This is a genomic window from Companilactobacillus ginsenosidimutans (genome assembly GCF_001050475.1).
Taxonomy (GTDB): Bacteria; Bacillota; Bacilli; order Lactobacillales; family Lactobacillaceae; genus Companilactobacillus; species Companilactobacillus ginsenosidimutans.
Genome location: NZ_CP012034.1, coordinates 2,476,404 through 2,534,074, shown reverse-complemented (window position 1 = coordinate 2,534,074; position 57,671 = coordinate 2,476,404). Strand labels below are relative to the sequence as shown.

General features: G+C 37.0%; 55 protein-coding genes and 1 tRNA gene (2 of these 56 cut by a window edge). 9 read left to right on the top strand and 47 right to left on the bottom strand.

Translation table 11 applies throughout. The features are described from left to right. Positions 1 to 614, bottom strand: partial view of an RNA-guided endonuclease TnpB family protein gene (locus ABM34_RS12540; RefSeq protein ID WP_048706208.1) — the 5' portion only. It extends 556 nt beyond the left edge of the window; the window shows 614 of its 1,170 coding nt (coding positions 1-614); the start codon lies at positions 612 to 614; its stop codon lies off the left edge, out of view. A 62-nt stretch (positions 615 to 676) separates the two neighbouring features. On the opposite strand from ABM34_RS12540, the gene tnpA reads away from it, so the two are divergent. Then, entirely contained in the window at positions 677 to 1,105 is a 429-nt protein-coding gene (tnpA, locus tag ABM34_RS12535; RefSeq protein ID WP_048706207.1) for an IS200/IS605 family transposase, read from the top strand. A 202-nt stretch (positions 1,106 to 1,307) separates the two neighbouring features. On the opposite strand, the gene ABM34_RS12530 is transcribed toward tnpA, so the two are convergent. The 3 genes from ABM34_RS12530 to ABM34_RS12520 form a co-directional block, all read right to left on the bottom strand. After that, positions 1,308 to 2,168: an aldo/keto reductase gene (locus tag ABM34_RS12530; RefSeq protein ID WP_048706206.1), complete on the bottom strand. Its 861-nt coding sequence runs from the start codon at positions 2,166 to 2,168 to the stop codon at positions 1,308 to 1,310. Between the two features lie 105 nt (positions 2,169 to 2,273). Continuing rightward, positions 2,274 to 3,050: an ABC transporter permease gene (locus ABM34_RS12525; RefSeq protein ID WP_048706204.1), complete on the bottom strand. Its 777-nt coding sequence runs from the start codon at positions 3,048 to 3,050 to the stop codon at positions 2,274 to 2,276. Between the two features lie 18 nt (positions 3,051 to 3,068). After that, the gene (locus tag ABM34_RS12520) at positions 3,069 to 4,004 is read right to left on the bottom strand and encodes an ATP-binding cassette domain-containing protein (protein ID WP_048706203.1); all 936 of its coding nucleotides are present in this window, start codon (positions 4,002 to 4,004) and stop codon (positions 3,069 to 3,071) included. Between the two features lie 142 nt (positions 4,005 to 4,146). Between ABM34_RS12520 and ABM34_RS12515 the strand changes: the two genes are divergently transcribed. After that, positions 4,147 to 4,665 carry a MarR family winged helix-turn-helix transcriptional regulator gene (locus ABM34_RS12515; protein WP_048706201.1) on the top strand — a complete coding sequence of 173 codons (519 nt, stop codon included), beginning with the start codon at positions 4,147 to 4,149 and terminating at the stop codon, positions 4,663 to 4,665. Between the two features lie 82 nt (positions 4,666 to 4,747). Here the strand turns inward: ABM34_RS12515 and adhE are convergent, their stop codons facing one another. The 5 genes from adhE to ABM34_RS12490 all read right to left on the bottom strand — a co-directional run bounded on the left by adhE (position 4,748) and on the right by ABM34_RS12490 (position 13,243). Continuing rightward, complete coding sequence (adhE, locus tag ABM34_RS12510; protein ID WP_048706200.1) at positions 4,748 to 7,348, bottom strand: bifunctional acetaldehyde-CoA/alcohol dehydrogenase; 2,601 nt, start codon at positions 7,346 to 7,348, stop codon at positions 4,748 to 4,750. Between the two features lie 309 nt (positions 7,349 to 7,657). Beyond that, on the bottom strand, positions 7,658 to 8,821 hold the full coding sequence (locus tag ABM34_RS12505; protein WP_048706199.1) for a mannitol-1-phosphate 5-dehydrogenase: 1,164 nt from the start codon (positions 8,819 to 8,821) through the stop codon (positions 7,658 to 7,660). Position 8,822: 1 nt separating this feature from the next. Continuing rightward, a complete protein-coding gene (locus ABM34_RS12500; protein ID WP_048706198.1) occupies positions 8,823 to 9,266 on the bottom strand; it encodes a PTS mannitol transporter subunit IIA in 444 nt (147 codons plus the stop codon). A gap of 4 nt (positions 9,267 to 9,270) precedes the next feature. Next, positions 9,271 to 11,355, bottom strand: a complete 2,085-nt coding sequence (locus tag ABM34_RS12495; protein ID WP_048706197.1) for a BglG family transcription antiterminator — start codon at positions 11,353 to 11,355, stop codon at positions 9,271 to 9,273. A gap of 22 nt (positions 11,356 to 11,377) precedes the next feature. Continuing rightward, complete coding sequence (locus tag ABM34_RS12490) at positions 11,378 to 13,243, bottom strand: PTS mannitol transporter subunit IIBC (protein WP_048706196.1); 1,866 nt, start codon at positions 13,241 to 13,243, stop codon at positions 11,378 to 11,380. A gap of 214 nt (positions 13,244 to 13,457) precedes the next feature. On the opposite strand from ABM34_RS12490, the gene ABM34_RS12485 reads away from it, so the two are divergent. Continuing rightward, positions 13,458 to 14,189, top strand: coding sequence for a glucosamine-6-phosphate deaminase (locus ABM34_RS12485; protein WP_048706195.1), 732 nt, complete (start codon positions 13,458 to 13,460; stop codon positions 14,187 to 14,189). A gap of 1,016 nt (positions 14,190 to 15,205) precedes the next feature. Here the strand turns inward: ABM34_RS12485 and ABM34_RS12480 are convergent. The 18 genes from ABM34_RS12480 to murB form a co-directional block, all read right to left on the bottom strand. Further along, positions 15,206 to 16,882, bottom strand: coding sequence for an oleate hydratase (locus ABM34_RS12480; RefSeq protein ID WP_048706194.1), 1,677 nt, complete (start codon positions 16,880 to 16,882; stop codon positions 15,206 to 15,208). A 265-nt stretch (positions 16,883 to 17,147) separates the two neighbouring features. Then, the gene (locus ABM34_RS12475; RefSeq protein ID WP_048706193.1) at positions 17,148 to 18,335 is read right to left on the bottom strand and encodes an acetate/propionate family kinase; all 1,188 of its coding nucleotides are present in this window, start codon (positions 18,333 to 18,335) and stop codon (positions 17,148 to 17,150) included. An 8-nt stretch (positions 18,336 to 18,343) separates the two neighbouring features. Beyond that, positions 18,344 to 19,363, bottom strand: a complete 1,020-nt coding sequence (locus ABM34_RS12470) for a class I SAM-dependent methyltransferase (RefSeq protein WP_048706192.1) — start codon at positions 19,361 to 19,363, stop codon at positions 18,344 to 18,346. A 223-nt stretch (positions 19,364 to 19,586) separates the two neighbouring features. Further along, entirely contained in the window at positions 19,587 to 20,144 is a 558-nt protein-coding gene (locus ABM34_RS12465; RefSeq protein WP_157023343.1) for a competence type IV pilus minor pilin ComGF, read from the bottom strand. After that, complete coding sequence (locus ABM34_RS12460) at positions 20,059 to 20,343, bottom strand: hypothetical protein (protein ID WP_048706188.1); 285 nt, start codon at positions 20,341 to 20,343, stop codon at positions 20,059 to 20,061. Before ABM34_RS12460 ends, ABM34_RS12465 begins: the two co-directional genes overlap by 86 nt. Then, entirely contained in the window at positions 20,327 to 20,752 is a 426-nt protein-coding gene (locus ABM34_RS12455; protein ID WP_048706186.1) for a type II secretion system protein, read from the bottom strand. Before ABM34_RS12455 ends, ABM34_RS12460 begins: the two co-directional genes overlap by 17 nt. Further along, the gene (locus ABM34_RS12965) at positions 20,736 to 21,056 is read right to left on the bottom strand and encodes a competence type IV pilus major pilin ComGC (RefSeq protein WP_053084476.1); all 321 of its coding nucleotides are present in this window, start codon (positions 21,054 to 21,056) and stop codon (positions 20,736 to 20,738) included. Before ABM34_RS12965 ends, ABM34_RS12455 begins: the two co-directional genes overlap by 17 nt. Before the next feature lies 1 nt (position 21,057). Next, positions 21,058 to 22,032, bottom strand: coding sequence for a type II secretion system F family protein (locus ABM34_RS12445; protein WP_232298597.1), 975 nt, complete (start codon positions 22,030 to 22,032; stop codon positions 21,058 to 21,060). Positions 22,033 to 22,036: 4 nt separating this feature from the next. Next, the gene (comGA, locus tag ABM34_RS12440; protein ID WP_048706184.1) at positions 22,037 to 23,005 is read right to left on the bottom strand and encodes a competence type IV pilus ATPase ComGA; all 969 of its coding nucleotides are present in this window, start codon (positions 23,003 to 23,005) and stop codon (positions 22,037 to 22,039) included. Positions 23,006 to 23,086: 81 nt separating this feature from the next. Beyond that, on the bottom strand, positions 23,087 to 23,821 hold the full coding sequence (locus tag ABM34_RS12435; RefSeq protein ID WP_048706182.1) for a YebC/PmpR family DNA-binding transcriptional regulator: 735 nt from the start codon (positions 23,819 to 23,821) through the stop codon (positions 23,087 to 23,089). Between the two features lie 66 nt (positions 23,822 to 23,887). Further along, positions 23,888 to 24,430, bottom strand: a complete 543-nt coding sequence (locus ABM34_RS12430) for a VanZ family protein (protein ID WP_048706181.1) — start codon at positions 24,428 to 24,430, stop codon at positions 23,888 to 23,890. After that, positions 24,423 to 26,024, bottom strand: coding sequence for an APC family permease (locus ABM34_RS12425; protein WP_083988320.1), 1,602 nt, complete (start codon positions 26,022 to 26,024; stop codon positions 24,423 to 24,425). The genes ABM34_RS12430 and ABM34_RS12425 overlap by 8 nt, the downstream gene beginning before the upstream one ends. Before the next feature lie 172 nt (positions 26,025 to 26,196). After that, positions 26,197 to 28,008, bottom strand: coding sequence for a glutamine--fructose-6-phosphate transaminase (isomerizing) (gene glmS, locus ABM34_RS12420; protein ID WP_048706179.1), 1,812 nt, complete (start codon positions 28,006 to 28,008; stop codon positions 26,197 to 26,199). Positions 28,009 to 29,048: 1,040 nt separating this feature from the next. After that, positions 29,049 to 30,404 carry a phosphoglucosamine mutase gene (gene glmM, locus ABM34_RS12415; RefSeq protein WP_048706177.1) on the bottom strand — a complete coding sequence of 452 codons (1,356 nt, stop codon included), beginning with the start codon at positions 30,402 to 30,404 and terminating at the stop codon, positions 29,049 to 29,051. Positions 30,405 to 30,424: 20 nt separating this feature from the next. Beyond that, the gene (locus tag ABM34_RS12410; protein WP_048706176.1) at positions 30,425 to 31,540 is read right to left on the bottom strand and encodes a CdaR family protein; all 1,116 of its coding nucleotides are present in this window, start codon (positions 31,538 to 31,540) and stop codon (positions 30,425 to 30,427) included. Continuing rightward, complete coding sequence (cdaA, locus tag ABM34_RS12405) at positions 31,518 to 32,384, bottom strand: diadenylate cyclase CdaA (RefSeq protein ID WP_048706174.1); 867 nt, start codon at positions 32,382 to 32,384, stop codon at positions 31,518 to 31,520. Before cdaA ends, ABM34_RS12410 begins: the two co-directional genes overlap by 23 nt. A gap of 68 nt (positions 32,385 to 32,452) precedes the next feature. Continuing rightward, on the bottom strand, positions 32,453 to 34,582 hold the full coding sequence (locus ABM34_RS12400) for a cation:proton antiporter (RefSeq protein WP_048706173.1): 2,130 nt from the start codon (positions 34,580 to 34,582) through the stop codon (positions 32,453 to 32,455). Further along, entirely contained in the window at positions 34,569 to 35,501 is a 933-nt protein-coding gene (gene murB, locus ABM34_RS12395) for a UDP-N-acetylmuramate dehydrogenase (protein WP_048706586.1), read from the bottom strand. Before murB ends, ABM34_RS12400 begins: the two co-directional genes overlap by 14 nt. Positions 35,502 to 35,603: 102 nt before the next feature. Here murB and ABM34_RS12390 point away from each other — a divergent pair, with 102 nt between their 5' ends. Beyond that, a complete protein-coding gene (locus ABM34_RS12390) occupies positions 35,604 to 36,365 on the top strand; it encodes an exodeoxyribonuclease III (RefSeq protein WP_048706171.1) in 762 nt (253 codons plus the stop codon). Between the two features lie 3 nt (positions 36,366 to 36,368). Then, positions 36,369 to 36,905, top strand: coding sequence for a 3'-5' exonuclease (locus ABM34_RS12385; RefSeq protein WP_048706169.1), 537 nt, complete (start codon positions 36,369 to 36,371; stop codon positions 36,903 to 36,905). On the opposite strand, the gene ABM34_RS12380 is transcribed toward ABM34_RS12385, so the two are convergent. Genes ABM34_RS12380 through ABM34_RS12365 form a run of 4 tightly spaced genes read right to left on the bottom strand, consistent with a single transcriptional unit; the run spans position 36,902 to position 39,509 of the window. Next, positions 36,902 to 37,366 (bottom strand): GNAT family N-acetyltransferase, encoded by a 465-nt coding sequence (locus ABM34_RS12380; RefSeq protein ID WP_048706168.1) that lies wholly within the window; start codon positions 37,364 to 37,366, stop codon positions 36,902 to 36,904. The two genes, ABM34_RS12385 and ABM34_RS12380, sit on opposite strands and share 4 nt — an antisense overlap. Continuing rightward, complete coding sequence (tsaE, locus tag ABM34_RS12375) at positions 37,363 to 37,824, bottom strand: tRNA (adenosine(37)-N6)-threonylcarbamoyltransferase complex ATPase subunit type 1 TsaE (RefSeq protein ID WP_048706166.1); 462 nt, start codon at positions 37,822 to 37,824, stop codon at positions 37,363 to 37,365. The genes ABM34_RS12380 and tsaE overlap by 4 nt, the downstream gene beginning before the upstream one ends. A 21-nt stretch (positions 37,825 to 37,845) precedes the next feature. Then, complete coding sequence (gene pta, locus ABM34_RS12370; protein ID WP_048706164.1) at positions 37,846 to 38,814, bottom strand: phosphate acetyltransferase; 969 nt, start codon at positions 38,812 to 38,814, stop codon at positions 37,846 to 37,848. Positions 38,815 to 38,816: 2 nt separating this feature from the next. Continuing rightward, complete coding sequence (locus ABM34_RS12365; RefSeq protein WP_048706163.1) at positions 38,817 to 39,509, bottom strand: uracil-DNA glycosylase; 693 nt, start codon at positions 39,507 to 39,509, stop codon at positions 38,817 to 38,819. Between the two features lie 85 nt (positions 39,510 to 39,594). Here ABM34_RS12365 and ABM34_RS12360 point away from each other — a divergent pair, with 85 nt between their 5' ends. Continuing rightward, positions 39,595 to 40,479, top strand: coding sequence for a Cof-type HAD-IIB family hydrolase (locus ABM34_RS12360; protein WP_048706161.1), 885 nt, complete (start codon positions 39,595 to 39,597; stop codon positions 40,477 to 40,479). Next, entirely contained in the window at positions 40,476 to 41,015 is a 540-nt protein-coding gene (locus ABM34_RS12355; protein WP_048706160.1) for an LURP-one-related/scramblase family protein, read from the top strand. The genes ABM34_RS12360 and ABM34_RS12355 overlap by 4 nt, the downstream gene beginning before the upstream one ends. Positions 41,016 to 41,051: 36 nt before the next feature. Here ABM34_RS12355 and ABM34_RS12350 read toward each other — a convergent pair whose 3' ends face one another. From ABM34_RS12350 to ABM34_RS12290, 13 genes are all read right to left on the bottom strand, one after another. Beyond that, positions 41,052 to 41,639: a GNAT family N-acetyltransferase gene (locus ABM34_RS12350; protein ID WP_048706159.1), complete on the bottom strand. Its 588-nt coding sequence runs from the start codon at positions 41,637 to 41,639 to the stop codon at positions 41,052 to 41,054. A gap of 250 nt (positions 41,640 to 41,889) precedes the next feature. Next, on the bottom strand, positions 41,890 to 42,426 hold the full coding sequence (locus tag ABM34_RS12345; RefSeq protein WP_048706157.1) for a TetR/AcrR family transcriptional regulator: 537 nt from the start codon (positions 42,424 to 42,426) through the stop codon (positions 41,890 to 41,892). 72 nt (positions 42,427 to 42,498) lie between these two features. Next, entirely contained in the window at positions 42,499 to 42,969 is a 471-nt protein-coding gene (gene smpB / locus ABM34_RS12340; protein ID WP_048706155.1) for an SsrA-binding protein SmpB, read from the bottom strand. A 6-nt stretch (positions 42,970 to 42,975) separates the two neighbouring features. Then, positions 42,976 to 45,309, bottom strand: coding sequence for a ribonuclease R (gene rnr, locus ABM34_RS12335; protein WP_048706154.1), 2,334 nt, complete (start codon positions 45,307 to 45,309; stop codon positions 42,976 to 42,978). After that, complete coding sequence (locus ABM34_RS12330; RefSeq protein ID WP_048706152.1) at positions 45,302 to 46,054, bottom strand: alpha/beta hydrolase; 753 nt, start codon at positions 46,052 to 46,054, stop codon at positions 45,302 to 45,304. Before ABM34_RS12330 ends, rnr begins: the two co-directional genes overlap by 8 nt. A gap of 56 nt (positions 46,055 to 46,110) precedes the next feature. After that, a complete protein-coding gene (secG, locus tag ABM34_RS12325) occupies positions 46,111 to 46,347 on the bottom strand; it encodes a preprotein translocase subunit SecG (protein WP_048706151.1) in 237 nt (78 codons plus the stop codon). A 74-nt stretch (positions 46,348 to 46,421) separates the two neighbouring features. Continuing rightward, on the bottom strand, positions 46,422 to 47,963 hold the full coding sequence (locus tag ABM34_RS12320) for a ClC family H(+)/Cl(-) exchange transporter (RefSeq protein ID WP_048706149.1): 1,542 nt from the start codon (positions 47,961 to 47,963) through the stop codon (positions 46,422 to 46,424). Between the two features lie 27 nt (positions 47,964 to 47,990). Next, positions 47,991 to 49,049, bottom strand: coding sequence for an oxidoreductase (locus ABM34_RS12315; protein WP_048706147.1), 1,059 nt, complete (start codon positions 49,047 to 49,049; stop codon positions 47,991 to 47,993). 85 nt (positions 49,050 to 49,134) lie between these two features. Then, positions 49,135 to 50,436: a phosphopyruvate hydratase gene (gene eno, locus ABM34_RS12310; protein WP_048706146.1), complete on the bottom strand. Its 1,302-nt coding sequence runs from the start codon at positions 50,434 to 50,436 to the stop codon at positions 49,135 to 49,137. A gap of 89 nt (positions 50,437 to 50,525) precedes the next feature. Continuing rightward, a complete protein-coding gene (gene tpiA / locus ABM34_RS12305) occupies positions 50,526 to 51,278 on the bottom strand; it encodes a triose-phosphate isomerase (protein WP_048706144.1) in 753 nt (250 codons plus the stop codon). Positions 51,279 to 51,294: 16 nt separating this feature from the next. After that, positions 51,295 to 52,509, bottom strand: a complete 1,215-nt coding sequence (locus ABM34_RS12300) for a phosphoglycerate kinase (RefSeq protein WP_048706142.1) — start codon at positions 52,507 to 52,509, stop codon at positions 51,295 to 51,297. A gap of 108 nt (positions 52,510 to 52,617) precedes the next feature. Continuing rightward, complete coding sequence (gene gap / locus ABM34_RS12295) at positions 52,618 to 53,646, bottom strand: type I glyceraldehyde-3-phosphate dehydrogenase (protein ID WP_048706140.1); 1,029 nt, start codon at positions 53,644 to 53,646, stop codon at positions 52,618 to 52,620. Positions 53,647 to 53,680: 34 nt separating this feature from the next. Then, positions 53,681 to 54,727 carry a sugar-binding transcriptional regulator gene (locus tag ABM34_RS12290; RefSeq protein WP_048706139.1) on the bottom strand — a complete coding sequence of 349 codons (1,047 nt, stop codon included), beginning with the start codon at positions 54,725 to 54,727 and terminating at the stop codon, positions 53,681 to 53,683. Between the two features lie 291 nt (positions 54,728 to 55,018). Here ABM34_RS12290 and ABM34_RS12285 point away from each other — a divergent pair. Then, positions 55,019 to 55,090, top strand: a tRNA-Arg gene (locus ABM34_RS12285). A gap of 3 nt (positions 55,091 to 55,093) precedes the next feature. On the opposite strand, the gene ABM34_RS12280 is transcribed toward ABM34_RS12285, so the two are convergent. From ABM34_RS12280 to ABM34_RS12270, 3 genes are all read right to left on the bottom strand, one after another. Beyond that, positions 55,094 to 55,324, bottom strand: a complete 231-nt coding sequence (locus ABM34_RS12280) for a hypothetical protein (RefSeq protein WP_048706137.1) — start codon at positions 55,322 to 55,324, stop codon at positions 55,094 to 55,096. A 172-nt stretch (positions 55,325 to 55,496) separates the two neighbouring features. Then, positions 55,497 to 55,853 carry a bacteriocin immunity protein gene (locus tag ABM34_RS12275; RefSeq protein WP_048706135.1) on the bottom strand — a complete coding sequence of 119 codons (357 nt, stop codon included), beginning with the start codon at positions 55,851 to 55,853 and terminating at the stop codon, positions 55,497 to 55,499. A gap of 77 nt (positions 55,854 to 55,930) precedes the next feature. Beyond that, positions 55,931 to 57,316 carry a DHA2 family efflux MFS transporter permease subunit gene (locus ABM34_RS12270; RefSeq protein ID WP_048706134.1) on the bottom strand — a complete coding sequence of 462 codons (1,386 nt, stop codon included), beginning with the start codon at positions 57,314 to 57,316 and terminating at the stop codon, positions 55,931 to 55,933. 94 nt (positions 57,317 to 57,410) lie between these two features. Here ABM34_RS12270 and ABM34_RS12265 point away from each other — a divergent pair, with 94 nt between their 5' ends. Next, positions 57,411 to 57,671 carry the 5' portion of a MarR family winged helix-turn-helix transcriptional regulator gene (locus ABM34_RS12265; RefSeq protein WP_048706133.1) on the top strand. It continues 168 nt past the right edge of the window, so only the first 261 of its 429 coding nucleotides appear in the window; its start codon is at positions 57,411 to 57,413; its stop codon lies beyond the right edge, outside the window.

Genomic DNA, 57,671 nt, shown 5'->3' with positions numbered 1-57,671 from the left:
AAACGAATTGTTTTATACTTTCTCGAATCGGAAGTAATGATTAAATCCGCTACTCCCATATCCAACCCGACCTTAGCTTGTGTTTTATTGAATACTTGGTTTTCGTCTTCAACTGTTAACACAGCATTATATTTTCCAGCAGGACTTCTGCGAATGGTTACTGATTTAATCACTTCGGGTATAGCCTTACCACACTTAAATTTCATCTCACCAAGTTTAGGCAGCTTTATGTGTGAATCATCAATTTGTTCGATATTGTGATTCACACAAGTTGAGCGAAAGCTTTGGCGTGGATATTTACGGCTTTTAAATTTTGGATAGCCCGTGTGTTCTGTAAAGAACTTTTTAAAAGCTTCAGAAAGGTCTTTATTAACACATTGTAAACTTGTGCTTTCAACTTCTTTTAAATAGGGATATTCCTTCTTAAGAAGTGGCAAAAGAATATTCATATCAAATCTAGTGACAAACTCACAATCTGGGTTATTCTCATATCTTTCTTTTTGCATAGCTAACATAAGATTCCATACCTTACGTACGCAACCGAAATTAGATTCCATTTTGTGTATTTGATATTCAGTGGGATATATCCGAAGCTTAATTCCTTTTAATACCATTGTATATGTTGCCCTCCTTTCTGTTATACTGTAGGTAAATTATACCAAAGTTGGAGATACATATGTTAGTTAAAGGTCGTACGAAAGTATATGATTTCAATTTTCATTTAGTGTGGGTAACAAAGTACCGTAAGAGAATATTCTCTACTGACGAAGCTAGAAATGACATGAAGAAAATATTGATAGGCATAGCAGAGAAATACGGTGTTGTGATCAATAACATCGAAGTTTTACCAGATCACGTTCATATGATGATAAGCTTTCCTCCAGATATGACACCTTCTTCAATTGTAAAATCCCTGAAGGGCACATCTGCCAGAATGTGGTTTAAGAAATATCCAGATACAAAAAAGCAACTTTGGGGTGGACACCTTTGGTCATCCAGCTATTTCATGAGTACATTAGGCAATGTATCGAAAGAAATTATTAATCAATATATTAACTCCCAAATGAACAAATACAATGCTGGTAAACCGACAGGTAAAAGTTAAGTTGCTCAAGACGTTGATTCATCTCGGCAATAAATTACCGAGTTTTCTCAACTAGCAACTTTTATAAATCAACAACATCACCCCACTCCGATGTATTTTATAAAGATAATCATATCAAATATCGAAACAAAAAAACGAACCCATTCCATAAATTTGCCGGAATTGATTCGTAAATTATACTTTTACAATAAATTAATTAACGCTAAAAGTCTGCTGTGTCAGGATCTGTTGCAAGGCCAGCCAATCCATGTAGTCCATCAATTGTCTTCATATCTGTATCAGATACTTCAAAGTCAAACAATTCACCATTTTCCTTAATTCTATCAGCGTGAACTGACTTTGGAAGTGGTAAGAAACCATGTTGTAATGACCAACGCAATACGAGTTGAGCAACTGACTTGCCATAACGTGTTGCCATTTCTTTTAACTCTGGAACTTGGAAAATTTTACCTGTGCCAAGTGGGCTATATGCTTCACTAAACATTCCGTGTTCATTGTTGTAAGCTACTACATCTGGTTGTAAGTCACTTGGATTTAAGAAGATTTGATTGACCATTGGTTTTACTGTGGCTGTTTTCAAAAGTTCGTCCATGTGGTGTTGTCTAAAGTTTGAGATTCCGATTGCTCGTGTCTTTCCTTCTTTTAACAACTCTTCCATGGCACGCCAAGTTTCAGCATTAACTTCTTTCCAGTTGTCACGGAACTTAACTGGATTTGGCCAATGGATTAAGTATAAATCCACGTAATCTACACCTAATTCTGAAAGTGAATGGTCCATTGCTTTCTTAGTTGATTCGTAACCGTGATCGTCGTTCCAAAGTTTTGTTGTTAAAAACAATTCATCACGGTTGATGCCTGAAGCTTTAATTCCTTCGCCAACGCTGTCTTCGTTGCCATAGGCAGCTGCTGTATCGATGTGATGATATCCGGCTTCAATAGCTGATTTAACACTTTCTTTGGCAACTTCACCATCAGGTGTTTGCCATGTACCGAATCCAACAATAGGAATTTCGACACCATTACTTAACTTATAAGTATCAGTTAAACTGTTTAAATTTGTCATATTGTACTCCCTCTCAAAAGTTTACTCATTAATCATATCAAAATGGCAACAATTTCAAAAAAATAAAGCCCTCAATAAGGACTATATTTTCAAAATAAATTTTTCTTAATTGTTGTGATTATATGCGAGTACTGTCAGTGGAGCGAAAATTGCTACTACACCGATACCAAAGAACAGAACTAATAATGCTTCATGTGTTAGTGTTCCTGTAGACAAAACTTGTCTAATTGCTGTGACAACGTATGTTACAGGGTTCATATATGCGAAAAACTGCATTGTCTTTGTCATTGATTTGATAGGAACAAATGCGTTTGAAACAAAGGCTAAAACTAACATAGTAATTAATGACAAACTTGAAACTGTCTCAGCATTTTTGGCCAGCAATCCTAATAATGCGAAAATCCATGAAATTGCCCAACCCATAAAGATTGCTAGAAGAGCGCACATTACTACTCCACCAAAACCTGATGCAGGTCTCCAGCCCATAACAAAGCCAGTTGTTAATGATACAGTTGCTGCAATAATCAATCTCAAAATATCGGCGAAAAGTTGACCTGCCAAAGGTGCGATGTGAGCCATTGGCAAAGATTTGAATCTGTCATAAATACCTGAGTCTAAGTCTTCTCTGATTTGTGAACCCGATCCAGATGCTGCTGATAACATTGTTTGAATCAAGATACCGGGAACAATTGTTGGCAGGTAAGCTTTAACACTACCCGAAATTGCTCCACCAAATAAATATCCGAACATCAACATGAATAAGATTGGTTGGATAATTACATCCATGAATCTGTCAGGATTGTGTATCGTCTTTAATAAATTGCGATATGCCATTGTTGTGGTATTCATTACCAAATTGCCGCTGTGTCTTTCTAAGTCCATAATTTTTTCTCCTATTCTTTAATTCTTTCCAACTGTCAAACTCATAAATACGTCGTCCAATGAAGGATCTTGCACAATTAAGTGGCTAAACGAAATATTATTTTCATCCAATACGTTCAAAATTGTCACTAATTGATTTTTCTCACTCATAATGACCTGTACTTGGTTTCCGCTAAAAGTTGATTCAAGTGAAAGCTGATTTTCTAGGACATTTTTTAAATCTGGAATATCTTCTTTTTCATCAACTTGAAACTGTAATTTTGTACCACCAATATTTTTCTTAAGCTCATCCGGTGTCCCTATTTTGACTAATTTCCCATGATCGATAACCGCTATTCGATCTGCCAATTGGTCAGCTTCATCCAAGTATTGAGTGGTTAAGATAATTGTGGATCCTTGATCTACTAGTTCTCGAATCGTGTCCCACATTTGCATTCTCGTTCTTGGATCCAATCCTGTGGTAGGTTCATCTAAAAAGATTAAGGATGGTCTAGTTATCAGACTGACTGCTAAGTCTAATCTGCGGCGCATCCCTCCAGAAAAATTCTTCAAACTCTTGTCCGCTGAATTTACTAGTGAGAATTCTTCCAATAATTCGTCTGTTCTAGATTTTGCCTCATTCTTGGATAATCCATTAAGTCTCGAAAAAATCATCAAATTTTCACGAGCCGAAATATCTTCATCTACAGAAGCGTACTGTCCAGTTAATCCAAACATTGATCTGGCGATACGACTTTCTTTTAATGTATCGTGACCAAAAATTTTAACAGTGCCAAAATCTTGTTTTAATAAAGTCGTCATCATTCGTAATGTGGTGGTCTTGCCGGCACCATTTGGACCTAAGAGTCCAAACACTTCACCAGCCTTAACTTCGAATGAGATATTATCAACTGCTGTATTATTACCAAATTTTTTTGTTAAACCTTCAACTTCTATTGCATTCATATTTTCCATTAGTAATGCCTCTATATCTCGATTGTTTTTAATCAGGCTACCTGATTAATTTCGATTATAAGGGTACCTGTTTAATTAATCAAGTACCCTGTCCTTTATTTTTTAAAAAGTATCAGTATAATGATTTATGGAGGCTAATCTAATGCCAAATTTATCAAAACAAAAACAAGCTGCCGAAAAACTTATTGAATTCGATATGGTACGTCATATTGCTAACGATGTCACACGACTGGGACATTCCGACTATGAAGATAATCAACCACTCTTTAAAGGACAAGGAAAAATTTTGCTTGCCCTGTCACAAGAAGATGGACTTTCTCAAAAAGAACTCGCCAGTAGGCTAAATCTAACTGCTCAATCTACTGCTGAATTCGTCGGAAAACTCGTCAAAAAAGGATTCGTCACTAAAGAAAAATCCAAAGAAGATCGTCGAGTTTCCATTATTAAATTAACTGAATCTGGACGAGAAAATGCCAGTTCTCAGACTGCTGAAATTCCCGAATATATCCAGAACTTGAGTGATGAAGAATTAGATCAACTCATCTCGATATTCACCAAAATCAATAATGACCTGTACGAAAAAATTAAAACTACCAACCCCACTTGGTTTAGTAAATTCCAGAAGACAGTTAGTGATACTGTTCGTGACTGGTTTCTATAGCAAAAAAGTATCCCCTGAAAAAATCAGAGGATACTTTTTTTACAAAATAATATATTTTTACCAAACGTATTCGGAATTACGTTTATTTTTCGACATTCTTGCCTGAATATTCATCAACAAGGATATCTTTTAATTCAGCAATTAGCGGTTCTTTTGGATTAGCAAATGAGAATTGATCTCCAAAGGCTAATTCTGATAGTTCATCAACTTTGTTATCGAATTGTTTCTTATCTACTCCGTGGTCTTTCAAACTAAGTTTGATGTTAACTGAGTGAGCCAAATCAACAATTTCTTTAATCAAAGCCTCTTTTAATTCTTCATTACTTGTACCTTGGAGTCCAATGTACTTAGCTAGTGAAGCATAATCTTCATCAGCTCTGAAGTGCTCATATTTTGGCCACATCGCAATCTTTGTTGGTTGCTTGAAGTTATATCTGATTACTTGTGGAAGTGAAATGATAACGCCTAAACCATGTGAGAGACCAAATTCGTTGTATAAGACATCTGCTAATGAGTGTCCAATTCCGGCAAAGGCATTGGCGAATGACATCCCTGCTAATGTTGATGCATTGTGCAATTCTGCTTGAGCATCAACGTCGCCGTCATAGGCTTTCTTCAAGTTATCTACAACTAGTTTCAAAGCTTGCATAGCATATGGACGTGTATAATCTGAAGCCATATTTGAGACGAATGATTCAACCGCATTGTTCAAAACTTCAAGTCCAGCAATTGCGACAATGTTTTTTGGCATTGACTCAACAAATTGTGAATCGATGATTGCAACGTCTGGTGTCAAAGCATAGTCAGCAATTGGATACTTAACATCTGTTCTGTTGTCAGTGATGTTTGAGAATGGTGTTACTTCTGAACCAGTACCATATGTTGTTGGAATAGCAACAAATTGAGCTTTTTCTGGCTTAGGGAACTTGTAAGTACGCTTTCTAATATCGATAAATCCTTGTTCAGCACCGAATAAATCAACATCTGGATGCTCGTAGAATAACCACATATCTTTGGCAGCGTTCATAGTTGAACCACCACCTAAAGCAATAATTGTATCAGGTTTGAAAATGTTCATTTGAGTAACACCACGGCCAACCATGTCAGTCGATGTTACGTACTCAACATCTGAGAACAATGTGTATTCAACTGGATGTTTTCTACGTTTCAACTCATCAACGACTGTATCAACATATCCTAGTTGAACCATTGTTGGATCGCAGACGATCATCGCACGATTGATACCCTCCATATCTTCAAGATAACGTACTGAAGTTTTTTCAAAGTATACTTTCGGTTGTTTGATCCACTGCATGTTATTTCTCCGTCTAGCAATTGTTTTGATGTTCAAAAGATCAAATGATGAAACGTTGTGGGAAATCGAATTCTTACCCCATGAACCTGTTCCTAATGTTAATGAAGGAATCATTTCATTATAGAGGTTACCGATACCACCAATGGCTGAAGGTGTATTTACTAACACACGACTGGCAAGCATCTTAACGCCAAATTCTGTAGCAAGCTTTTCATCCATTGTATGAATTGAAGCTGTGTGTCCAAGACCACCGTGGTGAAGGAGTGCATCGGCTTTCTTGAAGGCATCTTCATGACTAGTTGATCTGTAAATTGAAATTACTGGAGAAAGCTTTTCACTTGATAATGGTTCGTCGTCACCAATCTTAGTTAATTCAACGGCCAATACTTTTGTATCTTCAGGTACCTTGATTCCTGCAAGTTTAGCAATCTTCAAAGCTGATGCTCCGGCGATAGGTCCTTTGACACCACCTTGAGGTCTGAACATTGTTTCTGCTAAAGCTTTGTAATCGGCTTTCTTCAAGAAGAATACGTGCATCTTCTCAAGTTCTTGCTTAACGTCTGAATAAATTTCTTTATCAACAATTGCACTATTTTCAGAAGCACAAACCATACCATTGTCAAAAGTTTTTGAGAGGACGATGTCATTTACGGCTCTTCTGATATTAGCTGTCTTTTCGATGTAAGCTGGTCCATTACCAGGTCCAACACCAAGAGCAGGTTTACCAGTTGAATAAGCTGCTTTGACCATTCCAGGACCACCAGTGGCAAGAACACTAGCAATACCTTCGTTATTGATTAAATATGATGTTGCTTCAATACTTGGTTTGTCGATCCATTGGATGATACCCTCTGGAGCTCCAGCTTTGATTGCTGCTTCATACATTACTTTACCTGCAGCAACTGAACAATTTTGAGCCTGTGGGTGGAAACCAAAGATAATTGGATTACGTGTTTTAACAGCGATTAATGATTTAAACATTGTAGTAGATGTTGGATTAGTAACAGGAGTAACACCAGCAAGAACACCAAGTGGTTCAGCAACTTTGATTAGACGATGTTCTTTATCGTCTTCGATAATTCCGACTGTCTTATCACGTTTGATTGAGTGCCAAATTTCTTCGGTTGCAAACATATTCTTAATAACTTTGTCTTCTGTAACACCACGACCTGTTTCTTCATAAGCAAGCTTGGCTAAGCGCATGCTGGCGTTAAGACCGGCGATTGCCATTTGGTGAACAATGTGATCAACTTGCTTCTGAGTGAAATTATCCATAATATCCAAGGCATTATGAGCCTTAGCAACCATGGCATCTATAGTAGTAGCGACGTCTTCTTCATCAGTAACTTTCTTTGTATCCTTTAACATGAGAAATCCTCCAAATAATCAATAGTTTGTTAAAATGTTCACGTTATTTATTTCACATACAATCATAACACCATAAATTTTCATTGCAACTATTTTCAATTAATTTTTGAAAGATCCACCAAATGTATACGCTTACATTTATTTTTTTATTAGCGATTATCGTTGTTACTGAGCTAAAGCTACTGCTACCAAAGAATTACTAAAAATATTTTAAAAATTATTTTGAAGAAAAATATTAAGACATTTACATTGACAAAATCTGATTTTAAGCACAAAAAAAGAGTGAATAAATTCACTCTTTTTTATTAATTAAGCTTCTGTAGCCTTAACCTTATCTTCGTATGATGCAACAATTTCGTTGATTAAGTCCTCATCCTTCAAGCCAGTTACCTTTGTAATAACTTCTTTTGGTGAGCTTTCTCTCAACATCTTTTGTAATTCAACACTTTCTGAATCTTTTGGTTCATCAAATGTCAAAATCATACCAACAGTATCTAGTAAGACACTGTAATCCAAATTACGTTCTTTAAGTTCACGAATTGGACGGATAAATCTTTCGTCAAATCCTAACTTCCGGATTGGTGTACGACCAACTCTAAGAATATCATCTGAAATAAACTTGTTTTCAAAACGGCTTAAGATCTTGTCTTGATAAGCCTTGTGTTCTGCTGGGTCAAAGTTCCACTTGTGGATCAATAGATCACCAGTTTCCTTCAAGGCACCTTTAACTTGTTTCAAATCTTTGTCATCAGCAATAGCATCACCGATAGTCTTGTAGCCTAGATATTCACCTGTGTAGGCAACTGTAGCGTGACCTGTATTAACTGAGAATAATTTACGTTCGATGTATGGTTCCAAATCTTTAACGTAGACAACTGAGTCTAATTTGATTTCTGGGTGTTTCATTTGTGATTCGTCAACAACCCATTCCTTGAATGGTTCAACTGAAACTGCCAATGGATCTTCGTGGTGTTGTAATGGAACAATACGATCAACGGCAGCATTAGGGAATCCGATATATTGGTCAGCAAACTTCTTGTCGTCGTCTGAAAGATGTGTGTAAACTTCTTTCTTCAAACTTTGGCTACCACCGATCATGTTTTCACATGCAATGACATCCAATGTAGTTGTATTGTTGTTAGCTTTACGGGCACTGATACCCTTAGCAATTAGTTCAGCAATGAACTTCAAAATCTTTGGTCCAATAGCTGTAGTTACGATATCTGTATTCTCAATAGCCTTAACAACGTCATCAGGGTTATCTTTATTGTTAATACCATCAACGTTATCAACATGAATCTTCTCGTGACCTTCAGCGGCCAATTCAATGTCATATTCGTGACGTTGATTCAAGGCATCAATAATTGTTGAGTTAACATCAACAAAATGAATTGCATAACCGTTTGATGCTAAAGTTTCACCGATAAAACCTCTACCAATATTTCCTGCTCCAAAATGTACTGCGTTCTTCATCCTAATCAACCTCTTTTAATAGATTTATAACTTCGTCAACTGATTGTGCGTCAGCTAATTTTTCAACATTCGTAATATCACTGCAGAATAATGCAATTGAAGATAATAGTCCTAAGTGTTCACCGTTTAATCCGGCAATACCAAATACGACTGTGACTAATTTTTCATCAGCTGGATCATCACTGAAATCAACACCCATTGGATATTGAACGATTGAGATACCAGTCTTCTTGATAAAGTCTTTTCCATCTTCAGTTCCATGTGGTATGGCAATAAAGTTACCCATATAAACAGATACGTCTTTGTTTCTGGCAATCATTGAATCAATGTAACCAGGTTCAACGTTTCCGTTATCAACTAGCAATTGCCCTGCTTGTTTGATAGCATCCTCTTTAGTTTTAGCCTGTTGATTAAGCTTGATAAGATTCTTATCTAAAGCCTTCATCACATCACTTCCAATCCTCTTCTTTAATAACTCTCAAAAATAATTTAGCGATTAGTTGTTTAATTTCCTCGGGACTTCCTTGTTGATACGTTCTCAAATTGAGTTCGTTATCAATAATCGAACTAGAAATACTTCCTAATAAATCCGTGCTAAATTGTGGTAGATCCTTTGGTGCAATCATGAATAAACATCTTTGTAAGTTCATCGACTTGTAATCCATCCCTTTGATCAGGATTGGATTGGTCAAGTCATATAGTGCGAAGAATGGTCTTCGCACACCCTCATTGGTGGTGTGGATTAACGCCATGGTAGTATTAGGCAATCCAACCGGTGCTTTTTGCATTCGCTGATAAAGTGCTGTGGCAACTTGATCAGGATTGCTGACAAATTCAGGTCTCAATCTTCTCGACAAAAGTAATAACGTTTGTTGAAGGTTGAACATCCGATTGTCAATGGTTTTAACCTCAATTTGGTTCAACAGTTGGTGAGTAACTTGAACCTTGTTATACAAGCCATCAAGCTCCTCAATTGCATCATCAACATCAATCGAATTTTTCTTATTAGCATGAACTTCAACTACACCGAATCTTTCATTTAAGAAAGTTTTGATCTCGTCAATTTCGTTGTTCAGCAATAGTGGAGAAATTACTTTATAAGGCAATTTGAATCCAGGTAGAAAAATTGTTGAAAGAATAATGTCATATTGTTTCAAATCAAGATGATTAAGTTCCGCCACCCGCGAAACTTTATATCGACTAATTTCGGGAACAGTCTTTTTCAGACGGCTCTCCAAAACTTTGGCAGTACCAATCCCATTTGCACAAACGACTAACGCACTAATTGGTTTGTTTTGTCGCTGCTGCTCAAATGAGGATGCAAAGTGAATCAAGATATACGCAGCTTCACTATTAGGCAGTCTGCCTGCAAAAACTTCATCCATTGCATTAATGACTTCATCGTATAATTGAGGATAATTTTCAATCACATTTTGTAATACAGGATTATTGATTTCTGGTAGTTGTGAAACTTGTCGCTTCAATGCTGACCCAACATGGGCCATCAAATCATTGAACAATGTCTCGTCAGTTTGAAAGTCATAATCAAAGTTAGTTGAAACTTGTTGAATCAGGTTTCTAACTTGGTATGACAACTGCAAATCATAATCATCTTGCAAAATGTTATTTGAAATTGAGAAACTCATACCCTGAATTTGTTGAGCCATAAACTCTAACTCCATCAAAGATATTTTGTCTCTAACGTCTTCATCAAAATCGTTGTATAGATCAATCGCAATTCGTTGATATTGAAAAATTGAATTCTTATCAACTTGCTTGAATTGACCAACCAACTTATCCATCCGGATTCTACTGGCTGAAACGGTTAAAATAATCATCAACTGTTTCAACTGGCTATCCGACAGCGAGTCGAAATCATTTTTAACATGCTTTTGAATTGCGTTATTTGCTAACTTTAATAGATGTAAATCTAATAGATTAATGAAATATTGCGAGGAATTTGCTGAAATGGATGAAGTCTCATCAAGGTGACCAACGAATTCGAAAAACTCGTATTCGTTGATCTCGCTCGATAAAATTCCACTAAGAACTCGTCTTACATTGCTTTCTTTTCCATCAACGCGGATTCCCTTTGCTTTAATTCGGACTAATTCGAGTTCGTAGTCATTAAAGATCGGTTCAATCGTTTTAAGGTCTTGCGTAATAGTTGTCGTACTGACTTCAAACTCATCTGCCAAAGATTGTATTGTGATGACTGTATCTACTGTTAATAATTTACAAACAATTGCACTTTGCCGAGTAGCAACTGAAGTTAATATTGTTTGAGTATCAGATTGCGTCAAAACATTGCGTAGTTCATTGAAACTATCCTTGTTGCCAACTAAGTGGTATAACCCGTCAGTTTTTGTTAACTGAATGGCTAGCCGAGCCAACATAGTTTCAAGACTGGATAATTCCCGATAAATCGTTCTCTTGCTGACATTGATCCCTTTCGTCAAATCAGAAACATTCAACCCTTGAGGATTTCTAAGCAAAAGTAATGTGATTTCAGATTCTCTATTTGATAAATCCATTTATTTTCCATCCCTAATAAATTTATTTCATTTCAGAAATAAGTTTATCATATTCGGGAGGATCTATTAGACTATCGACAACAAGAACTTGAACGTTCTTGAATGATAGTTTGATACGTTTTGCTGTATCACGACTTGCGATAACTAAGATTGAATCTTTGTCATCAACTTCACCGACTGAAACGTGTTGAACCTTGATATTCTCAAGACCAGCTTTCTTCATATTGTCTTTGAAGATTGAACGACCCATTGTGGCTGAACCAACATTTTGGTCATGGTGAATAAAGTCAATTACTTTAATTTTTGAAACATCAATATCTTGTAAATTCGTTTCTGCTTTATCGTCTGCTGAATCTGTTGATGTAGGCTTTGCTTTTGGTGCAGTGTCTGCTCCAGAAACTTCCTTTGTCTTCAAACCGGCAACGATTTCATCATATTTAGGTGAATTCAAGAAGTTCTCAACTGCCACGTGAACAGCTGATGGTGTCTTTGTAAGTGCACGATCTGCTAATTCATCTTGTGTAACGACCAATAATCCTGATTCATCTTTCAAATTATTAATAGCTGTATTTGTAACTGATAAGTTCAATCCAGCCTTCTTAACTTTGTCTCTTAAAATTGAAGCACCCATTGCTGATGATCCCATTCCGGCATCACAAGCGAAGATAATGTGGTTAACTTCATTTGCTGTTGCTAAAATTGCTTTTGCTGAATCTGTTGAAGCTTGTGTACCTGAAGCGTCTGCTGAGGCTTGACCCTTTGCTGATGCTTTTTCACTAGACAAGGCTGCTTGACTGGCAGCTAAGTCACCATCGTCTGATTTATCACGTTTTAAAATAACCATTGATATTAAGAATGAGACGACAGTTGCGGCTGTGACACCGGCTAAAATACCTACATAATTCATGACACCCTTTGGAGTCATTAATAGGATAGAAATGATTGAACCTGGTGAAGGTGATGCTTTCAAACCTGATCCAAATAGACTGAACATAAATGTACCTGTAACACCACCACCGATAACTGATAAGAACAATGCTGGTTTCATAAGTACGTATGGGAAGTAGATTTCATGGATACCACCGAAGAAGTGAATAATGGCAGCACCAGAAGCACTACTCTTGGCTGTTCCTTTTCCAAAGAACATGAATGCCAACAATACACCAAGACCTGGACCTGGATCTGGTTCAAGCAAGAATAGAATTGATTTACCAGCTGATGCTGATGCTTGAATTCCAAGTGGTGTTAGAATACCTTGATTAATTGCGTTATTTAAAAATAGAATCTTAGCAGGTTCAATAACTACGTTTGCAAGTGGTAATAGATTATGAGCAATAATCCAATCAACACCGATAGCTAAAGCTCCTGATAATGTTGAAACCAATGGTCCGATTCCAAAGAATCCGATGATGGCTAAAATCATTCCTAGAATTCCGGCTGAGAAGTTGTTAACCAACATTTCAAAACCTTGTTTAGTTCTAGGTTGTGCCCACTCATCAAATTTCTTGATTGACCATCCACCTAATGGACCCATAACCATGGCACCAATAAACATAGGAATATTTGTTCCAACGATGACACCCATTGTTGAAATTGCACCAACGACACCACCACGGTGACCGTCAATGACATTACCACCAGTAAAACCAATTAATAATGGTAGTAAGTATGTAACCATTGGTGTGATCATTTTTGCTAATTGCGCATTGGGTAACCAACCTGATTTCATAAACAAGGCTGTAATAAGTCCCCAAGCAATGAATGCACCAATGTTTGGCATAACCATTCCGGATAACTTACTTCCGAAACGTTGTAATTTTGTTTTTATAGAAGTTTTTTCTTTTTTCTTAGCTTCTACATTTTCATCTACACTAGAAGTTGCTTCCAATTTCGACTCCCCTTTCAAGCACTTTAACCGCTTACAAGATTTAGTGTATACGCTTACCAAAATGTCATCAACGGGAGCTTTGGCACAAAATTTTATGACAAATATTTGTGAATACGTTTTCATCTACTTAAGTGGTTGACTTAAATTGAGTCACATTTTATAATTGGACTATACCAAAGCGGTAGAGTAACTAATTCTGAAAGGGGATTAAACGATGAAAGTTATCGTAACTAGTAATAATGATGTAGCAGGCAAGAAAGCCTTTGAATTAATTAAAGAAGAAATGGACAATGGTGCTAAGATTCTAGGCCTAGCAACTGGTAGTACTCCAGTAGCCATGTACAAATATATGGTTAACAGTGATGTTGATTTTTCAAATATGACATCAGTTAACTTAGACGAATATGTTGGTGCAGCACCTGACGACGAACAAAGTTACCGTCACTTCATGCAAGTAAACTTGTTCGACAAGAAGCCATTTGCTAAGACTTTCGTACCTGATGGTTTGGCAAAAGATCCAGAAGAAGAAACAAAACGTTACAACAAGGTTATCGCCGACAACCCTATCGACCTTCAAGTACTTGGCTTAGGTCGTAATGGTCACATTGGTTTCAACGAACCTGGATCTCCTTTCGACGCTGAAACAAGAAAAGTTCCATTAACAGAATCAACTATCGAAGCAAATGCACGTTTCTTCGACAACGAAGAAGATGTTCCTAAGTTTGCTTACTCAATGGGTATTGGTTCAATCTTGAAGAGCAAGAAGATTGTACTTATGGCATTCGGTACTGAAAAAGCTGATGCTGTTAAGGGTATGATTGAAGGACCTGTTACTAACGAATGTCCTGCATCAGTTCTTCAACAAAAAGATGATGTTACTGTTATCGTTGATACTGCTGCCGCAAGCAAGTTAGCCGATTCATCTATTGATGAGAAAATTAACTAGAGATTAGAGTTCAACTGATAAAATCCCCGCCACTCCGTGACGAGGATTTTTTTTATTGTATTCGGTGCGTTTTGGTTGGTGGTGGAATGCCGCCTGGAGGTTCCGTACTACGGGGGCGGAACGCCATGGGCGAATTCTGAAGCCAAAGTGCGGTCTTCAGAATTGCCTTGCTGTAACACCGGACTTCGCCGGCGCAACTTACAAATGAACGTACGAGCTAAAGCTCGTGCGCAACAGTTTTATTGTTGGCTACGCCAACGAACAATCAAGGATGTCACGGCTGGCTCCCCGTAGTACTCCACCTCCAGGCTATATTTCATATAAATCACGGGATTCGAAGTATGTAAATCCTGGTTCTCTCCGTTTATGACATTGACGCTGAATGTCTATTTTGCGGGCTCCTAAAATTTTGGGTTAGACAATTGTAGTGTTTTACATTTCAATTTATTTAGAATAAGAGTTCTGAATTTTTTGATGCAAATTCAGGACTCTTATTTCCCTTTTCGCGTCTAATGTTTCCTTTTACCTGAACAATTAGACAAAAAAAGACAAGTTCAAAACAGAAAACTGTCTCAATCTTGTCTTTGGAACGAATTTAGGTTTTTAAATAGTATTATCCGATACTAAAGAACAGAACATCTATCTCGCCAATTTTAAATTCACACAAATTGTAAAAACAAAGTTCTATTCAGATGGAGAAGTGAAATCGATTTGGGCTCAGCCGCCAGATTTCACTTTGCTGACAAAGTCAGCTTAGTGAAAGGGTCGCTTTGGAGACATTTCGAACTATGAAATGGCTTCAAACGGTCCCGGCAGCGTTCCAGCCCAAAAATCGATTTCACTTCGGAATCGGCACATTAACACCTATTCAGTTTTTTACAATACAAACCTACTCAAGTAACTTCTTACCACCGAAAAATACTATTGCACCGATAACAGAAGTCAAAAGTGTCAATTTAAAAACAAACTTTAGAAATTTTTTCATAATGTTTTACCTCATTTGGAGTTGGATTTTTTTAACGGAACATTGTCTTTGCGGCTTTAGCCATAATCTTTGGATCCTTTTCGTAGTGGTGCATTGGTGTCATTTCTGTCAAAGGAATTCCTAAGAATGTGTAGACGGCTCTTTGCGCTGCACGATATGAATACTGCTCTGTAAATACCATATCAAATGGTTGCTCACAGAATTGACTGATGAATGCTAAGTTCTTGCTGTGCTTTGGAACTACATCTGGACGATCTCCGACTGCACGTTGATTGAACAATGCACTGGCATATGGCATGTAAACTGGAATACAGTTGACGATGCTCTTTTTAATTTCATCCATGTGATTGCGGATATTGTCTTTTGCTGGATCGACTGATGCTAATTGTCCTAAGAATTCATCAAGAACTTCTTCACCTGTCATTTCGATAACTGGTTTTTGAACAAAGTCACCATTCCTACGTGGATACATGAAGTAGCCCCATAGTACTGTTTCATTTGGTTTTTGAGCGTGGAAATGTGGTTGGTGGTGTACAACGATTGACATTAATGGTGTGCTGTCAATCCAAGTATTTAGCGCATTACCTGGTTGTTGTTGTGTGATTCTAGCAATGTTTTCCAATAGCAAATGGTTATTAGTTGTAATTGTGAAACTGTACCATTCACTTTGAGTTCTGTCGTTGAAGAATTTGTCAGGTTGTCCTAATGAATAGAACTTGCTGGCTGCTTTCTTCCACAGCATTGCACTTGGTGCATATTCCATATTTTCGACAACTGGTTTGTCCCAGCTACCAATTGATGAACTGTCTGTAATTGAACCATTAGTGTCGAAGACCATATCATTTTCGGCAACGTCAATGTGTCCTTCTTTATTGTCATTATCGACTTCTTCATACTTGATGCCGGTAACGATAATTTCATCTTGTAATGCAGTATCCTTGAATTCAAGATCAGTTACTTTTCGATTATCGATAAATGTAACTCCACGATCTTCCAAGTATTTGCGCATTGGCAAAATCAAACTTTCGTATTGGTTATAAGGCGTTCTTGTGACACCTTCCAAAGTATTAATTCTTGTAAATTCAAGAATCATACGGTTCATGTAACGACGTAATTCCATAGCTGAACTTGCACGTTTGAATGCAAATGTTGTTTGCCACATGTGCCAGAAGTTTGTTGACCAGAAGTGTGGTGAGCTTTGGAACCACTCAGCAATACTAATATTGTTGAGTTTCTCTTCATCTTTTTCAGGCATTAACATCAATTTAGAAAGTAATGCACGTTCTTTATTATTGAATTGCATGTGACGATAATTGTCTTTGCCTGGATTGATTCTTGGACCTTTTCTATCAATTAAACGGCCAACATCATGTGTTGGATGTGCGTGGTCAAAATTCAATATATCGTCAGTTACTGTTTGACCTGGATTATCTAGTGAAGGTACTGAACGCATCAAATCCCATAAGTTTTCGTATGTTTCTTCGTTCAACATACGTCCACCTTTTGCTAAGAATCCTTTTGAGTTAGATAGTGCTTGATTACTATATTCATTTGCATAGTCAGCTGCAGCAGCACCATCATTGGCACCGTGTGTTTCCAAACCCATCATAGTGATCTGATCGCCTTTAAAACCACCATCACGAATTAAATAAATTCCGGCAGCTAAGTTACCAATACCTGTACCGATCATATATGCTTTTCGTGTCATTATGGAACCTCCCTTTCGAAGACCTCTTTACGACTTAAATATATCTATATTTGTATCCATTGTAAAGGGTTTCATAATTAATTGTATTGAAAAGTAATAAAAATATACTATATTTTTTGATAAATGACATTTGAGATAAAAGTTCAGTATTGTCGGACAAGGTCGTATTTAGATGTTTATCAGATGATAAATACTTTAAATACAGTAAAATCTTATCTAATTTTTGCATAAAAAAAGAATCCAGAATTAACTGGATTCTCGAAAATTATTTTGTAAGTCTCAATACATCACGAACAATCATCAATTCTTCGTCGGTTGGAACTACTAATACGTCAACTGATGAATCATCCGAACTGATCTTGCGGATGCCTTTGCCACTTTCGTTGGCATCTTTATCTTCTTTAACACCCATGTATGCGAATTGTTTCATAATTAATTCACGAATCCATGAGTTTGCTTCACCCATTCCGGCTGTGAATAGAATTACGTCGACACCATTCATCAAGGCAATGTATGAACCAACATACTTAACAATACGGTTAACAAAAATATCGATAGCCAATTGTGAGCGTTTGTTCTCATCCTTTGTAGCAATGATGTCACGCATATCAGGTGAAACTCCAGAGATACCAAGTAAACCTGATTTTTCATTCAAGATATCAACCATATCTTGTGGATCTGATAATTTGAGTTTCTTCATCAAGTAAGCAAACAATGAAGGATCAAGGTCACCTGAACGAGTACTCATTGTGATACCAGCAAGTGGAGTGAATCCCATTGATGTATCTACTGATTTACCACCTTTAATGGCGTCAATTGATGCACCACTTCCAAGGTGAAGTGAAATAAGTTTTAAATCTTCTAGTGGTTTGCCAAGAAATTCAGCAGCACGAGCAGATACGAATCTGTGACTAGTACCATGGGCACCAAATTTACGTACACCATATTTTTCATAGTATTCATAAGGAACACTATATAGGTAATTAACAGGATCCATTGTTTGATGGAATGATGTATCGAAAACTGCTACTTGTGGTACATCGGGTAGAATTTCTTGAAAGGCTTCAATACCATAGGCTTGTCCAGGATTATGCAATGGAGCAAATTCAGCTAAGTCTTTAATTTGTTGGAGAACTTTTGGAGTTACGACTGCAGAATCTTTAAAGATATTCCCACCGGCAACTACACGATGACCAACACCGGTAATTTCCGAATAATCTTTAATAATATTAAGTTCCAAAAGCTTTTTAAGCATTTTCGTTACGGCTGTCTTGTGATCAGGAATATCACCTGTTTCACTAGTCTTTTCACCATTATATTTTACTTTAAAAATTGAATCAGAAAGTCCTAGACGATCAACCATTCCTGAAGCAATGACTGTTTCGTCAGGAACTGAATACAATTTCCATTTTAGAGTTGAACTTCCTGAGTTTACTGCGATAACCTTCGACATCTTTACACCTATCCTTTGAAGTTATTTCTTGCCCATTCTTGTACTTGATTCCTAAATTCTTCAAAATCTTTAACATTATTTGTTTCGGGAATTGTTCCCATCAAAACATCACTCGCTTGTTCTGAATTGCCACCGTGTTTCTGTAAAATAACAATTGCCTTTTGAGCTTCTTTTGAAGCAAATAAGTTTGATGGCAAGTCTAGAACTGCTTGAAGATAAACATTTGAGACCATCCATTCTGACAACTTTTTAGCTTGGTCAGTTTGGAAAATGGCTGAAGGAACAATAAATATTCCTAAACCGCCATCATTCAAATTGTTCATTGTTTGTTCAATCAACAAATGATGAGCATATGAGTGTCCTTCTTCAGCCTTTGTTTTAAACTTAGCAGCATTATCGTCAATCGGATAATATCCAACTGGTAAATCAGCAATCGCTAAATCGATATCAGTGATATCCCACTCGGCAATTCCATCCTGATGATATGCATCCAAATTCAAATTCATAACTTCTGAGAAAGACTTGGCTAATCCCAGGAGAGTTTCATCATTGTCAATTCCAGCAACATTAAACTCAAAATCACCGGCCATTTGCATTTGTTCGATGAATTCAATTAACAAGTTACCAGTCCCAACAGTAGGATCAACTAAATTGATTTTACTTTTCTTCATCGAAGAAAAGATTTCAAAAGCAATCAAACTAGTCAACAAGCCAATTGCATCTGGAGTCATCAACTTATTAACTTCAACTTTATCTTGGCGTTGTGCTTGAATAATATTCACCGAAATAGCTTGCTTCAATTGTACTTGAGTAAGACTAATTTCTTTAATTTGTGAATATAAGCTTTCAAGTTTTGCAACAGTTTCTGCATCAGGTGCGCCATTTTCGACATACACCTTACCATCCGCAAGATTAGTCAATGTTTCAGCTAATGAATCTGTGTAACTACTTCCCAACGATTTTTGAAGCAAAGTTGAGGCCTGATTCATTAATTCATAGTAATTCTGCATTTCATTTTCTTCTGCCATTAAAAAACCTCTTTGCACATGATATTAAAATTTTAACGTTGATTTTCACATTATTCAAGCGTTTTCATGTTCCAAAAATTTAATTGTCGAAGAATTATTCAATTTACTACGTATTTCCTTTTGATATCTTTGATCTAGCAATATGTAGTTCTTCAAACTCTCGTCGAATCTTTGGGTCGTATATAAAATAACAATCATAGATATTGTGAAAATTAATATCGCGTTAAGTAGTATTGTTGCTGACCTTTTTGTCGAAAGTAATTTCATGTAAATATATTTCCGTTTCTTTTCCGTTCGTAAGTTTAATCAAGATTCGAATTGAAGAACTAAGTTTGTTAAATCTAATCTTTTGAACGTGATCAAGGATTGGTTCAAATCCCCCGTCAGTATCAAATAGCCGCAGCAGGTAGATGCGTTTTGAATCCAACTGAAGAGTTTTGTGCTTAATCATATTTTTAGATTTAACAATTCTATCAAAATCTAAACTATCAGGATGAATATTTTTCGACTCAAAATTTTGACCCCGAAAATAATCTTCTAGTTTTTCTTGAACAACGTGCATCCGGATATTTTCACTGGCATTAAGTTCCATTGCTTTGTGGGATAATGTCAAGCAACCGTTAATGACTCCTACTGTTAGGGAGGTGACGAATAGTGCCAATAACGCTTCACTTAATAAGAAACCAGCACGTTTCTTACCATTTGAGTTCAAATGATTTATTTTTTTGATTAAGGATTTTGATGTTGTGTGAATTTTGTTGAATAGAATATCTCTTTCCATTAATAGTCACCTGATTGGGCAGATCAGTGTTTGTTAAACGTTGAAGCATCAACTTATGGGAGGTAGTCTTTGCTTCTAAATCTCTAAGCTTTTCAAATTCAGCTGTAACTGTGACTGTCATTGTCGTCACAATCAAAAGTGCAATTGCCAAAGCCATTAATGACTCTATCAGCAAAAATCCTTTACGTTGCCTTCTCAAGTAACAGCCCCCAGTTCAACTGAATTGTATAAGTGTAAATTTTATGTGATTTGGTTGATTTAAATTCGATTGTTTTAGGACGAGTTTCACCAGATCTAGAAACATTTATTGCTAATTGCTTAGTAGGTGAAAGTGTTTTGGGAAGTAGAACATCATGTCGATTGCCATCTCGGATGAAGATAACTCGGTCATCAAGCACATCAACAATTACATTGTAATTTCGAAGATAACCTTCATTTAAAGCGTTCTTCCAGTCATCTTCAAAACTTTTTAAAGCCAATTTTTCTTCAGTAGATTCCTGGTAGTTCTTGACTTGTAAAGTTCCAATTAGGACTAATGAACAGAAGATAAGCAATGTTAATGCAGCTTCAACTAAAGTAAAGCCTCTACGTTTAGTGTTTTGCTCCATTTGAATCGACCTTTACTGTTCGAGAAGTCGTATCATAAATCAAATTCAATTTTTGGAATCGCTCTTTTTGATCCTTTGTAAGTTTATCCAGTAATGCAGACTGAGTGGTTATCGGAGTTTCGCCATAAGAATCCATGTCAACAACTGTTTGAACTGTTCTGATAAATGCATCTGCAGAATGTTTCTCTGCGTTATTTCTTTGTTCAACTACATTAGGAATCACAAGCATTAGTAACACTGAAATAATAAACATTACGATTACCATTTCAATTAGGGTGAAACCTTTTCTTTTTCGTTTTGTCATTTCAATTCATTCCTTTCATCATTCCGTAAACTGGAAGTAAAATCATTAAGTATGCTACTAGGATGAAGATGGCAATGATTCCAAATAATACTGGTTGGACTAGATTCAATAATTTTTTGATTGAGGTCTGAGTGGATTCGTACTTTAATTCCGATATCAATAAGATGTCTGATGCCATCTCACCGATTCCACCCCCACAACAGAAAATCATGTTTAATTCGTTAGGCAATAATAATTCCTTGTCGATTACTTTTTCCAAAGAATCACCATTTTTCATACAATCCAAAATTTTCTTCGCAAGCACATTTTGAATCGAGCCTTCCGAGAATATTTGATTACTCAAACAAATTTGATGTAAGTCCATCCCTTTGGAAAATTGCAGTCCCCATCCTTGTAAAATTGTGAATTGATAAAAATGCAAATAACTCTGGTTAATGATTGGGAGCTTAACCAGAATTTTAGCTCGATCATATTCACTCAAGCGTCTTAGGTAAATGGAACCTGCAATCAATCCGACCACTGCGAAAATCAACCCAATCCCTGCAAATTGAAATACCAAATCTAAGTTTGCTCCACCTGCACTACTCTGCAATTGAGGTAAAATAATAACTTTCATTCCGATAATCATAACGGTGAGGAATCCCATGATAAACATCGGATACATTAATAATTCTCGTAACTTGGTTTGTTGTTTAGCTTTAGATTTTAAAATATTCCCGCACTGAATTACTGTTTGTTGGATTCCGCCATTCATCTGAGAAATTACCAGTTGATTTTGGACGACTGCTGGCAAGTTTAAATGTTTCAAAGCTGTCGAGAGCATAATGCCGTCTTGTAAATCATGATAAATATTGGCAAATACTTTGTTGTCTTTATCAAGATACATCAGACATTTAATTGATTGATTTAACGAAAAGCCATTCTTCATCAGCTTACCAATGAGCAACAAAAATTCTGCCTGCTCTTTACAACTCATCTTTTTATCCGCCGACGAATTCTTCAAAAACTTGTGTTTCGATGATTCCACATTGTTTCGCATGAGTTAACATATTTCTCCAATTCAAGTCTTGATTGCCATTTTGAAGATATTCAACAATATCTTCGTTTTCCAAGAAATCTGTGAACAATTCCAGTCGTTGTCGTGACGGAATTAATCTTTGATAGGAAATAAGATTAACGGCATTTTGAATCTCAAACTTAGTAACTCCAAATTGTTCCAAACGCTGAACTACTGAATATTTTGACTTACCGTGAATCGTTGTAAAAACTGTGTATCCGCAAAGCGCCGCTTGAACAGCTTGTTGAGCTGTTTGTGCATCTCGAATTTCACCGATAATCAATAGTTCAGGGCGATGGCGAAGACTAGTTTTAATTAACTCTTCATACGTCATCCCCGCTTCCAAATTAACTTGAAGCTGGAGAAATTCTTCTTCAACAATTTCAATTGGATCTTCAATACACATAACCTTTTTATTGCGGCCGATGCTTCTCGCCAAGGTGTACATCAACGAAGTTTTTCCCGAGCCCATCGGACCTGAGAAAATCATCATTCCTTTTTGATTAGCTTTCGGTAGTAAAAAATTTAATAGATCGACATCTGTTTCAGTCACATTTTCTTGAGGATAAATTAAACGAATTACTAGTGACTCTCTATTAAGAAAGTCACCGACTGACGAAATTCGTATATGCACATCCCCATTTTGATAAACGTAACTAAACGAACCCTTTTGTGCTCGTCGGCGTTCTGAAATGTCCAGTCCACTATTAAATTTTAAAAAATTCATGATTGAAAATGTCTCATCATAGCTCATTTCAGCAACGGTATAAGTAGTGATACTGTTTTTTGCTTCAATAACGTAACTATCTTTTCTAGGGAGAAAATAAATATCCGAAATTCGATTGGCACATGCTTCGGTCAATAAATTGTTTACCATAGTTTCAGCTGTCATTTTTTCACCTCCTTCTCTAAATAACTACGCAAAAAAAGACCAGAAACTTTTTTAGTTTCTGGTCTTTTTAAAATTTAACGATTATTCGTCGTCATCGTCAGCTGCGGCTGTATAAACTTCTGAAACATCATCGTCGTCTTCTAGTTGATCGATCATGTGTTCAAATTGTTCTTGTTTGTCCTCTGGCACTGCCATAGTGTTTTGAGGAATCATTGTTAATTCAGAGTTAGCTAACTCATAACCTTTTTCAATTAAACCGTCACGAACGGCTGCAAAATCTTTTGCATCTGTGTAGATTTCATAAACATCATCTGATGTTTGTAGATCATCAGCACCAAGATCCATGATATCAAGCAATACTTGGTCTTCGTCTTGTGTATTCTTTTCGCGATCTAAGACAATGTATCCCTTGCGGTCAAACATGTATGCAACGGAACCTGATGAACCCATGCTACCTCCGTTACGAGTAAATGCAACTCGTACTGAAGAAGCTGTTCTGTTCTTATTGTCTGTCAATGCTTCAACTAATACTGCAACTCCACCTGGAGCGTAGCCTTCATATACAACTTCGTCATAGTGTTCTTCACTACCACCTTCAGCTTTATCTAAGGCACGTTTGATGTTGTCCTTAGGCATGTTAGCTGCACGAGCTTTATCTACAATTAAACGAAGGGCAGCGTTACTGTCTGGATCGGCACCACCAGCTTTAGCCGCCATGAATAATTCACGTGATAGTTTTTGGAAAATTTTTCCACGTTTAGAATCTTGGGCATTTTTTCTACCCTGGATGTTATGCCATTTTGAATGTCCTGACATTTCTGCTTCCTTCTTTCACTTTTATTAGTAAACCGCCTAATATAATATCAAATATAAGCTGATATATCAATACTCCATTGAGAACGGATGATGTTTTTTTTGATGTTTTTTTATGAAAATTAATATTAGCAATGTAATCAATATTGCTGTTAATGCTCCAACACTATCAAGTATTACATCCTCAACCATGGGTGAACGTCCACCAGTCAATCCTTGATGGAATTCGTCAAAGGCAGCAAGCCCAGTTGCGACCATCCATGGAATAAAAATTTTTAATGCCACATTACCTTTAAAATAAGTGTATAAAGCTAAGCACAGCAATATTCCTAAGACAAAATATGTTCCGAAATGGGCGCCCTTTCTGATAAAGAATTCCAAAAAGTTGAAATATCCATCATTTTTCATTGATTGATATTTGTCGCCGTATTGGAATCCGATACCTTTCAATAAAGAATAAAACGGACGGCTATTTGACCCTAAATGACGCTCTAAAAATGGAATAGATGTTTGTTGTTTATAAGTCATTGATGAACTAATAAATAAAATTAGTTCCACGACTGCAGCACCTATCCAATACCATTTTTCTTGTAGTTTTAATTTTCTATCCATTGTCATTACTCCAATTGATTGATGCATTTAGTTTTTTCGCATCGTCAAAGTATGTTGAATGATATGAGGCATGAACTGCCCAATAATAAACAAATGTTGAGACCACTAAAATTATTACAAAGTCCATCGGATATCTGACCAATCCTAATCCACCAAAATCCTTGCCTCCAAGCCAAGAGATCACCGACAAGAATAATAATTGAAAAATCATCCAAAGGCTGGCATTCATTTTAGACTTAGCCTCTTTGAATCCACCTTTGTAATCAAATAACAAGTAGATAGGAAGTCCAATTATAATAATTGCAATAACTTCAACTGTAGTTGGAAACATTGTCCAATATATCGCTAAGCTGATCAAATCAAATGCCACTGGTGCTAAAATTTTCATCCCACGTACTTTCGTTGGTCGTTTGAAATCAGGTGCTAATTTACGAAGACTTCCAGCAACAACTGGTCCTGTCAATAATGAGATCATCATTGTTGCAGAGACAACCCGAGACAAGATTGACCAATTTTTGAATAACAATATCATGATAAAACTAATGAATAAATTAATTACTAGCGCTACACGTGGTGCGTTATGTGGATTGTCCATTTTAGCTACGATTTTAGGCATGTGACGGTTTCTTGGCATTGATGCTAATGACTTACCCGCTGACGCAGAAAACGCCATACCGCTCCCAAATGGAGATATGAAGGCAGTGAAATATATCAAGGTTGAAAGCCATGCAAGATTTAACATCATAGCTAAATCAGCGTATGGAGAATTGAAATTAATACTGCTCCAGCCTTTTGATACAACTGAGGTTGGTAATGATCCGATGAACACTACTTGTAACAAGATATAAATCACAGCACTAATTGACAATGAAATTACAATCCCCCTTCGTATATTGACGGAAGGATTTCTAATATCATTTCCTAAATTGATAAGTGTTTGAAAGGCCACATACGAGAAAATAACTCCTGCACTACTAATTGCCAAGAAAACTGAGGATGTTCCATTAGGCATGAATTCGTGCATATTTGTTCCTAGATTAGTGACGTCAAAATGTGCTGATATTAGAGCAATCATCGTTACTATCGGAACAAAAATTTTGAAGACAGAAATTACGTTATTGAACTTGGCCATTAATGTTACAGAAAAATAGTTGACGAATGTGAAGACGAATAGCATCACTGTCGCAGCCACAGTTCCAAGCATCGACAAATGATCTCCAGTCATCAAACTATTAGTCCATTTTGCCCAGGCCCATGGCCACGAACTCATGTATTGTACCGACGCAACCGCTTCAATTGGTAGAATTGCCAACAATGACAACCAGTTTGCCCAAGAAGACACGTGTCCTAAAAGGGATCCATGGGTATACATCGCAAACCTGCTCATTGCACCATCTTCAGGAAACATGGTTCCGATTTCGACATAGACTAATGCAATGATGAAAACTAAGATTGCCCCAATAATCCACGCCAAAATAGCTGCTGGACCAGCAACCTTCGCAGCTTGACTGGAGCCGAACATCCAGCCAGAACCGATGATCGCACTCAGGCCAAACATAACTGTCGAGAATAAACCTAACTTATTGTTCCTCAAACTTTCTCCCCCCAAATTCCCTTACTAAATTAAAAAAGAGTCTCCCTCAGAGGCTCTTTAATTGTGATTGGAAACTAAATTCCCTTATCCGCAATGATACAGTAATCTATATTTTTTCACAAATAATCAAAAAAAAAGATGCCCCTTTTACAGGACATCTTAAATTTAAAATTTATTCAACAGTAACACTCTTAGCAAGGTTACGAGGTTGGTCAACATTGTTTCCACGAGCCAAACTTGCATAGTATGCAATTAATTGTGCAGGAACAACACTAACGATTGGTGAAATCATTTCATTGATTTCAGGGATGATTACTTGGTCACCCTTTTCGGCGTATTTCTTGCTTGCAATAACTAAGACGTGAGCTCCACGAGCTGTAACTTCTTGGATATTACCACGAGTATGTGCAGCACCAATACCATCATTGATGTAAGCAAATACTGGAGTGTCTTTTTCAATAAGTGAGATTGTACCATGTTTCAATTCACCGGCAGCAAATCCTTCAGAGTGAATGTATGAAATTTCCTTCAACTTCAAGGCTGCTTCAAGTGAAAGTGCGTAGTCAATACCACGTCCAATATAGAATGCATCATTCTTACCAGTTAGGTAGTCATCTGCAATTTTATTAAATTTGTCTTTTTCATCAACAATTGTTTGAATTGCATTAGCAGCAAGTGCCAATTGACCTTGCAAATCAAGATCCTTAGCAGCTTTAACACCCTTCAATTCACCCATAGCTTTGGCAAGAACAGCTTCAACAGCAATGTTAGCTGTGTAAGCTTTTGTAGAAGCAACGGCAATTTCTGGACCAGCTAATAATTCCATTGTATATGTAGCTTCACGTGACAAAGTTGAGTTAGGAACATTTGTCATAGTCAAACTGTGGAAACCAAGTTCGTTAACTTTAACAAGAACTTGTCTACTATCAGCAGTCTCACCACTTTGTGATAGGAAGATAAAGAATGGTTTCTTTGAAAGTTTTGGCATGTGGTAACCAAATTCACTAGCAAGTTCAACATCAACAGGAACGTCAGCTAAGTTTTCAAAAATATCTTTACCAACTAATGCAGCATGGTAACTTGTACCAGCAGCAACGATGTATAGACGATCAGCATCAGCAACATCTTTCAACATCTTTTGGTCAACATTGATTTTCTTACCATCGAAGTAGTGTGATGAAATCTTTCTCATAACAGCAGGTTGTTCATCAATTTCCTTCAACATGAATGTGTCGTAAGTACCCTTTGAAATATCGCTGGCATCAAGTTCAACTCTGTATGAATCACGAGTAACTTTTTTACCATCAAGTGTACTGATATTAACGCTATCTTTCTTCAAGATAACAACTTCACCATCATGAATTTCAACGAAATCATGTGTGCTATCAAGCATAGCAAAGGCATCAGAACAAATAACGTTAAATCCTTTTCCTAAACCAATAAGTAAAGGACTCTTGTTCTTAGCAACAAAAATACGATCAGGTTCTTCTTTATCGATCATAGCAAATGCGTATGAACCTTCGATAAGTGAAAGAGCTTTTCTGAAGGCAGCTTCAGTTTCCATACCATCCTTAACAGCAAAGTAATCAACAAGTTGAACAGCAACTTCAGTATCAGTTTGACTGACAAAAGTTACGTCGCTCAAATACTTAGCCTTGAGGTCAGCATAGTTTGTAATAACACCATTGTGAACAAGGTAGAAACGGTTATCTGATGAGTAGTGAGGGTGAGCGTTAGCAACTGATGGCTCACCATGAGTAGCCCAACGAGTATGTCCAATACCAATATCACCAAGAACATCATCAGAAACCTCTTTTTCAAGATCACTGATCTTTCCAGTTTCTTTTACAAGGAAGTCCTTGCCTTTTTCATTATTTACATAAATTCCGGCTGAATCATAGCCACGATACTCTAATTTTTCAAGTCCATTTAATAAAATCTTAGTTGTATTATCGTTTCCAACAACTCCAACAATTCCGCACATAATTAGATCTCCTAAACTGGTATAGTTTATTTATTCATATTGGTATAGTTCTATTTGACAACCAATATTATTTTCGAACAATTACTACTGTACTAATTGACCGCGATTATGTCAATAATTTTTAACGTTTTTGTTAAATCATTAACAAAAGTGGTACAGGTGGTACATACCGATGTTGGTATTGGTATAACCATGATAGATTGATCTGATGTTTTTGGTTTGTAGTTATGGTTTGTTTTGAAAAGCACGGATGAAATAGTATTGCCTTCTTACAATAGCACTTCGGTTTTAAGAATCTACGCTTTTATTGTTTTAGTACTTATTTGAAAAGTTGGATTTAAAAATAGGATTTGCGGAGATTGCAGGTTTTGCGCTTTATTGCCGATTCCGAAAGGAAATCGATTTTTTGGCTGGAACGTGGTGAATCGACTTGAAGCTAATTGCAAAACCCGCAATCATCTCCAAGCTCGATTTTATTCTAAGTGTGCTTCGCGCACTAAGAATAACGCCACCACTGAGCCAAAATTGATTTCCTTTCTCCATCTAATAAAGTGTTAGACCTTTATCTCCGGATCCTATTTTGATCAACCAACTTTCAAATAAGAAAACAAGAAAAACAGATTTTTGAAAATCAAAGTTTGGGCTTCAATACTTTCTGCTCCGTTTCAATTTCCACCAGATACAGAGAATCCAAAAAAATCAAAACAAAAAAAGACCGTTCTTAATTAGATTTTTAAACTAATTTAAAACAGTCCACTAATTATACAAATTTAAATTTCAACAGCAAAACTAAGAAGATACGGAAAATACCCACCAACTAAGCATTAAATTGATGTTCAAACCTGGAGGGCAGGATTATACAATGCTCAGCCATGAAGTTCTACTTAGCCGGGGATGCCCCCGGGTTAGTAGAAGACTCAGGTTTGAGATTTTTTCGGTTTTTGAAAAAAGCTCAAACTGATGTCCATGGCGTTCCAGCGTTGTATAATCCCGCCCGGAAGGTTGGCAGTGAACATCCAAGACAAAATACTTAGAAACGCTTATTTTCCCATATCCTTCTTAACAACATCAGCGATTCTTTCGGTAAACTCGTTCACCTTTTCCTCAGTAGCAGCTTCACACATAACACGAAGCAAAGCTTCAGTACCGCTAGGACGAACAAGCACACGACCGTCTCCGTTCATTTCTTCTTCAACAACTTTGATGATATCTAAGATATCTTTGTGTTCTTTCCAGTTATTTTTGTCTGTAACTGGAATGTTAATTAAACGTTGTGGATAGATTTTTACTGGTGCAGCTAATTCTGACAAGCTCTTGCCTGTTTCTTTCATAACGTGTAGCAAGTGGATACCCGTTAGCATTCCATCACCGGTGTTCATGTATTCGAATAGGACAACGTGTCCTGATTGTTCTCCACCGATGTTGTAGTTATTTTCACGGATTGATTCTACAACGTGACGGTCTCCTACGGCTGTTTGTACGTATTTCATGTCATTGGCTTCGATGGCTTTGTAAAGTCCCATGTTGCTCATTACGGTCGTAACAATGGTATCTTTCTTTAATCTGCCACCATCGTGCATGTATTTACCTAAGATGAACATGATTTTGTCTCCATCGACAATTTCACCATTTTCATCTACGGCAATACAACGGTCTCCATCACCATCGAAAGCTAGTCCGGCAACTGCATCTGAATTCTTAACTTTTTCAGCTAATTGTTCTGGATGTGTTGATCCTACGTGATCGTTGATGTTAATTCCATCTGGATGTGATGCCATGATATCGAAGTCGGCATTTAAGTCGGCAAACAACGTGCTAGCTAATCTACTTGTTGAGCCATTGGCTGTATCTAAGGCAATGTTCATGCCACTTAGGTCATCTGAAACTGTTTGTTTCAAGAATTGTAGATACTTTTGTGCACCTTCTGGATAATCAGATACTGAACCTAATCCTTCAGCTGAAGGTCTTGGCAATGTATCTTCTTTTGCATCCAATAAAGCTTCAATTTCATCTTCAACATCATCAGGTAGTTTGTAACCATCTGATCCGAAAAATTTAATTCCGTTATCTGAAGCTGGATTGTGTGATGCGGAAATCATAATACCTGCATCGGCTGAAACTGCACGAACTAAATATGCGACTGCGGGTGTAGTTACAACGTTCAAATTAAGAACTTCGATACCGACAGACAACAATCCTGAAATCAAACTGTCTAATAACATTTGTCCTGAAATACGTGTATCTCTTGCTACTAATACACGTGGACGGCTATTTTCGTTTTGTGAGTGTTGAGTTAGAACATAACCACCAGCTCTACCTAATTTGAAAGCTAGTTCTGGTTTCAATTCTTTATTTGCGACACCTCTAACACCATCTGTTCCAAAATACTTAGTCATAAATATACTACCCCCAACGTTTAATCTTCGTTGTTATTTTCATTATTTTCTTCATTATTTGATGAGTTACTGTTGTTATTTCCATTACTGCTGTTGCTGTTGTTTCCATTATTCGTGTTTGATCCGTTATTTCCATTGTTTGACGTAGAGTTTCCATTGGAACTTCCGCCCGAGGAATTATTAACGGTGATATTGACCAACACCATGTCAGGATCTGAGGAACCGATTTGTCCCTTCAAAACGTCAGCAATATTGATGCTGTGCTTGGTATTACTAGTAACTCCAGAAATATCGACTGGTATATCAATCGAATCTCCAATCTCATCCAACTGTTTCTGAGTTCCAAAAACCATTATCGAGGAAGTATCAGAATTAAAGGAGAAACTCATTCCCGACGGTGAATTCCCCTGTTGGGTAAAATTTATGGACACCTTCTTACTTGGCAAGTTAATTGGAATTTTAACATGCACAGTTTGTGGGTCCAAGGTAACATTTAATGTCTTACCCTTCTTGTCCAAAGCTTGAACTAAAACTTCTTGATCAAAAGTAGTCTTAATGCCCTTAGGCAAAATTGGTTTAACAACTACTTTATCAATTTTCTTAATATCTGAAGCAGCTCCAGTTACTCGAACTGACTGTGGTGAAACTATTGGCTTACTTGCATCATATCCTGAAGCAAGTGAACTCTTACTGTATTCAACATCTACATCAAAAGTTTTTGAAACCTTCTTTTGAATATTAACCGTCACATACTTTGGTTTGATGTTATAGGTTAGTTCAGAATTCAGACCAGTTTGTTGAATCCTAACTTTGTGCTTACCTGGCAAATATTTTCTAAGATTAAGGAAAGTACTAAAGTTCTGAGTATTCTTAGTTGCTGTCACTAATGCTGAAGGACCTTCTATTGTGATTTTTACTGATTGAGGATAGCCAGTAATGTAATAGGCATCCGTGTTCGCTTGAATCTGCAACGGAACGGTCATTGTTGCCTTAGTGTTAACAGTTGATTGACTGGATTGGTTGGAATCCCTTGTCGAACCAACGCCTGGTGTACTTACCATAAAGAATAACCAGAGGGCACCACAGAGTGAAATGAACGCATAAAAGTAATTACTATTTATTATCTTCTTCATCATCTGAATCCCCTCCATTCTTACGACGTCTTATCCTAAAAATATCAGCAATCGAGTGGTTATCATGTTCATTGCTTTCGGAAAGTTGAGCGTTGAGATATTTCAAATAATCATCTCGCGACAAATCGAGCATCATGTGGCCATTTCTAGTAATCATGACACCACCAGTTTCCTCTGAAACAACAATTGTGATTGAATCAGTGACTTCACTGATTCCGACGGCAGCTCTGTGTCTAGTCCCTAGCTCTTTAGGAATAGTGTTGCTTTCAGAAAGAGGCAGATAAGCTGCAGCTACTGAAATTCGATTTTTTCGAATAATTACCGCCCCATCATGAAGCGGCGTATTCGGAATGAAGATATTAATCAAAAGCGCGCCGGTTACGTCAGCATCCAGATCAATACCAGTCTCGACGTATTCCTCAAGTCCAGTATTCATCTCCAAAGTAATTAATGCTCCGATTCGACGCTTACTCATATATTGAATAGCTTGGTCTAAACTTTCAATTAAATGATTTTTAGTCTTACCTTCCTCGTTACTTTTTGAACTGAAAAATGGCATTCGACCAAGATGTTCAAGTCCACGTCTAATTTCTGGTTGGAAGATAACCACGATAATGATTACTCCCCAATTAATAAGTTGATCCATTAAAAATGAAACAGTGTGCAAATTTAAGGCCCAACTAATAATTTTAATCAAAAATATTACAACGATACCTTTCAATAATTGAACCGCTTTGGTTCCGCGAATCATTGAAAGAACTTTATAAAGAACATACCAGACCACCAAAATATCGGCTAAATTAGCAAGGTTTTGCAATGTAAAAATATTGCTAGGTATTGAATTCATAATTTTTACCCCTCTTAGCTCGAAATCAATTATAGCAAATAATCAATATTATAAAAGGCTATTAATTCCTATTGAATGTCGTAATTAATAACTTCTTCGCTATAATTGATGTTCTTCCTCAACGTATTTGCAGTGGCACGACTGATTCTACCTTGCTCTAATAAATCTTGTACAAATGCCCGTTGATAGCTTAATGCGTTCACCTCAAGATTAACTCTTTCAATATTAAATTGCTCTGAACGGTTGCGGCGCTTGCCTTGAAGAAGTTCAAGACGTTCCTCGTAGTGACGTTCAAATAAGTAAAGAAGATTATCATAAACTCCATCACCATCAGTATTTTCGAGTTCACGAAGTTTTTCCAGTGCTCGTTTTGAACCGGCAATAGAAATTTGAATTGCCTCACGATTGTATGCGACAACTTCTTCTTTTTTAGTAAATGGAATATGAATAATTTTTGTTAACTCTTTAACTGTTCGACGGAAATAAGAAATAAAGAATTCGACAGACTGGTTATAAGAGTGTCTTACCAATCCTCGTTTATACTTCTCAATCCGTTTAACAGCGGTATCATATGCATCCTGAGAAATTTCATTTTTTTCAAATAAATCCTCAATTGCTTCAAGTTCACAATTGAAACAAATATCCCACAACTCAGCATCTTTCTTGCCTTTGATACGAGTCTTACTGATAGGATTTGGACCATCTGAATGAATCTGAATATTGTGTAAATTAAAAACGTATTCGGCAATAACCGTGGTGTAGACAGGATCTCGGTTATCCAAATTCTCATCACGTAACTTATTAATAGTTTTTTCGATGACGATTTTGTTTGCTGCATCAGCATCCAAATCAGTGGTCGTATCAACAACTTCTGTATCTTCAGCCTCATCATCAATATCGATATCATCGGTATTGATAGAATTACCACGATATGTGATAGGAGCAGTATTTTTGGTAATTAAAGGAATTAAAATTGTTGCTCCCAGCAAACTGAAGATAATTACAGTGCTGGCAATAAATAGAAGTAATGTTCTGGCTGGGAATGCTGCACCTGTCTTAGTTACAAATGGCAGTGAGAGAACACCAACCATTGTAACGGCACCTCTGACACCTGAAATACCAGACATCAAACAGTAGTAGAATCTTGCCCTTGAGAAGAAATTAAAACTTACTCGATCAGATCTTTCGAAGAAAGTTGAGTAGAAATAACTCCAAACAAATCTGATTACTACTAACATTACCCAGATTACAAAGGCAAATCCAACCGCTTTAAAAGTATTCATACTTTGATTATGAATTAGTTCCGCCATTGCGAAAGGTATTTCAATTCCAAGAAGGACGAACACGAATCCATTTAATAGGTACACGAGCATATCCCAAGTTCTTGAAGTTACCAATCGAATTTCTGGACTGAATGCCCCCGTTGTTCGACTTGATGAAATATTCATAATTCCGGCAATAACAACGGCTACAACACCAGATACGCCAAAAATATCTTCCGCCACATAATAAATAATGAATGGAATTAAAATTTGAATAATAGCATGAAGAATTGAATCATCAACACCTTGATTAATCAAATAAAGTCGAACTCCATTAAATATCCAAATCATTACGGCACCAACTAAAGCACCGACGATTGCAATATAGAAAAAATCAATTGTGGCACTTCTCAAAGAGAAGACACCTGTCACAGTTGCAGCGACAGCATACTTGAAACAGATAAGTCCTGATGCATCATTAATTAAACTTTCTCCACTAATAAGATGCATCAGTTTATCCGGTAGTTTAGCTTTTTTAGCAATTGACTGAACAGCAATTGGATCAGTTGGCGATAAGACAGCGACAAGTGTGAAAGCTGTAGCCCAAGGTAGACTTGGAACTAGCCACTTAACAACTGCACCACCAACAATAGTTGAAACGATAACTAGGATAATTGCATTCCCCATTATCGGACCTTTTAACTTCCACAGTTCTTTTTTCGGGAATCTGTTTCCATCATTGAACAAAATGGGCGCAATAAATACTAGCAAGAACCATTCAGTATTGACCACAATTTTTACATTAATTGCCAGTGCGGCAATTATACCAGCAGCAATCTGAATCAAACTTGCAGGAATAGAAACAAAGTAGTGACTAATTATGTTTGCCACAATTAATAATGAAATAATCAGAATGATTGTTTCAACTATTTGCACTGACTTCACCTACCCTATCTTCGCCAATAATTCTGACTTCAGTATGTAAATCTACGTCAAATTTTTCTTTAACTGTTTTTTGAATCAAATGAATCAAATTCATATAGTCTGTGGCAGTCGCATGGTTAATATTAACGATAAATCCAGCGTGCTTCTTTGAAACTTGAGCACCGCCGATAATCTTACCTTGCAAACCTGCTTTAATAATTAGTGGACCAGTGAAATGATGTGGTGGACGCTGGAAAACACTACCACATGAAGGATATTCAAGTGGTTGTTTGCTTGCACGCATCTCGTTAAGCTCGTCCATTTTGTTTTGGATTTTTTCCTTATCGCCAGCGTGCAATGCAAATGTCGCACTAATAACAATCCCACCATTAGTTTGAATAATGCTGTGGCGATAATCGAACTTCATTTCGTCGAAAGTAAATTGCTTGATTTCACCGTTTGGCATAAGAACTTCTGTAGATTCGAAACAATCTCTGATCTCACCGCCATAGGCTCCAGCATTCATAAATACCGCACCACCGACACTACCAGGAATTCCCGCAGCAAACTCTAGACCGGATAGACCAGCCTTTTGAGCGGCCTTAGTTGCATCAACAATTGTTGCGCCCGCTTCAGCTGTTACGGAATTATCATGCACCTCAATCTTATTGAAGTTTGGAAGAATAATTACAATTCCTCTAATGCCACCATCTTTAATAATTAGGTTGCTAGCATTTCCGATAACTGTAATTTTGACGTCATTTTGTCGCGCCGTGTTAACAATTTCAACTAGCTCTTCACGAGTTTTTGGGAAAGCTAGAACATCGGCGTTACCGCCAGTTTTTGTGAATGTATATTTACTTAAAGGTTCATCTGTTTTAAATTCAATATTGGGTAAATCATTAATTGGAAATTTCAATTTTTTTATCATCCTTAGTGTACATAGACTAACTATAATTTTATCATATAGTGTAAGAGTTAACGAATAATCGAGCACACGGAACATGTTATTATTATCCTTGGAGGATTTGTTATGAAACTTATATCTTGGAACGTGAACGGACTTCGTGCCGTTGTAAAACATGATTTTAAAAATATCTTTGATCAATTGGATGCTGATATTTTTTGTATTCAAGAAACAAAACTACAAGAAGGCCAAATTGATTTGGAACTACCTGGGTACCACCAATACTTCAATTATGCTGAAAAAAAAGGTTATTCTGGTACAGCAATTTTCACCAAAACTGAACCACTAAATGTTACCTATGGTCTTGAAGATGAAGACTTCAACCACGAGGGTCGGACAATAACTTTAGAATATCCCGATTTCTATATGATTACTAGTTACACACCTAATTCACAACAAAAATTGAAGAGAATCGATTTCCGAATGGGTTATGACGATGTTCTTTGGGCTCACATGCAAAAACTTTCCAAGGACAAACCAGTTGTTTTGTGCGGTGATCTAAATGTTGCGCACAATGAAATTGATATTAAAAATGATAAGACTAACCATCAAAATCCTGGATTTTCCGACCAAGAAAGAGCAAAATTCAGTGAATTGCTAGATTCTGGATTTACCGATAGCTTCCGTTATATGCACCCTGATGAAGTTAAATATTCTTGGTGGAGTTATCGTTTCAATGCTCGTCAAAATAATGCTGGTTGGAGAATTGACTACTTCGTTGTTTCTAATAATGGAAAAGATATGATTCAAAATGCTGACATCTTAAACGACGTTTATGGCTCTGACCACTGTCCAGTTGAATTAGATTTAGATATTAAGGAGAAATAATCAATGAATTTTGTTGCTATGGATTTCGAGACCGCCAATGGTCATCGAACAAGTGCTTGTTCCCTTGCACTTGTGCTCGTTCGCGAAAGTAAAATTGTGGAAAGCTTTTATACACTCATCAATCCACAGGAAAACTTTAGCCCACGAAATATTCAAATTCACCATATTCGACCAAGTGATGTTGCTGATGCACCAACATTTGATCAAGTTTGGCCACACATTGAGACCTTGTATGACAGCTCTCATTTAGTTGCTGCTCACAATGCTAGTTTTGATAACAGTGTTTTGAAAGGTACATTAAGTAATTACGGAATTTATCCACCAAAGTTTTTAACAATTGATACCGTTAGAACTAGTCGTAAATTTTATCCACAATTACCAAATCACAAATTGGACACCGTTTCTCAAGGACTCAATATTGAATTAAATCATCATCACAACGCACTAGCAGATTCCATTGCCTGTGCCGAAATTTTGATTAAAACCGAACAACAATTTGGCGCCGACCAATTAAAAAAGATGGTTAAGCTAACTAGCTAAACCATCTTTTCCATTATTATAGTTTTATGTTTTTCTGACCTAGTTGCAAATCCATGTGCTTCATACAAATGGATTGCGGCTGGGTTATTTTTGTACACTTCAAGTGAAACTTTTTTGATAGGACTTTCTTTGGCATAAGCCAGAATATCTTCAGTCAAATAAGAACCGACACCATTATTCCAAAAATCTTTTTCAACGACAATTCCGAATTCGGATTCAAATTCATCAAGCTGTTCTAATCTAGAAAAGCCAATGATTTCATCCCCCAGAATTGCCAACATCAATTCATCATGAGCTGAATTATAAATTTCATCCAAGGATAGTCGTTCATCATCTTCCGTGACATTATCAGTAACATCATGCTCAATAAATGAACTTTCGGTACTAACTTTATTTAAAAAGTCGATTAACTTTTGGGCATCATCGGGAATAGCCTCCCGAATAATTAATTCTTCGCTCATAAAATTTCTCCGAAGTTTCTACTTTCGTACTTGTCACCATGTAATTTCACAGTGATTTTACGATCATCTTCACCGTCACGTTTGACGTTAACTGAGATATGGTCGTCAGGTACTTCATCTTTAATAAACTGTGGCCATTCGACAACAGTCACACCGTTACCATGAAAATATTCGTCAAATCCTAAATCTTCATCAGGATTATTTTCCAAACGATATGCATCCATGTGATAAAGTGGCAAGTTGCCATCTTGATACTCGCGAATGAGTGTAAAAGTTGGACTCTTAACATTCTTGGCAATGCCTAAACCTCTAGCCAATCCACGGGTAAAAGTAGTTTTACCAACGCCAAGGTCGCCATTCAATAAAATGACATCCCCCGCCTGGACTAAACTAGCAAACTTCTTACCGAATTCTTCAGTCTCTTGATATGAATGAGTTTGTAAATTATATTCTTGCATAGTCTCCCTCAAAAAATAAAATTAAAGTGCTAGGGCAGCTGTTAAGATTGACAACTTGTAAACATCATCAGCATTGCATCCACGTGAAAGATCAGAGATTGGCTTGTCGAGACCTAATAGAATAGGACCAACGGCATCAAAGCCACCAAATCTTTGAGCAATCTTGTAACCAATATTTCCGGCTTCAAGTTCTGGGAATACGAACACATTAGCATTTCCGGCAACTTTTGAACCAGGTGCTTTTTGCTTACCAACTGATGGAACGAAGGCGGCATCAAATTGGAGTTCACCATCAATAGGAATTTCTGGTGCTAATTCTTGCGCAACCTTAGTAGCTTCAGCAACTTTAGTTACTTCATCACTCTTGGCACTACCTTTAGTTGAGAAACTTAACATAGCAACCTTAGGATCGATGTCGAATAACTTAGCTGATTTAGCAGCTTGAACTGCAATTTCACCTAATTCTTGAGCGTTAGGATTAATGTTGATGGCACAATCTGAGAACAAGTATCTCTCGTCACCCTTTTGCAAAACGAAAGCACCACTAATTCTTGAATTACCTGGTGCAGTTTTAACAATTTGCAATGCAGGACGAACAGTATCACCAGTTGAGTGAACTGATCCAGAAACCATTCCGTCTGCCTTATCAAGATATACTAGCATTGTTCCAAAGTAATTGTTATCTTCAAGCATTTTTTCAGCTTGTTCTTTAGTATTCTTACCCTTACGACGTTCAACAAAGGCATTAACCATGTCTTCAAATTCAGAATATGTTTTAGGATTGATGATTTGAATGTCAGCTAAATCTAATGAATTATCAGCAGCAACATTTTTAATTTCTGTTTCATCACCAAGCAAAATTGGTTTAAGAATGTTTTCACTGTTTAATTTACTAGCAGCCTCTAATATTCTAGGCTCGTCACCTTCTGGGAAAACAACTGTTAAGTTCTTCCCATCAATCTTTTGTTTCAAACTATCAAATAAATCCATTATCATTCCTCCATTTCATCGACAACCGTTGGTAATTGCCAATTGATTACCCTTTCATTGTATCGTAAAAGCGCTTTATTTGTTTGAGAAAATGGTTTTGATCCGAAAAAACCATGATATGCAGATAATGGACTTGGATGTACAGAACTAATAATTGTGTTCTTGGACGTATCAATTAGAGAACTTTTCGACTTGGCAGCGTTACCCCAAAGAATGAATACGACTCCACCTTTTTTTGATAAAGCTGAAATTGCATAATCAGTCAATTGTTCCCAACCTTTCCCACGATGAGAATATGCTTGACCCCTTCTAACCGTTAAAACCGAGTTGAGCAACAAGACACCTTGATCAGCCCAAGCTTTCAAATAACCGTGATTGACCGGTGTACATCCCACATCACTTTGTAATTCTTTATAGATATTTCGAAGTGATGGTGGCAACTTCACACCTGGGCTGACTGCAAAACTACATCCAATTGCCTGGTTGGGTTCGTGATAAGGATCTTGTCCCAAAATAACTACCTTAGTATCAGAATAAGAGGTCCATTGAAATGCTTGGAAAATTTCGTACATATTAGGATAAATAGTTTGGGTTTCATATTCTTCTTTTAAGAATTCATGAAGTTTAAGGTAGTATTCTTGGTCAAACTGGTCAGATAAGACTTGTTGCCAATCATTTTCAATTAAAGTTTTCATATAAAACACACCTAACTAATTTAATTTTTTTTATAAAAAATATGTTAACATGCAATTATAAGTTAATAGTACGGAGGTTTGCCCTATGATTAAAATCATCGCATCCGACATGGATGGGACCTTATTAAATGACGAAATGATGATTTCGCAAAATAATATAGATACAATAAATAATGCCACGGCTAATGGGATTGATTTTTTGATTGCATCTGGAAGACAACTTGATGAGGCCAAGCCCTTCCTGATGAATAAATTTCATCCTGGTTACATCACATTAAACGGTGCCGAAGTTTATAACAAAGATGAACAATTAGTTTCCAGTAACCCCATTTCAACAAAAAGTGTTAAACAAATAACCGACTACTTGCGAGAAAACAATTTATATTTCGAGCTTATCACTGATAAGGGTGTTTTTTCCAATAGTCTGGCAAAAAGAACTACTAGTATCGCCGAGTTGTTGAACATCTTAAATCCGACAACCACATACGATAAGGCACTCGCTGACACTAAAGAAATTTTGAAACATGCCAAAACTATTTACGTTGACAATTATGACGAAATATTGAATAATCCTGATACAAAAGTTATGAAGTTGTTAGCTTTCGACAAGCGCCAACAAGAAGTTTTCAAACCTTTGCGTGAGGATTTGAAGTCGATAGATGATATAGTTATTACATCATCTTCACCAAATAATATTGAAATTAATAGTATTAATGCTCAAAAAGGTATCGCCCTCATGGAATACGCCAAACAAAAAGGTGTTAAGCCAGAGGAAGTTATGGCTATCGGTGATAATTTGAATGACCTATCTATGATCAAAGCAGCCGGTATTGGTGTGGCGATGAAAAACGCCGTTCCAAAGATTGCTGAAGTTGCTGATGAGCAGACTGATTCAAATGTTAACGATGGTGTTGCCAAGATTATTAATAAAGTAATTAAAAATAATAAAGCCGTGGGTAATCGTCAATGAATTTATATATTCGGACAGCGGATCTGTTATCTGGGAACGTCATGGTCATTTCTGATAAGAACAAGGAAACTGTTTTTATCGCCAGCCGTGACAAGGAAAATCCTTTCTTGATCCAACTGTTTAATAGATTGAATGAAAAAGTTGCCGAAATTAAATTAAAAAATAGCTTTTTAAAAATATTTTCGATTGAAGTTAATGGTCAAGAAGTCGCAACCATTAATACAATTCCGATGGTCGAAGTGAAATACGTCCATATCGGCATCCTTAATTGGAATATTATGGGAAACATCCCCATGTCCAATTATCACGTAAAAAGCAAACACGAAATCGTTATGGAAGTTTGTCCGATGATATTAAGTCTGGGACAGCCAGGTATTCAGTTAATCATCAATAACATCGATGATTTGGAATGTGGAACGCTCATTGCTATCTTCCTTAACAAGTATATAAAGTTACCTGGAAAACCCTTAGATGACTCATTATCAGGCTTACATGGCCATCGAGGATTGTCATATTTGAATTTTAAGAATAAATAAATGGAGATATCCGCTAAGGACATCTCCATTTTTGAATTATATAGCTTGGTTAGCTGCTTCTCTAGTTAAATCAAATTGCATATGATCATACAAATGACTGCCAATATACAATTGACCAACCTTTTGAAAACCAACCTTATCGTAAACATGTTTAGCAGGAGCATTGTCGACATCGACATTTAAACTCAGAACCTTTTCCCCACTATTTCTGATCAAATCGATGAAACCCTTCAAAGCACGAGTTCCAATCCCCTGATTTTGAAATTCCGGTGCAACGGCGAATGAATCTAAGTACCATTCTCCCGGCCAAGCTTCTTTGTCCGGAAACAACGAATCCTGTTTGATACCATGTTTTCTCATAATTTTTAGTAGAGGCACATCAATTTCGTCTTCTTCTTCCTCAGAATAACTAATTGCAATAGCAGCAATCTTATCGTGAATCTCATTAACAAGAATGTGATCCAATCCGTAACGATATTCAGGAAGTGAAAAGCCTTCTTTGATGACTTTAGCCATCTCATCGTTACCTACTTCTTTAAAAACATCCAATTCCATTTCATCGAATATTTGGAAAAGAGTAGGCAGTATCTGTTCGGCGTCGTCCTCTTTAGCATTTCTAAACATTATTTCACCTCGTATATCATGATACATTAAATCATTGTATTTACAAAATGAATGCGTACTAAAAGCCAGATATTGACACATATCTGGCTTATTTAGCAATCCTATTTATTTCCTCGACAAGGTCAGAAAATATACACCGTCCTATTTTTTTGGTGAGACATCCCTGCCTTATCTCACTTCAATAGAATAATTGATAATCGAATTGTATATAATTGACAAAAAATCATTTATGTTCAAAAATTGGACAGTTTTAGATTTCTGTATATAAAGCTTTCTTGTATTGCTTGATAACTTTGCCTTGTTCATGAAGTTGCGTAATTACTTCATCACGATTGGCACGGAACTTTGACTCAAACCAAGTTCGTAATACGAAGGTAACTCCACTCATTAGGTGGCGTTGATTTTCATCTAATTTGTTTAACGGAATTTCATGATTATTGAATGCATCGGCAAACATATTGATTAAATAATTTTCACGATGCATGAATTCATTTAAATGGTATAGATTTAAACACAAAACTCGATTAAGTAAAATAAAATCTATTGAAGCAATAACAATATCATCGTATGACTGGCAATCAACGATAATTCTTGGGATTACGACTTCTTCAAAGTAGCACTGATATAGTTCATCAATATATTCAAAATGGTTATAAACCGTGCTACGACTATACCCAGATGCCTTAATTAAATGGGTCACAGTATATTTGTCTAATATTTTAATTGAGAGTTCATCTTCCAGCGTAACGATAAGTTGGCCACGGGCCAATAGTTTTTTATTCGCCATAGGTGTATCTTATCATATCATTAGAAAATACCTATGTTTTTAACTCAAAAAAACGCGATCAAGCGAGTTTTCCTAATAACGTACTTTAGTAGCACGTTGGATTTCTCTTTCTTGATCACGTTTTTTAATTGTCTCACGTTTATCGTATTGTTTCTTACCTTCAGCCACCCCAATTAGAACTTTGGCAAAACCATTTTTAAGATAAACTTTCAATGGGATTACGGTAATTCCTTTTTCTTGAGTGTTTCCAGCGATACGACGTATTTCTTTCTTATGAAGCAGTAGTCGACGATTTCTAAGTGGGTCATGGTTAAATTGATTACCTTGATCGTAAATTGCAATATTTACGTTCTCAAGCCACATTTCGCCATTTCTTGCTTGGACGAATCCGTCTTTGATATTCATTTTTCTAGCTCGAATTGATTTGATCTCAGTTCCAGTTAGTTCAATACCAGCTTCGTAAGTTTCGAGGATGTTGTAATCATGTCTCGCCTTACGATTGGTTGCTACTTCATTAGCAGATTTTTCATGATGTTTTTTCACGGTTCATCACCTGCTTTCGTATTTACCATGTTTCTTGTTGTTATCATTTGAACGGCCATGTCCGCCACCACGGCTACCATTTCCACCTTTACCACGGAAAGTGCTACGTGAGTGGCTGGCACGACGCTTCTTGAACTCTTCTTCACGCTGCTTAGCTTTTTCGGCTTCTTCGGGTGAAAGAACACGCTCAAAATCGATCTTACGTTGTTCGGCGTCAGCTCTGATCAACTTAACTTTGATTGGTTGACCAACTTTGAAAATCTTACCAGTACTACGACCGTGCATTGACATGCTCTTCTCGTCGTATTCGTAATAATCATCCTTCATATTTGAGATATGAATTAGACCTTCAACAGTATTATCCAATTGAATGAACATACCGAAGCTAGTTACTGAACTAACGACAGCATCAAACTCTTCGCCAACTTTGTCAGCCATATATTCAGTCTTCTTCAAATCATCAACAGCACGTTCGGCGTCGATTGATTTACGTTCACGACTAGATGTATGTTCAGCAATTGGTTGAAGTTTGCCGCCCCACTTCTCTTTTTCCTTATCAGTAAAGCCATTTTCAGCATAACTGTGGATCATTCTGTGAACGATCAAGTCAGGATAACGTCTGATAGGTGAAGTAAAGTGAGTGTAGTATTTAGCAGCTAAACCAAAGTGACCTAGGGCTTCGTCAGAATATCTAGCTTGTTGCATACTTCTCAACAACATAATTGTAACAACAGCTTCTTCAGGAGTATCAGTTACTTCTGATAGAACGCTTTGGAACATCTTAGGATTGATATCTTTCAAGTTACCGTGGACATCCACGCCAATAGCAGCAGCGAATTCGAAGAAGTTCTTAACCTTTTCTTCGTCTGGCTTTTCGTGGACACGGTACAAGAATGGGACATGCTTCAGGTTATAGTTCTTAGCAACCGTTTCATTGGCAGCCAACATGAATGATTCAATCATTCTTTCAGAAACGCCACGGTTTCTGAGTTTAATATCGATAGGCTTACCATTCTCGTCAACAATGATTTGAGCTTCAGTTTCTTCAAAGTCAATTGCGCCACGTTCATGACGTTTGTTGAATAAAATTTTGTGCAACTCGGCCATATCTGTGAGCATTGGAACTAGGTCAGCATATTCTGCTGTGAGTTCGGCGTCACCTTTGAGGATTTCGTTAACATTGTTGTAAGTCATACGGTACTTAGATTGAATAACACTTGGGAAGATATCGTAGTTGATAACTTCGCCTTGACCAGTGATTTCCATATCACAAGTAAGTGCCAATCTGTCTTCACCGGGATTCAATGAACAAATTCCGTTGGAAAGTCTGAATGGCAACATTGGAATAACACGGTCAACTAAATAAGTACTTGTTCCACGAGCATAAGCTTCCTCATCAATAGCTGAACCTTCAGTGACATAGTGAGTAACATCGGCGATGTGAACGGCAAGATGGAAGTTGCCACTGGAAAGTTTTTCAACTTCCACGGCATCATCGAAATCTTTTGAGTCATCCCCATCGATTGTGATAACTGTGTCCTTTGTCAAGTCTTTACGTCCAGCACGGTCGGCTTCAGTAACATGATCAGGAATCTTTTCAGCAGCTTGTAGTACGTCCTTGGGAAATTCAGGATTAATATCGTTATCCAAGACAATAGAAATAATATCAACACCAGGATCATTTTTATTACCAATGATTTCTAGAGCTGTACCTTCCATACTTGCTGGATGTTCGTCAGATGGATATTCCTCAATTGAAACTTGGACCATATCACCCATTTGTGGGTGAAGTCCCTTATCAGAAATGAAAATCATGTATGAAGCTAAACGCTTTTCATGACTTTGAACATATCCAAAGTGACCCGTCTTTTTAACTTGAGCGTCACTATATGGATGGAATTCACCAACAATTTTATCAATTGAACGTTCAATAATTTTGGTAATCTTTGCTTCTGGACCCTTGTCATCCCAAGGATTTGAAGGCTTGGTAATTTGAATCTCAACAGTATCGCCATTTACGGCATGCAAAGTATGGTCTCTAGTAATGAAAGCGTCAGGATCAACTTCGTCATATCTAACGAAGCCAAATCCTTTTTCATTAGCCTTAAAGACACCCTCTAATACTTGAGTTTGTTGAGTCATCTTGAACTCGTCTTTGTTAGTAAGCGTAATTTTACCCTCACCTTCAAGGACAGCCAAAGCTTTAACAACACGTTTAAAGGCAGATGAGCCATGCATTCTTAACACATCTTCAACTTGCTCAGAAGTGTATCGTCTATCCGGATTGCTTCTGAAAAATTCCAGAATATCTGAAATTAATTTATTTTCTTTATCAGGCATTTGTTTCCTCAATTTTTTCTAAAAAGTTTAATACATCTGTTTGTAAATCTTTATGAGCTGTATTAATAGTTAACACGTGACCGGCATCATAGAAGTGAAGGTCAGCGTTTTTTACGTCATCGGCAACTTTATTAGCACCGTTTTTATCTACCATATCATCGTGAGTTCCTTGTCCAATGAAGTATGGCTTATTTATATTTTTCAAATTGGCAGTAACGTCAGTTGTCTCTGTCAAAATTGAATCTAAGAACCCATCGATTTTTTGATCTATAGTCTGAAGTTTAGCTTGGATTTGATCCTCACTAATTTCGTTCAATTCGTACACTTTTTGAGAATATATCAAAAACGCATCACGAATATTTTTGAAACTAGTGTTGTACAAAGGAGAACCAAATGTTCCTCCAGCAATAACTTCAGGACATTCTTCGACTGCTTTTGTTGCAAAGATTGCTCCAAGCGATAGTCCAAAAAAGTAGAATTCTGTTTTACCTTGAGACTTTAAGAAGTCCAAAGCTTCTTCAGCTTGTTTCCACCATGCATCAGGCCCACCTTGTTCAATTATATCTAGTGGTTCTCTAGTGCCATGTCCAGCAAACATTGGTGCATAAGCGGAATACCCATTTCTTTGCAAAAATCGACCGAGAAGTCGCATGTCATTTGGTGTTCCCGATAATGAGTGCAACAAAACGACTGCTTTTGGTCCATCATTCTCAAAATAAAAAGGTTTAGGTGCAATTATTTTCATAAAAATTACTCCTTATAACAAAAAACCTCCTGAGATTCTTCAGGAGGGTTACTTGTCTAGTGAGACGATAAATATACTAAAACTAGTGCAAATACGAAGAATAGTACTAGCAGTACGTATGTGACCTTAACCATGAAGGCTTCAAATCCACGCTTCTTTTGGTTATTAAATAGGTCACCACCGCCACCTTGCAAGGCATTCAAAGCATCTTGTTGCTTTGATGGTTGCATAAGTACCGCGATGATAATTAGTATTGAAACAATAATTAGTAATACTTCAAAAAGATTATACACCGGTCAAACCCCCGTTCATGGTGTTAAAAAGCTGAAATCACTTCTAAAACAATAACATAAAACAATCAAAAATTCTAGTCCAATCCATTGATAAGCTCTGTCAATCGACGTTTATATTTTGCACGTTGTGCAGCATTAACCATCATGACAATTCTATCTCCTGATTTTATCATTGTATCGCCACGAGGAATAATTTGACGCTCACCACGATAGATTCCAATGACAAGGACTTCTTTAGGAAAGCTAATCTCACGAATTATCATGCCGTCAATAGGACTACCTTCATATACTGGGATTTCGATTCGATCACTATACTTGCTGACTCGGTTCAAGTATTCAGAATTCAAGGTTAATCGTTCTTTCAACGCCTCATAAATTGGTGAACCGTTCAATATATCAACGACGATATATGCAACCAATGAAATAACAACAAGTGGCATCAAATGGCCAAGAGATCCAACCATTTCAGTTACTAAAATAATTGCTGTAAATGGTGCCTTACTAATACAAGCGAAGTACCCTGCCATTGAGAAAATAATTAAATTACTTTCGTATGAAAGTGGCAACATTCCCGTTTGATGCATAAACACCGCATAAATTGCCCCGATGATGGCACCTAAATTTAGAATAGGTAAGAAAATTCCACCTGGTAGTCCGGATCCATATGAAATCATCGAGAAAATAAATCTAAGTGCAAATATACCAACAAGTACCCAGAATCCAACTTTCAGATTGTTTAAATCGACGATCAACCCGTTACCACCACCGATGTAGCTCGGATACATCATTCCAACTGGTAAAAGTAATATTAACGGGATGATTCCTTGATATGCGCGAGGAATATGTGTTTTCGCATATACGGTTGGCATGATCAATAAGACTTTTTGATACAGGCGTCCTAATAGCCCTAGGATGATTCCTAGAATTATTAGATGCCAGTAATATTTGATTGGTAAGCTAAATTTGTACGGAATGCTCAATACTGGTGTTAATCCAAATACATATAGAGCAATTAAATTTGAGCTAACTGCACTTGCTAGCGCGGTAATCCAAACCATTGGTGAGAAATTATGATAGATTTCTTCCATTACAAACATGCAGCCTGCTAATGGAGCATTGAATGCTGCGGCCAATCCACCGGCAGCACCACTAGCAATCAATATTCTCTTGGTACTTGGTGTAGTCACGTTGGCTAATTCACCGAACCCTTGTCCAACTGAGGCTCCTAATTGAATTGCGGGACCCTCTCGGCCAAGGAATAGTCCTGGACCAATACTAATGATTCCGCCGACAAACTTTCTCCACAAAATTGACCACCATTTTACTTTGAGGTCACCATCTAGTTGAGCTTCAACTTGTGGAATACCAGACCCGGAAATGTCAGGCTCTTTTTTTAACATTAGGCCGACGATTATACCTGCAATGATTAGAAAAACTAGCAATATCAGTAGGATGACAATATTACTTCTAGCCTGCACGTACCAGCCCTGAAACCATTTTAACGATGTTCCAATTGACCAACGGAACATGCTCACAATAATTCCCGAAAGCATCCCCACGATGATTCCGCCAAGTAGAAGCTTAAGTTTATAGACATCAATTTTTTCAGACTTCATTCACAATCCCCCATTCACACTGAACGATTAAATTTCAAAATTAGGCATTTGATATACAGAAGGAGAAGGTTGTTTGAAACCTGCTTCAAGCAATTCAATGTCAGTAATAGCTTGTTCGTCAGTCACTAGCTTTGGCTTATCGTTGATCAATGTTTCATATACATCATCATAAAAAGCACCATAGTCACCCACAGGAGTCTTAATTTGCTTTTCAATCCAATCCCCATTTGAGTTACGATACTTTGCTACACCGTAATACATTGGACTATCTTCACCAAATCCATCGGTACCTGGCATAATTCCAGCCTTTAAGTCATTTTCTTGTTGATCTGCACCATACTTGATGAATGATCCATTCGTACCGTGGACGATAAATCTTGGGTAATCAGTGGCTACAACAAATTCGGCTTTAACCTTAATCTTATTTTGAGTTCCATAATGTAAATCCACGTCAAAATAATTATCGACAGCATTGGCTACTTCATTATTTCTAATATCATAAACAACACTATCAGGTCGTCCGAACAATGAAACCATTCGATCCATCAAATGAATCCCAAGGCCATAAAATGTCCCTTGTTCTTTTGTACCCGGTTTGTTAACCGTTCCAGGGCGATAGTAATCAATGTGTGATTCTACCTCAAGAATATCCCCTAAAAATCCCTGCTCAATCACCTTTTTGACAGCTAAAAAGTCACCGTCAAAACGTCTGTTTTGATATGGGGTAACTAATACTCCGCGTTCTTTTCCGAGAGATAACAACTCTTTTGCATGTTCGACTGAATCAACAAAAGGCTTTTCGACGATAACCGACTTGTTAGATAGGATGAAACTCTTCGCAAGTTCATAGTGTGTACTTGCAGGTGTACAAATAGTTACCAAGTCAATTTGAGGATTATTTAATACATCATCCAAATTAGTGGTAAAGACTGTTCCATTTTCTTGATAAGGCTTTGATAGCGCCTCATCAACAGGTTTACGAGTATAAACCATAGCGAGTTCAAAATCAGGGCGAATATTTAAATATGGCAAATGATATCTATTTGCCGATTTTCCAAAACCAATAAAAGCAATTTTTAAAGACATGTTATTCTCCTTAATTAGACATATTACTATCATATAATTTTAGACAAAAAAAAACAGTCCCGAAGGACTGTTTAATTAACAAAAATTATTTGTTTAAGTTGTAGAAACTGTGAATACCTTTGTATTCTGATTGTTCACCAAGTTGGTCTTCGATTCTCATCAATTGGTTGTACTTAGCAATACGGTCTGTACGACTCATTGAACCAGTCTTGATTTGGCCTGCGTTTGTAGCAACAACAAGGTCAGCAATTGTTGTATCTTCAGTTTCACCTGAACGGTGAGAAACAACAGCTGTGAATCCAGCTTCTTTAGCCATTTCGATAGCTTCGAATGTTTCTGTAAGTGTACCGATTTGGTTAACCTTAATAAGGATTGAGTTTGAAACTCCCATTTCGATACCCTTCTTCAAGTAGTCAGTGTTTGTAACGAACAAGTCGTCACCAACTAATTGAACCTTGTCACCAAGGGCTTTTGTAACTTTTTGCCAGTCTTCCCAGTTGTCTTCGTCGATAGGATCTTCGATTGTGATAACAGGGTACTTGTCAACGATTCCGTCAAGAAGATCGATGAATTCGTCTGTGCTCAATGAAGCACCGTTTTCGCCTTCACCCTTAAGATCATACTTGCCAGTTTCTTTGTTGTAGAATTCTGATGAAGCACAGTCAAAACCAATAGCGATATCATCACCAGGTTTGTAACCTGCTTTTTCAATAGCTTCTACCAAAATCTTGAAAGGAGCTTCGTTGTTTTCAAGGTCAGGAGCAAAACCACCTTCATCACCAACAGCAGTGTTTAGACCACGTTCTTTAAGGATTGATTTAAGTGATTGGAATGTTTCTGAACCCATACGTACAGCTTCGTGAACTGATTTTGCACCAACAGGCACGATCATGAATTCTTGGAAGTCAACGTTGTTATCAGCATGCTTACCACCATTGATAACGTTCATCATTGGTGTTGGAAGTACGTGAGCATTAGGGCCACCAAGGTATTCGTACAATGGAAGACCAAGTTCGTCAGCAGCAGCACGAGCAGCAGCTAATGAAACACCTAAGATAGCATTTGCACCAAGGTTACCCTTGTTTTCTGTACCATCTAATTTGATCATAGCGTCATCGATAGCTCTTTGATCAGTTGCATCCATACCGATAACTGTCTTTGAAATTTTGTCGTTTACGTTTGAAACGGCTTTAAGAACACCTTTACCACCAAAACGTGATTTGTCGCCATCACGTAATTCAACAGCTTCGTGTTCACCAGTTGATGCACCTGATGGTACAAGTGCACGACCAAAGCCACCTAATTCAGTATAAACTTCAACTTCAACAGTTGGGTTACCACGTGAGTCCAAGACTTCACGACCTAAAATATCAGTAATTACAGACATATTTAAATGTTCTCCTTTATGAGTTTTAATACATGTTTATTCTAACCTTTTACAAGGTCGAATTAAATGTTGTTCATTTATTTAATAAATTATTTTTGGTAGTTAACTAATGCAACGTATGATTCAGGATCCATACTTGCACCACCAACGAGTCCACCATCGATATCTTCTTTTTCCATTAAATCTTTGATGTTAGCAGGTTTAACTGAACCACCATAAAGAATACGTACTTTATCAGCAGTGTCAGCATCGTACAAGCTAACAATCTTTTCACGGATTACGTGAACCATTTCTTGAGCTTGATCACTTGTAGCTGTTTTACCAGTACCGATAGCCCAGATTGGTTCATAAGCAATAACTGATTTAGCTACATCAGCAGCAGAAATACCTTTAACAGCATTTTCGATTTGACCAGTTACCCATGATTCAGCTTTTCCAGCATCACGTTGTTCCAATGTTTCACCACAGCAAATCATTGGTAACATGTTGTTTTTAAGAATAGCTTTTGCTTTTTTGTTGATGTCTTCATCAGTTTCACCGAAGTATTGTCTTCTTTCTGAGTGACCGATGATTACATAGTCAAGACCCATTTCTTGAAGAGCTTTTGGTGAAGTTTCACCAGTAAATGCACCAGCATCTTCAAAGTAACTGTTTTCAGCAGCAGTCTTTAATGGTGTGCCTTCAGCTCCTGCAACAAGTGTTGTTAGGTCAATAGCAGGAGCTCCGATAACAGCTTCTACACCAGATTCTGGCAATTTGCCTTTGATACCGTCTAAAAATTCTTGGGTTTCTTTAGGATTTTTGTTCATCTTCCAGTTACCCGCAATAATAGGTGTACGCATAAAATTAAATCTCCTTTTATTTGTCTGAAATTGAATCAATACCAGGTAATACTTTACCTTCAAGGTATTCTAGTGATGCACCACCACCAGTTGAGATGTGAGTAAGCTTATCAGCAATACCCAAACTCTTAGCAGCAGCTGTTGAATCACCACCACCAACGATAGTAGTAGCACCAGTAAGATCACCAAGTGCACGTCCAACTTCTAGTGTACCTTCAGCAAACTTGCTCATTTCGAATGCACCCATAGGTCCATTCCATACAACAGTCTTAGCACCCTTCAAAGTATCTTTGAATAGAGCGATTGACTTAGGTCCGATATCAAGTGCCATTTCGTCATCAGGAATATCAACACCATCAGTAGTTGAAGCATCAGCATCATTTGAGAATTCTTTAGCAACGATGTGGTCTACAGGAAGAACAATCTTGTCGCCTGCTTTTTGAAGGAGGTCCTTAGCAAGTTCAACTTTATCTTCTTCGAACAATGACTTACCAATCTTGTGGCCTTGTGCAGCCAAGAAAGTATATGCCATACCACCACCGATAATGATGTGGTCTGATTTTGGAATAAGGTGTTCGATAACACCAATCTTGTCAGAAACCTTAGCACCACCAAGAATAGTTACAAATGGGTGTACAGGATTGTCAACAGCGTTACCTAAGAACTTGATTTCTTTTTCCATCAAGTAACCAGCAGCAACGGGTTTGCCAGCAGCTTTCATAGCTGTTGAAATACCAACGTTTGAAGCGTGGCTTCTGTGGGCTGTACCAAAAGCATCATTGATAAATACATCACCAAGTGAAGCCCAGTATTCGCCTAACTTAGGATCATTCTTACTTTCACGTTTACCGAAATCATTGTCGATATCTTGGAAACGTGTGTTTTCCATTAGTAAGATTTCGCCATCTTTAAGTTCATTGATAGCATCTTCTAATTCTTTACCTTCGTTAACAGGAACAAACTTAACTGGTTTGCCAATTAATTCTTGAAGTTTTGCAGCAACTGGTTTTAATGATAAAGCCTTCTTATCTTCATCACTCTTGATTCTACCCAAGTGAGAAAGTAGGATAACCTTTCCATCATGATCAGCTACGTAGTTGATTGTTGGCATAGCAGCAACGATACGGTTAGTATCGCCGACAACACCATCTTTAATAGGAACATTAAAGTCAACACGCATCAAAACTTTTTTGTCTTTTACGTCAACGTCAGAAACGATAAGTTTTGCCATTTTATATCCTCCAAATATTTTCCTTAAAAAAAAGCGGAAGGAGTTATCCTCCCTCCGCCAATTTGACTCATTAAATTAGGTTGTAAGTTTTGCAGTTGAACTAATAAATTAGTTTAAGCTAGCAAATTTTTCAAGTGTACGAACCATTTGTGCAGTAAATCCTGATTCATTGTCATACCATGCAACAGTCTTTACAACTTGGCCTTCACCTGAACCAACGATTTGTGTTTGTGTTGGGTCGAATACTGAACCAAATGATGTACCGATAACGTCAGATGAAACAATTTCATCATCGTTGTAACCGAATGAAGGGTTGTTGTCAGTATATTTCTTGATAGCAGCGTTAACTTCGTCAACAGTAACTTCTTTACCAAGTGTTGTAACTAATTCTGTAAGTGAACCTGTGATAACTGGTACACGTTGTGCGTGTCCATCAAGTTTACCTTTAAGTTCAGGAACAACCATACCCAAGGCCTTAGCAGCACCAGTTGAGTGAGGGATGATGTTAGCAGCAGCAGCACGTGCAGCACGAACATTACCTTTACGTTCTGGGCCATCTTGAAGCATTTGTGTAGCTGTGTAAGCGTGAACTGTTGTCATTGTACCAGCTTTGATACCGAATTCTTTGTTTACGGCATTAGCTAATGGTGCAAGACAGTTTGTTGTACATGAACCAGCTGAAGCGATTTTAACGTCGTTAGTTAAAACGTCATCGTTAACACCGTAAACAACTGTAGGCATGTCACCTGATGGAGCTGAGATCAATACACGTTTTGCACCAGCATCGATGTGAGCTTGTGCTTTGTCTGATGATGTGTAGAAACCAGTACATTCAAGAACGATGTCAACACCGTCGTTGCCAACCCATTTAAGGTCTGCAGCATTCTTTTCAGCGTATACAGGGATCTTCTTACCATCAACAACGATACCATCCTCAGCAGCTGTAATAGCGTCTGACTTGAAGTTACCATGAGCAGTATCATATTTAAGCAAGTGTGCAAGCATTGCAGGTGATGTTAAATCATTGATTGCAACAACTTCCAAATCTGTTTTGCCTTGTGCTTGAAGATCAGCAATACGGCGGAATGCTAAACGTCCGATACGTCCAAATCCATTAATACCAACTTTTGTAGTCATACAAAAATTCCTCCTTCAGGAAAGTAAAAATATATTATTTTAAAGGGTTATCCCTTAAAATCATCTTTGATGCACCCTCATCGGTAATTAGTACGGTATGAGAAGGCGCGTTTTTCATGTAAGCCTCGATGGCGGTTGCTTTTGATGCACCACCAGCAATAGCAATTACATTTTTAATATTAACAAGGTCCCGAACATGAAGTCCAATTCTAGGCACCTTATAAACGAGCTTACCGTTCTGATCAAAGAAATCTCCGAAAGCCTCGGCAACAGCATTGCTGTCACTTATCTTTAATCTATCTTCATCAGATAAATTTCTTCTCTCAGCCATCACACTCGCTGTTCCGATACTATGAACAACAACATTACACTTATATATTAAATCAAGTACTGACTTAATTGAAGCTTCATTTTGAAGAGATTCAAAACTTCTCTCACTAATGTCCTCTGGTAAGTATAAGGCTCGATGCTGTCCATGAGTTCGATTTGCCATTTCAGCACAAACACTGTTTGCCTGAATGATTACTGACTCTCCTACTCCTCCACGTGCTGGTAAGAATAATAAATCACGATTCTTAGAAAGACTTGGTGATAAATTCCTAGCAACCCTGGCTAAAGTACTACCACCTGTTACAGCGATGAGACTTTTACCATTTGGAAGAATAGTACCTAGCAATTGATTAAGTCTTTGGCCGAAGGAATCAATCACACGATATTGTTTATCAGAATTACCTGGTAAAACAATACAACGATCAATTCCGAGCTTCTTACTTAACTCTTGCTCTAAAAGTGCTGTACCTTGAAAGTCAGCTAATAACTTGTTGAGTTGACCATTGGCTTGAATACCCGTCTTAGTTAGAGACATCCCTGACTTAGATGAAATAATCAGTCCTTGATTTTTCAAAAGGTCGGTCTCAGTTCTAAGGCTTCGTTCAGTAACGTTAAGGTCATCTGCTAGGACCCGACGGCCCACCGGTTCCATTAATTTAATACTTTGAAGTATTCTGAAACGTTTTTCGACAGTCTTAATGAAATCGGGAGCAACCAAATCCAACAATTCTAAATCACTATTGATTGTCATTTGATTTACTCCTTGGGACTAATCTTGTCCCTGTATGTCCTTTTGCGACCCATATACTCAAAAAATAAAAGCCCGGATAAACTTTGTTACCTCTCAAGCACAGTTCCTATTATATACGCTCAGTCCCATATTGCAAGTGATAACGGGTCAAAAACTGAATGTTTTTTCTTCTTCCTATTAAGCACAAGGATTACGACAATTTCAAAAAAACTAATGCACGATATCCAAGTTTTAATATCATTAGTATTAATGCTTTATTTTTCACTCAGATTTGCGATAATAGTAGTATACGCGTCGCTAGTATAATGGATAGCACTCAGGATTCCGGTTCCTGCAATGTGGGTTCGACTCCCACGCGACGCATAGTTATCGTTTGAATAAATACCAAACGAAATCAGAGATCCAACTCAAGACTTGTAACTTGTCCGGAAAGAAATCTGATGGAGATTTAATTTTTTGAGTCAACCATGCAGTAAACTCGTCCCATGGTCTAGTGGCAACTTCAAAAACATTTAATACATAAAAGATAACTCTACGTCCAAAATAAGCTAAAGTAAGTATGCCTATTATTATCAAAATAGAAAGTAAGATTACCACGATGTTCCTCCAAGGTTTTATCGTGTTACATCTAATAGTAGAATGCTGCAAAATGCCTTTGCAAAGTTATTTCACCCTTTATCTCAAAATTCCATCGTATCTGACGATTAATCAAACAAACTTATTCAAAAAAAAGGAAAGTCGCAACCAATGTGACTTTCCTTTTTGAATATTAATGTTGTGGTATCTCTTCAGCAAAGCCATAAAATTGTGATTTATCAGAGAAGTCGGCCATATATTGACCATTCAATCCAGCCTTCTGGCCATAAGCACCTAATTCGATAATCAAACTTTCTTCATCCTTGGGAAAATGAATGTTGCCTTTCATTGCCATACTTCGAAGATAATTAATCATTTTGATTACTAATGATTGTGGATTTTTCGAACTATCCAGTTGCTTCTCGACTTGTTTTAATACATCAAGAATATCTAATAGTTCTGATGATTGAAGACTGTGATTAGATAGCTTATCAATCAGTTCGTTAATTTCTGATTTTACTTCTGTTAATGCTTCTTGATCTTTAGCCATGGTACTTCCCCTTATAAATATATTAATTATTTAACTTTTTTGAGTGTAGGTCAGAAAATATAATTAATCAAATAAATTTACAATTGAGATTCTGGTTCTTTAGAAGTATAGAGCTTTCTGATGAAAATAAAACAACAAAGTAATAACACTAAGCAAGTTGCGAAACCAAGCTTAATTCCCACTAATTCACCGGTAATCGTTGTGGTATTTGCATGTTTATTAGCAACAGTAATAATAGCTATTAGTAAAGCTGTCCCAAATGATGCCGCCACTTGTCTTAATGTGTTGTACATAGCAACACCATCAGGAATTATTGTCATCGGCAGAAACGAAAGTGCTTGAGTTTGAATTGGTATCAATACTAAAACAAGCCCAAATTGTCTGATTGTCTGCCCTAATGTAATAGTAAGAATTGAAGTATCCTTGTTAATCATGACTTGTAGGAATGTACCGATACAGTCAATAGTTATCCCAATAAGCACTAGAACTTTAACTGGATATTTATCGAAAAGTTTTCCACTTATTGGAGACATGACGAATGTCACCATAGCACCAGGAAGTAAGACCAATCCCGATATTAAGGCACTCTTATGCATTACATTTTGTACAAGAATTGGTAATAAAATAGTATTTCCATACATTGTTACCATTAAAATCATATTTAATATGTTCGCAATGTTGAATTGAGTGTGTTTAAACACATTTAAGTTAATGAAGGGACTTTTTGATCCCTTTTGGGTCTTTAAGAATAATAAAGCAAAAATAATTCCCAAAACTAGTAATCCTAAAATATTGAATGATAGGAATTTTGCCTCCCCAATATTTGAGAAAGCCCAGAGCAAGCACAATAATCCAAAGCTCGCCGTTATCAAACCTTTTACATTAAATACGAGCTCGGTATTGTGTTCAACTCTTGGCATTAAGAAAATTGCCAGTAAAATTGCAATGAGTGTGAATGGCATGGTCAAACTAAAAAGATAGCGCCACGTCAGGCTATCCAAGATGAATCCTGATACTGTTGGACCAATGATTGGTGAAAAATTGAACACGACTCCGATAATGCCCATAACTGACCCACGATGTTTCTTGTCAGCCGCCCTCATGGCGATTACGTTGACTAATGGAATCATGACTCCGGCACCAATCGCCTGGATCATTCTACCTAGTATTAGGACTAAATATATATTTGCGGTTGCCCCGATGAGTGATCCGATGAAGAAAATCGTTGAGAATGTGATGAATAAGCTTTTGAAGGAGAATCGTTTCATCAAATACGCACTGGTTGGGATCATTAGCGCATTGGCCAACATGTATCCATTTGTCAGCCACTGTGCTGATGAGTATGAAATATGGAAAACACGCATTATTGGTGGCAATGCTGTGGTCATCATAGTGGAACTTAATACTCCGAAAAAACTTCCAAACAGTACTATATATAGCGAAACGCGCATTCCCTTTTTCATGAAAAAATCCTCATCCCTAAATTAGTTGACAAAAGCAACTTAAATAACTATATTTGAAATTAGTTGCTTTTGTCAACTAAAGGAGTGATAAATAATGAAAAAAGAAGATATTTATAATGTCCGTGAGTTCGACCGTTTTTACACCAATGTTCTACAACTAACTGACAAATATCACCTTCACACTCAATTTACAATTTTAGAATCACGAATTTTATTAGAGATAAATCGTGGTGTAAACACTGCAAATCAACTATTAGGCTTGCTGAAACTCGACAAGGGCTATGTCAGTCGTGTTTTGAAAAAGTTAGAAAACGAAGAATTAATTACTAAACAAGCTGATCCGGACGATTTACGG

Excerpts from the sequence above, each read along its gene's own strand:
- tnpA (WP_048706207.1), top strand. The coding sequence starts at position 677 with ATGTTAGTTAAAGGTCGTACGAAAGTATATGATTTCAATTTTCATTTA.
- ABM34_RS12530 (WP_048706206.1), bottom strand. The coding sequence starts at position 2,168 with ATGACAAATTTAAACAGTTTAACTGATACTTATAAGTTAAGTAATGGT.
- ABM34_RS12525 (WP_048706204.1), bottom strand. The coding sequence starts at position 3,050 with ATGGACTTAGAAAGACACAGCGGCAATTTGGTAATGAATACCACAACA.
- ABM34_RS12520 (WP_048706203.1), bottom strand. The coding sequence starts at position 4,004 with ATGGAAAATATGAATGCAATAGAAGTTGAAGGTTTAACAAAAAAATTT.
- ABM34_RS12515 (WP_048706201.1), top strand. The coding sequence starts at position 4,147 with ATGCCAAATTTATCAAAACAAAAACAAGCTGCCGAAAAACTTATTGAA.
- adhE (WP_048706200.1), bottom strand. The coding sequence starts at position 7,348 with ATGTTAAAGGATACAAAGAAAGTTACTGATGAAGAAGACGTCGCTACT.
- ABM34_RS12505 (WP_048706199.1), bottom strand. The coding sequence starts at position 8,821 with ATGAAGAACGCAGTACATTTTGGAGCAGGAAATATTGGTAGAGGTTTT.
- ABM34_RS12500 (WP_048706198.1), bottom strand. The coding sequence starts at position 9,266 with ATGAAGGCTTTAGATAAGAATCTTATCAAGCTTAATCAACAGGCTAAA.
- ABM34_RS12495 (WP_048706197.1), bottom strand. The coding sequence starts at position 11,355 with ATGGATTTATCAAATAGAGAATCTGAAATCACATTACTTTTGCTTAGA.
- ABM34_RS12485 (WP_048706195.1), top strand. The coding sequence starts at position 13,458 with ATGAAAGTTATCGTAACTAGTAATAATGATGTAGCAGGCAAGAAAGCC.
- ABM34_RS12480 (WP_048706194.1), bottom strand. The coding sequence starts at position 16,882 with ATGACACGAAAAGCATATATGATCGGTACAGGTATTGGTAACTTAGCT.
- ABM34_RS12475 (WP_048706193.1), bottom strand. The coding sequence starts at position 18,335 with ATGTCGAAGGTTATCGCAGTAAACTCAGGAAGTTCAACTCTAAAATGG.
- ABM34_RS12470 (WP_048706192.1), bottom strand. The coding sequence starts at position 19,363 with ATGGCAGAAGAAAATGAAATGCAGAATTACTATGAATTAATGAATCAG.
- ABM34_RS12465 (WP_157023343.1), bottom strand. The coding sequence starts at position 20,144 with ATGGAAAGAGATATTCTATTCAACAAAATTCACACAACATCAAAATCC.
- ABM34_RS12455 (WP_048706186.1), bottom strand. The coding sequence starts at position 20,752 with ATGGAGCAAAACACTAAACGTAGAGGCTTTACTTTAGTTGAAGCTGCA.
- ABM34_RS12965 (WP_053084476.1), bottom strand. The coding sequence starts at position 21,056 with ATGACAAAACGAAAAAGAAAAGGTTTCACCCTAATTGAAATGGTAATC.
- ABM34_RS12445 (WP_232298597.1), bottom strand. The coding sequence starts at position 22,032 with ATGAGTTGTAAAGAGCAGGCAGAATTTTTGTTGCTCATTGGTAAGCTG.
- comGA (WP_048706184.1), bottom strand. The coding sequence starts at position 23,005 with ATGACAGCTGAAACTATGGTAAACAATTTATTGACCGAAGCATGTGCC.
- ABM34_RS12435 (WP_048706182.1), bottom strand. The coding sequence starts at position 23,821 with ATGTCAGGACATTCAAAATGGCATAACATCCAGGGTAGAAAAAATGCC.
- ABM34_RS12430 (WP_048706181.1), bottom strand. The coding sequence starts at position 24,430 with ATGGATAGAAAATTAAAACTACAAGAAAAATGGTATTGGATAGGTGCT.
- glmS (WP_048706179.1), bottom strand. The coding sequence starts at position 28,008 with ATGTGCGGAATTGTTGGAGTTGTTGGAAACGATAATACAACTAAGATT.
- glmM (WP_048706177.1), bottom strand. The coding sequence starts at position 30,404 with ATGACTAAGTATTTTGGAACAGATGGTGTTAGAGGTGTCGCAAATAAA.
- ABM34_RS12410 (WP_048706176.1), bottom strand. The coding sequence starts at position 31,540 with ATGATGAAGAAGATAATAAATAGTAATTACTTTTATGCGTTCATTTCA.
- cdaA (WP_048706174.1), bottom strand. The coding sequence starts at position 32,384 with ATGAATTCAATACCTAGCAATATTTTTACATTGCAAAACCTTGCTAAT.
- murB (WP_048706586.1), bottom strand. The coding sequence starts at position 35,501 with ATGATAAAAAAATTGAAATTTCCAATTAATGATTTACCCAATATTGAA.
- ABM34_RS12390 (WP_048706171.1), top strand. The coding sequence starts at position 35,604 with ATGAAACTTATATCTTGGAACGTGAACGGACTTCGTGCCGTTGTAAAA.
- ABM34_RS12385 (WP_048706169.1), top strand. The coding sequence starts at position 36,369 with ATGAATTTTGTTGCTATGGATTTCGAGACCGCCAATGGTCATCGAACA.
- ABM34_RS12380 (WP_048706168.1), bottom strand. The coding sequence starts at position 37,366 with ATGAGCGAAGAATTAATTATTCGGGAGGCTATTCCCGATGATGCCCAA.
- tsaE (WP_048706166.1), bottom strand. The coding sequence starts at position 37,824 with ATGCAAGAATATAATTTACAAACTCATTCATATCAAGAGACTGAAGAA.
- pta (WP_048706164.1), bottom strand. The coding sequence starts at position 38,814 with ATGGATTTATTTGATAGTTTGAAACAAAAGATTGATGGGAAGAACTTA.
- ABM34_RS12365 (WP_048706163.1), bottom strand. The coding sequence starts at position 39,509 with ATGAAAACTTTAATTGAAAATGATTGGCAACAAGTCTTATCTGACCAG.
- ABM34_RS12360 (WP_048706161.1), top strand. The coding sequence starts at position 39,595 with ATGATTAAAATCATCGCATCCGACATGGATGGGACCTTATTAAATGAC.
- ABM34_RS12355 (WP_048706160.1), top strand. The coding sequence starts at position 40,476 with ATGAATTTATATATTCGGACAGCGGATCTGTTATCTGGGAACGTCATG.
- ABM34_RS12350 (WP_048706159.1), bottom strand. The coding sequence starts at position 41,639 with ATGTTTAGAAATGCTAAAGAGGACGACGCCGAACAGATACTGCCTACT.
- ABM34_RS12345 (WP_048706157.1), bottom strand. The coding sequence starts at position 42,426 with ATGGCGAATAAAAAACTATTGGCCCGTGGCCAACTTATCGTTACGCTG.
- rnr (WP_048706154.1), bottom strand. The coding sequence starts at position 45,309 with ATGCCTGATAAAGAAAATAAATTAATTTCAGATATTCTGGAATTTTTC.
- ABM34_RS12330 (WP_048706152.1), bottom strand. The coding sequence starts at position 46,054 with ATGAAAATAATTGCACCTAAACCTTTTTATTTTGAGAATGATGGACCA.
- ABM34_RS12320 (WP_048706149.1), bottom strand. The coding sequence starts at position 47,963 with ATGAAGTCTGAAAAAATTGATGTCTATAAACTTAAGCTTCTACTTGGC.
- ABM34_RS12315 (WP_048706147.1), bottom strand. The coding sequence starts at position 49,049 with ATGTCTTTAAAAATTGCTTTTATTGGTTTTGGAAAATCGGCAAATAGA.
- eno (WP_048706146.1), bottom strand. The coding sequence starts at position 50,436 with ATGTCTGTAATTACTGATATTTTAGGTCGTGAAGTCTTGGACTCACGT.
- tpiA (WP_048706144.1), bottom strand. The coding sequence starts at position 51,278 with ATGCGTACACCTATTATTGCGGGTAACTGGAAGATGAACAAAAATCCT.
- ABM34_RS12300 (WP_048706142.1), bottom strand. The coding sequence starts at position 52,509 with ATGGCAAAACTTATCGTTTCTGACGTTGACGTAAAAGACAAAAAAGTT.
- gap (WP_048706140.1), bottom strand. The coding sequence starts at position 53,646 with ATGACTACAAAAGTTGGTATTAATGGATTTGGACGTATCGGACGTTTA.
- ABM34_RS12290 (WP_048706139.1), bottom strand. The coding sequence starts at position 54,727 with ATGACAATCAATAGTGATTTAGAATTGTTGGATTTGGTTGCTCCCGAT.
- ABM34_RS12275 (WP_048706135.1), bottom strand. The coding sequence starts at position 55,853 with ATGGCTAAAGATCAAGAAGCATTAACAGAAGTAAAATCAGAAATTAAC.
- ABM34_RS12270 (WP_048706134.1), bottom strand. The coding sequence starts at position 57,316 with ATGAAAAAGGGAATGCGCGTTTCGCTATATATAGTACTGTTTGGAAGT.